This window comes from Streptomyces sp. NPDC058008, assembly GCF_042886395.1.
Classification (GTDB): domain Bacteria; phylum Actinomycetota; class Actinomycetes; order Streptomycetales; family Streptomycetaceae; genus Streptomyces.
Genome location: NZ_JBHVQX010000011.1, coordinates 154294 through 208644 on the forward strand (window position 1 = coordinate 154294; position 54351 = coordinate 208644).

57 protein-coding genes (2 of these 57 cut by a window edge) are annotated in these 54351 nt (G+C 71.7%); 26 read left to right on the plus strand and 31 right to left on the minus strand.

What is annotated here, in order from left to right; genetic code table 11:
* The 3 genes from ACFVS9_RS13870 to ACFVS9_RS13880 all read left to right on the plus strand — a co-directional run.
* Positions 1 to 161: the end of a MarR family winged helix-turn-helix transcriptional regulator gene (locus tag ACFVS9_RS13870; protein ID WP_389931983.1), read on the plus strand. The gene continues 310 nt to the left of window position 1, outside the view; 161 of the gene's 471 nt are visible here — the last part of the coding sequence; its start codon lies beyond the left edge, outside the window; the stop codon is at positions 159 to 161.
* Between the two features lie 112 nt (positions 162 to 273).
* Complete coding sequence (locus ACFVS9_RS13875) at positions 274 to 1104, plus strand: PP2C family protein-serine/threonine phosphatase (protein ID WP_383113783.1); 831 nt, start codon at positions 274 to 276, stop codon at positions 1102 to 1104.
* Positions 1105 to 1167: 63 nt separating this feature from the next.
* The gene (locus ACFVS9_RS13880) at positions 1168 to 2145 is read left to right on the plus strand and encodes an MASE1 domain-containing protein (protein WP_389931986.1); all 978 of its coding nucleotides are present in this window, start codon (positions 1168 to 1170) and stop codon (positions 2143 to 2145) included.
* On the opposite strand, the gene ACFVS9_RS13885 is transcribed toward ACFVS9_RS13880, so the two are convergent.
* Complete coding sequence (locus tag ACFVS9_RS13885) at positions 2142 to 3428, minus strand: FAD-binding protein (protein WP_389931988.1); 1287 nt, start codon at positions 3426 to 3428, stop codon at positions 2142 to 2144. The two genes, ACFVS9_RS13880 and ACFVS9_RS13885, sit on opposite strands and share 4 nt — an antisense overlap.
* A gap of 453 nt (positions 3429 to 3881) precedes the next feature.
* Between ACFVS9_RS13885 and ACFVS9_RS13890 the strand changes: the two genes are divergently transcribed.
* The 4 genes from ACFVS9_RS13890 (at position 3882) to ACFVS9_RS13905 (ending at position 8250) form a co-directional block, all read left to right on the plus strand.
* Positions 3882 to 4076, plus strand: coding sequence for an antitoxin (locus tag ACFVS9_RS13890; protein ID WP_383113786.1), 195 nt, complete (start codon positions 3882 to 3884; stop codon positions 4074 to 4076).
* Positions 4077 to 4286: 210 nt separating this feature from the next.
* A complete protein-coding gene (locus ACFVS9_RS13895; protein WP_389931990.1) occupies positions 4287 to 5876 on the plus strand; it encodes a sigma-70 family RNA polymerase sigma factor in 1590 nt (529 codons plus the stop codon).
* A 138-nt stretch (positions 5877 to 6014) separates the two neighbouring features.
* The gene (locus ACFVS9_RS13900) at positions 6015 to 7862 is read left to right on the plus strand and encodes an FUSC family protein (RefSeq protein WP_389931992.1); all 1848 of its coding nucleotides are present in this window, start codon (positions 6015 to 6017) and stop codon (positions 7860 to 7862) included.
* A gap of 10 nt (positions 7863 to 7872) precedes the next feature.
* Positions 7873 to 8250: a VOC family protein gene (locus ACFVS9_RS13905; protein WP_383113789.1), complete on the plus strand. Its 378-nt coding sequence runs from the start codon at positions 7873 to 7875 to the stop codon at positions 8248 to 8250.
* Between the two features lie 40 nt (positions 8251 to 8290).
* On the opposite strand, the gene ACFVS9_RS13910 is transcribed toward ACFVS9_RS13905, so the two are convergent.
* The 3 genes from ACFVS9_RS13910 to ACFVS9_RS13920 all read right to left on the minus strand — a co-directional run bounded on the left by ACFVS9_RS13910 (position 8291) and on the right by ACFVS9_RS13920 (position 11132).
* Entirely contained in the window at positions 8291 to 8632 is a 342-nt protein-coding gene (locus ACFVS9_RS13910; RefSeq protein WP_383113790.1) for a hypothetical protein, read from the minus strand.
* Positions 8633 to 8666: 34 nt separating this feature from the next.
* The gene (gene ctaD / locus ACFVS9_RS13915) at positions 8667 to 10397 is read right to left on the minus strand and encodes a cytochrome c oxidase subunit I (protein WP_383113791.1); all 1731 of its coding nucleotides are present in this window, start codon (positions 10395 to 10397) and stop codon (positions 8667 to 8669) included.
* Positions 10398 to 10580: 183 nt separating this feature from the next.
* Positions 10581 to 11132: a glycoside hydrolase family 25 protein gene (locus tag ACFVS9_RS13920; RefSeq protein ID WP_383113847.1), complete on the minus strand. Its 552-nt coding sequence runs from the start codon at positions 11130 to 11132 to the stop codon at positions 10581 to 10583.
* A 21-nt stretch (positions 11133 to 11153) separates the two neighbouring features.
* Here ACFVS9_RS13920 and ACFVS9_RS13925 point away from each other — a divergent pair, with 21 nt between their 5' ends.
* Positions 11154 to 11978, plus strand: a complete 825-nt coding sequence (locus ACFVS9_RS13925) for an NADPH-dependent F420 reductase (RefSeq protein WP_389931994.1) — start codon at positions 11154 to 11156, stop codon at positions 11976 to 11978.
* Positions 11979 to 12050: 72 nt separating this feature from the next.
* On the opposite strand, the gene ACFVS9_RS13930 is transcribed toward ACFVS9_RS13925, so the two are convergent.
* Both ACFVS9_RS13930 and ACFVS9_RS13935 read right to left on the minus strand, forming a co-directional pair.
* Positions 12051 to 12752, minus strand: a complete 702-nt coding sequence (locus tag ACFVS9_RS13930; RefSeq protein WP_389931996.1) for an SDR family oxidoreductase — start codon at positions 12750 to 12752, stop codon at positions 12051 to 12053.
* Positions 12753 to 12883: 131 nt separating this feature from the next.
* A complete protein-coding gene (locus tag ACFVS9_RS13935) occupies positions 12884 to 14233 on the minus strand; it encodes a radical SAM protein (protein ID WP_383113794.1) in 1350 nt (449 codons plus the stop codon).
* Between the two features lie 142 nt (positions 14234 to 14375).
* Between ACFVS9_RS13935 and ACFVS9_RS13940 the strand changes: the two genes are divergently transcribed.
* Positions 14376 to 14909 carry an SRPBCC family protein gene (locus tag ACFVS9_RS13940; RefSeq protein ID WP_389931998.1) on the plus strand — a complete coding sequence of 178 codons (534 nt, stop codon included), beginning with the start codon at positions 14376 to 14378 and terminating at the stop codon, positions 14907 to 14909.
* 159 nt (positions 14910 to 15068) lie between these two features.
* Here ACFVS9_RS13940 and ACFVS9_RS13945 read toward each other — a convergent pair whose 3' ends face one another.
* A complete protein-coding gene (locus tag ACFVS9_RS13945; protein ID WP_389932000.1) occupies positions 15069 to 15914 on the minus strand; it encodes a rhamnogalacturonan acetylesterase in 846 nt (281 codons plus the stop codon).
* Between the two features lie 125 nt (positions 15915 to 16039).
* Here ACFVS9_RS13945 and ACFVS9_RS13950 point away from each other — a divergent pair, with 125 nt between their 5' ends.
* Positions 16040 to 16375, plus strand: a complete 336-nt coding sequence (locus ACFVS9_RS13950) for a hypothetical protein (RefSeq protein WP_383113797.1) — start codon at positions 16040 to 16042, stop codon at positions 16373 to 16375.
* Positions 16376 to 16433: 58 nt separating this feature from the next.
* On the opposite strand, the gene ACFVS9_RS13955 is transcribed toward ACFVS9_RS13950, so the two are convergent.
* Together ACFVS9_RS13955 and ACFVS9_RS13960 are read right to left on the minus strand one after the other, a co-directional pair.
* Entirely contained in the window at positions 16434 to 17894 is a 1461-nt protein-coding gene (locus ACFVS9_RS13955; protein WP_389932002.1) for a glycoside hydrolase family 76 protein, read from the minus strand.
* A gap of 276 nt (positions 17895 to 18170) precedes the next feature.
* Positions 18171 to 19031: a pentapeptide repeat-containing protein gene (locus ACFVS9_RS13960; RefSeq protein ID WP_389932004.1), complete on the minus strand. Its 861-nt coding sequence runs from the start codon at positions 19029 to 19031 to the stop codon at positions 18171 to 18173.
* Positions 19032 to 19160: 129 nt separating this feature from the next.
* Here ACFVS9_RS13960 and ACFVS9_RS13965 point away from each other — a divergent pair, with 129 nt between their 5' ends.
* Positions 19161 to 19640, plus strand: coding sequence for a hypothetical protein (locus ACFVS9_RS13965; protein WP_383113800.1), 480 nt, complete (start codon positions 19161 to 19163; stop codon positions 19638 to 19640).
* Positions 19641 to 19720: 80 nt separating this feature from the next.
* Positions 19721 to 19948 carry a hypothetical protein gene (locus ACFVS9_RS13970; RefSeq protein WP_389932006.1) on the plus strand — a complete coding sequence of 76 codons (228 nt, stop codon included), beginning with the start codon at positions 19721 to 19723 and terminating at the stop codon, positions 19946 to 19948.
* A 328-nt stretch (positions 19949 to 20276) separates the two neighbouring features.
* Here ACFVS9_RS13970 and ACFVS9_RS13975 read toward each other — a convergent pair whose 3' ends face one another.
* The gene (locus ACFVS9_RS13975; RefSeq protein ID WP_383113802.1) at positions 20277 to 21035 is read right to left on the minus strand and encodes an ArsR/SmtB family transcription factor; all 759 of its coding nucleotides are present in this window, start codon (positions 21033 to 21035) and stop codon (positions 20277 to 20279) included.
* A gap of 214 nt (positions 21036 to 21249) precedes the next feature.
* Between ACFVS9_RS13975 and rhaI the strand changes: the two genes are divergently transcribed.
* From rhaI to ACFVS9_RS13990, 3 genes are all read left to right on the plus strand, one after another.
* The gene (rhaI, locus tag ACFVS9_RS13980; protein ID WP_389932008.1) at positions 21250 to 22416 is read left to right on the plus strand and encodes an L-rhamnose isomerase; all 1167 of its coding nucleotides are present in this window, start codon (positions 21250 to 21252) and stop codon (positions 22414 to 22416) included.
* 66 nt (positions 22417 to 22482) lie between these two features.
* Entirely contained in the window at positions 22483 to 24528 is a 2046-nt protein-coding gene (locus ACFVS9_RS13985) for a bifunctional aldolase/short-chain dehydrogenase (RefSeq protein WP_389932010.1), read from the plus strand.
* An 82-nt stretch (positions 24529 to 24610) separates the two neighbouring features.
* Complete coding sequence (locus tag ACFVS9_RS13990; RefSeq protein ID WP_389932012.1) at positions 24611 to 26092, plus strand: rhamnulokinase family protein; 1482 nt, start codon at positions 24611 to 24613, stop codon at positions 26090 to 26092.
* 430 nt (positions 26093 to 26522) lie between these two features.
* Here ACFVS9_RS13990 and ACFVS9_RS13995 read toward each other — a convergent pair whose 3' ends face one another.
* Positions 26523 to 27581: an enoyl-CoA hydratase/isomerase family protein gene (locus ACFVS9_RS13995; RefSeq protein ID WP_389932014.1), complete on the minus strand. Its 1059-nt coding sequence runs from the start codon at positions 27579 to 27581 to the stop codon at positions 26523 to 26525.
* A gap of 179 nt (positions 27582 to 27760) precedes the next feature.
* Here ACFVS9_RS13995 and ACFVS9_RS14000 point away from each other — a divergent pair, with 179 nt between their 5' ends.
* Positions 27761 to 29851, plus strand: coding sequence for a SpoIIE family protein phosphatase (locus ACFVS9_RS14000; protein WP_389932016.1), 2091 nt, complete (start codon positions 27761 to 27763; stop codon positions 29849 to 29851).
* 337 nt (positions 29852 to 30188) lie between these two features.
* Here the strand turns inward: ACFVS9_RS14000 and ACFVS9_RS14005 are convergent, their stop codons facing one another.
* The 4 genes from ACFVS9_RS14005 to ACFVS9_RS14020 all read right to left on the minus strand — a co-directional run bounded on the left by ACFVS9_RS14005 (position 30189) and on the right by ACFVS9_RS14020 (position 33091).
* Complete coding sequence (locus ACFVS9_RS14005) at positions 30189 to 30839, minus strand: LAETG motif-containing sortase-dependent surface protein (RefSeq protein ID WP_389932018.1); 651 nt, start codon at positions 30837 to 30839, stop codon at positions 30189 to 30191.
* A 203-nt stretch (positions 30840 to 31042) separates the two neighbouring features.
* Positions 31043 to 31531, minus strand: coding sequence for a GNAT family N-acetyltransferase (locus tag ACFVS9_RS14010; protein ID WP_389932019.1), 489 nt, complete (start codon positions 31529 to 31531; stop codon positions 31043 to 31045).
* A 41-nt stretch (positions 31532 to 31572) separates the two neighbouring features.
* Positions 31573 to 32574, minus strand: coding sequence for a DUF6397 family protein (locus tag ACFVS9_RS14015; RefSeq protein ID WP_389932021.1), 1002 nt, complete (start codon positions 32572 to 32574; stop codon positions 31573 to 31575).
* 130 nt (positions 32575 to 32704) lie between these two features.
* Complete coding sequence (locus ACFVS9_RS14020; protein ID WP_389932073.1) at positions 32705 to 33091, minus strand: roadblock/LC7 domain-containing protein; 387 nt, start codon at positions 33089 to 33091, stop codon at positions 32705 to 32707.
* A 474-nt stretch (positions 33092 to 33565) separates the two neighbouring features.
* Here ACFVS9_RS14020 and ACFVS9_RS14025 point away from each other — a divergent pair, with 474 nt between their 5' ends.
* Complete coding sequence (locus tag ACFVS9_RS14025) at positions 33566 to 34165, plus strand: class I SAM-dependent methyltransferase (protein WP_389932022.1); 600 nt, start codon at positions 33566 to 33568, stop codon at positions 34163 to 34165.
* Between the two features lie 24 nt (positions 34166 to 34189).
* On the opposite strand, the gene ACFVS9_RS14030 is transcribed toward ACFVS9_RS14025, so the two are convergent.
* Positions 34190 to 35092 (minus strand): oxygenase MpaB family protein, encoded by a 903-nt coding sequence (locus ACFVS9_RS14030; protein WP_389932075.1) that lies wholly within the window; start codon positions 35090 to 35092, stop codon positions 34190 to 34192.
* Positions 35093 to 35309: 217 nt separating this feature from the next.
* Here ACFVS9_RS14030 and ACFVS9_RS14035 point away from each other — a divergent pair, with 217 nt between their 5' ends.
* Entirely contained in the window at positions 35310 to 36191 is an 882-nt protein-coding gene (locus ACFVS9_RS14035; protein ID WP_389932024.1) for a hypothetical protein, read from the plus strand.
* Positions 36192 to 36279: 88 nt separating this feature from the next.
* On the opposite strand, the gene ACFVS9_RS14040 is transcribed toward ACFVS9_RS14035, so the two are convergent.
* The 3 genes from ACFVS9_RS14040 to ACFVS9_RS14050 form a co-directional block, all read right to left on the minus strand.
* The gene (locus ACFVS9_RS14040) at positions 36280 to 36822 is read right to left on the minus strand and encodes an MOSC domain-containing protein (protein WP_389932077.1); all 543 of its coding nucleotides are present in this window, start codon (positions 36820 to 36822) and stop codon (positions 36280 to 36282) included.
* Positions 36819 to 37001 carry a hypothetical protein gene (locus tag ACFVS9_RS14045; RefSeq protein ID WP_327111752.1) on the minus strand — a complete coding sequence of 61 codons (183 nt, stop codon included), beginning with the start codon at positions 36999 to 37001 and terminating at the stop codon, positions 36819 to 36821. The genes ACFVS9_RS14040 and ACFVS9_RS14045 overlap by 4 nt, the downstream gene beginning before the upstream one ends.
* Before the next feature lie 96 nt (positions 37002 to 37097).
* On the minus strand, positions 37098 to 38162 hold the full coding sequence (locus ACFVS9_RS14050) for a fatty acid desaturase family protein (RefSeq protein ID WP_389932026.1): 1065 nt from the start codon (positions 38160 to 38162) through the stop codon (positions 37098 to 37100).
* Positions 38163 to 38420: 258 nt separating this feature from the next.
* On the opposite strand from ACFVS9_RS14050, the gene ACFVS9_RS14055 reads away from it, so the two are divergent.
* The 3 genes from ACFVS9_RS14055 (at position 38421) to ACFVS9_RS14065 (ending at position 43278) form a co-directional block, all read left to right on the plus strand.
* Positions 38421 to 41306 (plus strand): DEAD/DEAH box helicase, encoded by a 2886-nt coding sequence (locus tag ACFVS9_RS14055; RefSeq protein ID WP_389932028.1) that lies wholly within the window; start codon positions 38421 to 38423, stop codon positions 41304 to 41306.
* The gene (locus ACFVS9_RS14060) at positions 41303 to 42592 is read left to right on the plus strand and encodes an SWF or SNF family helicase (protein WP_389932030.1); all 1290 of its coding nucleotides are present in this window, start codon (positions 41303 to 41305) and stop codon (positions 42590 to 42592) included. The genes ACFVS9_RS14055 and ACFVS9_RS14060 overlap by 4 nt, the downstream gene beginning before the upstream one ends.
* 104 nt (positions 42593 to 42696) lie before the next feature.
* Positions 42697 to 43278, plus strand: a complete 582-nt coding sequence (locus ACFVS9_RS14065) for an N-acetylmuramoyl-L-alanine amidase (RefSeq protein ID WP_383113817.1) — start codon at positions 42697 to 42699, stop codon at positions 43276 to 43278.
* A gap of 50 nt (positions 43279 to 43328) precedes the next feature.
* Here the strand turns inward: ACFVS9_RS14065 and ACFVS9_RS14070 are convergent, their stop codons facing one another.
* The 11 genes from ACFVS9_RS14070 to ACFVS9_RS14120 form a co-directional block, all read right to left on the minus strand.
* Positions 43329 to 45002 (minus strand): MFS transporter, encoded by a 1674-nt coding sequence (locus ACFVS9_RS14070; protein ID WP_389932032.1) that lies wholly within the window; start codon positions 45000 to 45002, stop codon positions 43329 to 43331.
* 222 nt (positions 45003 to 45224) lie between these two features.
* Positions 45225 to 45503: a gas vesicle protein K gene (locus tag ACFVS9_RS14075; RefSeq protein WP_383113819.1), complete on the minus strand. Its 279-nt coding sequence runs from the start codon at positions 45501 to 45503 to the stop codon at positions 45225 to 45227.
* Positions 45500 to 45727, minus strand: a complete 228-nt coding sequence (locus ACFVS9_RS14080) for a gas vesicle protein (protein ID WP_383113820.1) — start codon at positions 45725 to 45727, stop codon at positions 45500 to 45502. Before ACFVS9_RS14080 ends, ACFVS9_RS14075 begins: the two co-directional genes overlap by 4 nt.
* Before the next feature lie 2 nt (positions 45728 to 45729).
* Positions 45730 to 46548, minus strand: coding sequence for a GvpL/GvpF family gas vesicle protein (locus ACFVS9_RS14085; RefSeq protein ID WP_389932034.1), 819 nt, complete (start codon positions 46546 to 46548; stop codon positions 45730 to 45732).
* A 19-nt stretch (positions 46549 to 46567) separates the two neighbouring features.
* The gene (locus tag ACFVS9_RS14090; RefSeq protein ID WP_389932036.1) at positions 46568 to 46903 is read right to left on the minus strand and encodes a gas vesicle protein; all 336 of its coding nucleotides are present in this window, start codon (positions 46901 to 46903) and stop codon (positions 46568 to 46570) included.
* Entirely contained in the window at positions 46900 to 47985 is a 1086-nt protein-coding gene (locus ACFVS9_RS14095; protein WP_389932038.1) for an SRPBCC family protein, read from the minus strand. The genes ACFVS9_RS14090 and ACFVS9_RS14095 overlap by 4 nt, the downstream gene beginning before the upstream one ends.
* Positions 47986 to 47991: 6 nt before the next feature.
* The gene (locus ACFVS9_RS14100) at positions 47992 to 48930 is read right to left on the minus strand and encodes a histone H1-like repetitive region-containing protein (protein ID WP_389932040.1); all 939 of its coding nucleotides are present in this window, start codon (positions 48928 to 48930) and stop codon (positions 47992 to 47994) included.
* Between the two features lie 7 nt (positions 48931 to 48937).
* Positions 48938 to 49192, minus strand: a complete 255-nt coding sequence (locus tag ACFVS9_RS14105; RefSeq protein WP_389932042.1) for a gas vesicle protein GvpG — start codon at positions 49190 to 49192, stop codon at positions 48938 to 48940.
* A 1-nt stretch (position 49193) separates the two neighbouring features.
* On the minus strand, positions 49194 to 49943 hold the full coding sequence (locus ACFVS9_RS14110; protein ID WP_389932079.1) for a GvpL/GvpF family gas vesicle protein: 750 nt from the start codon (positions 49941 to 49943) through the stop codon (positions 49194 to 49196).
* 2 nt (positions 49944 to 49945) lie between these two features.
* Positions 49946 to 50392, minus strand: a complete 447-nt coding sequence (locus tag ACFVS9_RS14115) for a gas vesicle structural protein GvpA (RefSeq protein ID WP_383113826.1) — start codon at positions 50390 to 50392, stop codon at positions 49946 to 49948.
* Between the two features lie 33 nt (positions 50393 to 50425).
* The gene (locus tag ACFVS9_RS14120) at positions 50426 to 50743 is read right to left on the minus strand and encodes a gas vesicle protein (RefSeq protein WP_383113827.1); all 318 of its coding nucleotides are present in this window, start codon (positions 50741 to 50743) and stop codon (positions 50426 to 50428) included.
* Positions 50744 to 50866: 123 nt separating this feature from the next.
* On the opposite strand from ACFVS9_RS14120, the gene ACFVS9_RS14125 reads away from it, so the two are divergent.
* From ACFVS9_RS14125 to ACFVS9_RS14145, 5 genes are all read left to right on the plus strand, one after another.
* Entirely contained in the window at positions 50867 to 51310 is a 444-nt protein-coding gene (locus tag ACFVS9_RS14125; RefSeq protein ID WP_383113828.1) for a hypothetical protein, read from the plus strand.
* 2 nt (positions 51311 to 51312) lie between these two features.
* Positions 51313 to 52332: a PHP domain-containing protein gene (locus ACFVS9_RS14130; RefSeq protein WP_389932044.1), complete on the plus strand. Its 1020-nt coding sequence runs from the start codon at positions 51313 to 51315 to the stop codon at positions 52330 to 52332.
* 85 nt (positions 52333 to 52417) lie between these two features.
* A complete protein-coding gene (locus tag ACFVS9_RS14135) occupies positions 52418 to 53380 on the plus strand; it encodes an iron-containing redox enzyme family protein (RefSeq protein ID WP_389932046.1) in 963 nt (320 codons plus the stop codon).
* A 49-nt stretch (positions 53381 to 53429) separates the two neighbouring features.
* Positions 53430 to 54113, plus strand: a complete 684-nt coding sequence (locus ACFVS9_RS14140; protein ID WP_383113831.1) for a HemK2/MTQ2 family protein methyltransferase — start codon at positions 53430 to 53432, stop codon at positions 54111 to 54113.
* Positions 54097 to 54324 carry a CDGSH iron-sulfur domain-containing protein gene (locus tag ACFVS9_RS14145; RefSeq protein ID WP_383113832.1) on the plus strand — a complete coding sequence of 76 codons (228 nt, stop codon included), beginning with the start codon at positions 54097 to 54099 and terminating at the stop codon, positions 54322 to 54324. The genes ACFVS9_RS14140 and ACFVS9_RS14145 overlap by 17 nt, the downstream gene beginning before the upstream one ends.
* 6 nt (positions 54325 to 54330) lie before the next feature.
* Here ACFVS9_RS14145 and ACFVS9_RS14150 read toward each other — a convergent pair whose 3' ends face one another.
* On the minus strand, positions 54331 to 54351 hold the 3' portion of the coding sequence (locus ACFVS9_RS14150; protein WP_383113833.1) for an aromatic acid exporter family protein. 1218 nt of this gene lie beyond the right edge of the window; 21 of the gene's 1239 nt are visible here — the last part of the coding sequence; its start codon lies beyond the right edge, outside the window; its stop codon occupies positions 54331 to 54333.

The following is a 54351-nucleotide window of genomic DNA, read 5'->3' on the forward strand; positions in this document are numbered from 1 at the left end:
GGTCGGTCATGGTCCACCTCACGGACGCGGGGACGGGGCTCCACGACCGCGCACTGCCCGTCCCCCGGGCGATCCTGCGGGCCACGGGCCTGTCGGTCGAGGAGATCCTGGCCCTTCAGAAGACCCTGGGGCGGCTCACCGCCTCCCTCGGCAAGGCCTGACGGGGGCGGCCGCCCCGGCGGGTCCGCGCGACCGGGAGGCGTCCCGCACAGCGCTCGCAGGAGCTGCGTCACCGAAATATGATGCAGGGACCATCGCAACGCGGAGCAGCCCATGAACCGGCGTCGAACTCCACGGTCGGCGAGCGCCGAGGACCTGCTCAGCACGTTGCAGCATCTGACTGCCCGTGCCCGGCAGGAGGTGGAGCTCCACCAGGCCCGCGTGGAGCTGGCCCAGGCCCTCCAGCGCAACATGCTGCCGGCCTGCCTGCCCGTGTTCCCCGGGCTGCGGAGTGCTGCCCGCTACGCCCCCGCGCGCGACGGGCTCGACATCGGCGGTGACTGGTACGACGGTTTCCTGCTGCCCGACGGGTCCCTCGGCCTGGCCATAGGCGACGTCCAGGGCCACGACGTGGAGGCCGCCGCCTTCATGGGCCAGGTCCGGATCGCGATGCGCGCCATCGCCGGTTCCGCGGCGGATCCGGGTGAGGTGATGAGCCGCACGAACGACCTGGTCATGTCGATGAACTCCTCCCTGTTCGCGACCTGCTCGTTCCTCCGGCTGGATCCGTGGAGCCGGGAGCTGCGGAGCGCCCGCGCGGGCCACGTCGCGTCCGTGTGGGCGACGGCCGACGGACGCTCGGGGATCACCGACGACGCGGGCGGCCTTCCGCTGGGCATCGAGCCGTCCCAGCACTATCCGGTCACCCGGCGCGACCTCGACGCGGCCGGTGCTTTCGTACTGCTCACCGACGGAGTCGTCGAAGGGCCCTCGCAGGCGATCGACGAAGGCCTGGAACGGATCAGGGGCCTGGTCAGCGAGCACGTCGCCGCCGACGCCGAGGAGCTGGCCGACCAGGTGCTCCGGGCAGCGGTCTTCACCGGCCACGAGGACGACGCGGCAGTCCTCGTGCTCCGCCACGAAGCCTCCGCCGGACCGGAGTGAGCACGCTCCCCTGCCACGCGTGTCTCAACGGCCCGCCGTCATGACCGGTGTCTTATGAGATGCGTGATCCGGAGCGAGGTAACCAGACGCCGAGCCGTGCTCGTCCTGCGGATGCTGGGCATCACCGCCGCCTACTACGCGTCCGGACGGCTCGGTCTCCTGCGGCAGGTCACCGTGGAGAGCTCGGTCGTCACCCCCCTCTGGCCGCCTTCCGGGATCGCCGTCGCCGCGCTGCTGTACCTCGGACTGCGGATCTGGCCCGCCATCGCGCTCGGCGCCCTGCTCACCGTCATCGCCATGAGCGACGGCCTCACCGTCTGGGGAGTCGCCATCGCGGCGGGGAGCGCCCTGGCCCCCGTGTGCTCCTTCCTGGCTCTGCGCGCGGTGGGATTCCGCACCGAGCTCGACCGTCTGCGCGACGGGGTGGCCCTGGTCTTCCTGGGAGCGCTGGGCGGGATGATCATCAGCGCCACCGTGGGCGCGGGGATCCAGCTGCTGAACGGCGCGCTCTCCGCGGACAAGTTCTGGCCGGTCTGGTCCGCCTGGTGGGCGGGCGACGCGATGGGCGTGCTCATGGTCACGCCGCTGTTGCTGGTCCTGAGCCGGGTGCGGATGCCCAGGAGGGACGACCGGTGGGCCGAGGCCGTGACGCTGGCGGTCGTCGCCGTGGCGACGACCGCGGTCGCGACCAGGAGTTCCCTCTCCATGATCTACATCCTGTTCCCGGTCCTCATCTGGGCGGCCCTGCGCTTCCAGCTGGCAGGCAGCGCCCCCTGCGCCCTGCTGATGTCCGTGATGGCGATCGTCGCCGGAACCGAGAGCATCGGGCCGTTCGCCGACCACTCGGTGCTCGAGGTCATGCTCAACCTGTGCATCCTCAACGGCTGTGTGGCCCTCACCGCGCTCCTCCTCGCGGCGATCGTGACCGAGCACAACAACATCCGTCACGAGACGGAGCTGGCCTGCGAGGAACTGGCGGCGCTCGTGGAGGAACTGGCGCCGGGCCCTTCGGCCGGGGGCCGCTCGGACGGCCCGGGCTAGGGTCGCGGGAAGTGGTGCGCCAGGAAGTCGTTGCGGAAGGTGCCGGCGGGGTCGAACCGTTCGGTCAGCCGCTCGAAGTCGGCGTAGTGCCCGTACAGCTCCCGTAGCGTGCCGGGCTCGGTGGTGAAGACCTTGCCCCAGTGCGGCCGGGCGCCGAAGGGGGCGAGGGCCTCCTCGATGGCCCCGAGAACGGGAGTGACCGCCTCGGTGTCGGGGACCCAGGTGAAGTGGAACGCCACGGAGTCCCTCCCCTGGGCCGGGCTGAGCCACAGGTCGTCGGCGGCCACCGTGCGGATCTCCCCGATCTGGAGCAGCGGCGCGAACCGGTGCCGGATCCGGTCGAGGGCCTCGTGGGCGGCGACGGCGTCGCGCCGGGCGACGAAGTACTCCGACTGCAGTTCCTCCCCGTTGCTCGGGGTGAACTCGAGACGGAAGTGGGGCAGCCTGGCGTGCCAGGGTCCGGGGACACCGTGCTGCTGGGTGCAGTGTCCGGCCGCGACGCCGGGAACCGGGTGCCGCGGCTCCCGTGCCAGTGTCGCGCCGTGCCACCGCTGGGGGGCCGTGCGCGGACCGTCGTCCTCGACCCGCCGCTTGAGCCACACCTGGTCGACCGGGCCGCCGTGCCAGCCGGTGAAGAGGCTCACGCTGTACGCCTCGGACATCACCTCGTCGAACCGGCCGAGCAGCTGCTCGGCCGGGAGCCCTTCGTACACCCACTGCTGGACGTCGAACGCGGGCACGAGGTCAAGGGTCAGCCGGGTCACCACTCCGAGTGCGCCCAGGGAGACGACAGCACCGGCGAAGCCGGCGTCGCCGCGTTTCAGGGAGACGATGCGGCCGTCGGCGGTGACCATCTCGAGGGCGCTGACGGCACCGGCGAGGGCGCGGTTCCCGACACCCGAGCCATGGGTGCCCGTCGCACACGCCCCGGCCACGGAGATGTGGGGCAGCGAGCCGAGGTTGTGCAGCGCGAAACCGCTCCGGTGCAGGGTTCCGGTCAGCTCCCCGAAGCGCAGACCGGCGCTCACCGTCGCGGTGCGCGCCGCGCTGTCGATCTCGACGGCACGGGGCAGGCCCGCGACGGATATCAGCGTGCCCCGGGTGTCGGCGACGGTGTTGAAGGAGTGGCCGGTGCCCAGGGCCCTGACGGCCGTCCCGGCGGCCACGAGCTCCTGGAGCTCGGCGACCGAGGCGGGGGTGTGCAGCCGCTCCGCACCGAAGGTGATGTTGCCGGCCCAGTTCGTCCGGCGGGAGGACGGGACGGGCACCGAATGATCGATCATGCCTACGGAGCTTACGCTTCGGCCGCATCGGGAACGGGCCCGCGCCCCGGACCGCCCTCGGGGCGTGTGCGTCCCGGTGGAGCCGGGTCCGCACCCCGCAAAAGCGGGCCCAGGCGTCGCGGGTCGGTCCGCCGTGGTGGCCGGTGACCGCTCACGCCGGGTTCCGCGCTCCGTGAGCACGGAACCCGCGCGGGGCTCAGTAGGGCAGGGGGCGTCCGGACGGAGTTCTCAGATCCAGCGGGGGCGGCCCCGCGGGGGGCTGCGGACGGCGGACGATCTGGATGCGGCCCACGGCCACCACCTCCTCCAGGTAACCCGGTATCTGCCCATCCAGGCGCCCTTCACACGTCGGGCACCCCGCGGACCGACAGGCGGACGCCCGCGCGGATGCGGACCCGGCGATGTGCGGTGACCCTGGATGCGTGGGGGACCACGAGGCGAGGAGGATCCGCCATGTCCGCGCTGGACAAGATCAAGAAGATGCTGAAGGGCCACGAGGACCAGGCCGGGAAGGGTGTCGACAAGGCCGGAGACATGATCGACGACCGGACGCAGGGCAAGTACGGCAAGCAGGTCGACACCGGTCAGGACAAGCTCAAGCAGCAGCTCGGATCGGACAGCGACCAGGACAACCCGCCCCGCTCCTGACCAGGGGGACCGCCGGCCCGCCGGCGGTCCCCGTGCCGGTGCCGGGCCCGGCGGTGGTGCTGCACACCACCCCCGGGCCCGGCACTCGGCGTGCACGGATCCGGGAGCGGGTCTCGAGCACATGAACGGATTCCTGTTATTGTCCCGGCCGCACAGCGTCTCCCGAGTGTGGGCAGTGACGGAACAGGATCCCGGAAGAGTGAGCACAGCATGGGCGAGGCACGCGAGACGGCGTTGATCAAGGCCGCGCAGAAGGGCGACCCCGAGGCGCAGGACCGGCTCGTCGCCTCCTGTCTGCCGCTGATCTACAACATCGTCGGCCGGGCGCTGAACGGCCACGCCGATGTCGACGACGTGGTCCAGGAGAGCGTGCTGCGGATGCTCCGCGGCCTGCCCTCGCTGCGCAGCCCCAAGAGGTTCCGGTCGTGGTTCGTGGCCATCACCATGAACGAGATACGCGGGTACCGGCGCCGGCGCAGCACCGGGGAGATACCCGCGGACCGGATGGAGGAGGCGTACGACGTCGTCGACCCGGCCGCCGACTTCGTCGGGCTGACCATCGTCCGTCTCGGCCTCACCGGGCAGCGCCGCGAGGCCGCCGAGGCCACGCGGTGGCTGGACGACGACGACCGCGAGCTCGTGTCGCTCTGGTGGCTGGAGACCGCGGGGGAGCTGTCCCGGGCGGAGGTCGCGAACGCCCTCGGACTGTCTCCCCAGCACACGGCGGTGCGCGTCCAGCGGATGAAGGAGCGGCTGGACGCGGCCCGGGTGGTGGTACGCGCGCTGGCGGCCGACCCGCGCTGTGTCCTGCTCGAGGATCTGACGTTCCGCTGGGACGGGGTGCCGTCGGCCCTGTGGCGCAAGCGGCTGGTGCGTCACGCGCGTGAGTGCACGGTGTGCGCGGGCCACCGGTCGGGCCTGGTCCCGGCGGAGGGCCTTCTGGTGGGGCTGGCCCTGGTTCCCGTGGCGGCGTCCGCCGGCGGCCCCGCGGCGGACGTGCTGTCGACGGCGTTCCTGCCCGCGGCGACATCGGTCACGGGCCCCGGCCGGGCCGAGCGCCGCAGGAACGGTGCCAGGCGCCGTCGCCGCACCACGGTGGCGGCGGGACTGGCGGCGGTCGCGGTCCTGGGCGGCGGCGGCACCGCCGTGCACCTCTACGCGGACGACCCGGACGAGGAACCCGCGACCGCCGTGGCTCCGCTCACGGGCCCGTCGGCGTCGGAGAGCGCAGCGGCTCCCCCGTCCCCCTCGCCGTCCACCCCCTCGGCCTCGCCCTCGTCGGTCCCGCCGTCGCCGTCCGCGACGAAGTCCCCGTCCGCGTCCCCGAGCCGGAGCGCCACGGCCACCCCCGCCAAGCCTCCCAAGCCCCGCGCTCCGTCCTCCGGGCCCGCCGCCACGCCGAAGGCCACGACGGCCCCCTCGGTCGCCGAGGAGGTCATCGCCCTGGTCAACACGGAGCGGGCGAAGGAGGGCTGCGGATCGGTCAGCGGCAACGCGCTGCTGGCGAAGGCCGCGTCGGACCACTCCGCGGACATGGTGGCGCGCGACTACTTCTCCCACACCTCGCCCGACGGTACGGATCCGGGCGCGCGCATCACGGCCGCCGGATACCGGTGGAGCACCTACGGCGAGAACATCGCGAAGGGCCAGCAGACGGCCGAATCGGTGATGGACTCCTGGATGAACAGCGAAGGCCACCGGGCGAACATCCTCAACTGCGCCTTCAAGGAGATAGGGATCGGCAGGGAGGACTCGTCCGGGGGGCCCGTGTGGACCCAGAACTTCGCCGCCGCCCTCTGACCCCCGCGCTCCGCACCCCCGTCATCCTGCGGAAACGAGCAGGTAGCACCCCCTCCACGTAGGGGATCTACGCTTAGCGGAAGCCAAGGCCGATGGCGTCCGCCGGCGACAGACGTCTCCCTCGCGGACAGGAGCACGGTGCCCACGCCCTTCCCCTTCGCCACCCGGCTTCCCCCATGGCTCGCCCACACGCTGCGCGCCCAGCGCGGGCCCGTCCCGTGGAACGCGGTGCTGCGCGGGGCGCTGGCCGCCGCGCCGCTGCTGGTGTCGGTGCTCGCCGACCGCCCGACGGCCGGGGTCCCCGCCGCGCTCGGCGCGATGCTGGCGGGGATCAACGACCGGCCCGGCGGCCGCCGGGCCTCGGTCGCCCGGCTCGGACTCCCCGCCCTCGCGGGCTCGGCGGGTCTGCTGCTCGGCACACTGATCGCCCAGGCCGTGGGCGGCGGCCGGTCGCTCGTCGTGCTGCCGCTCGTCTTCGGGGTGCTGGGCCTGGTCGCGGGCGCGATCAGCTCGACGGGGACCGTCGCGTCCGCGTGCGGCACGCAGGTGCTGGTCACGGTCGTGATCGGGGCGGGCATGCCGTTGCCGGAGCCCGGGCCGCTGCGCGCGCTGCTCTTCCTGGCCGGTGCGGGGTGGCTCCTTCTCCTGCGGCTCGTCCTGCCCTCGCCGGGCGGCCTGCGCAGCGGGCCGTACCGGCTCGACGGGGAGCGCGAGGCGGTCGCCGCGGTGTACGAGGCCGTGTCCGCCCTTCTCGGGGCCGCCGGCGGCCCTGGGGCCCGCGCGGGGCGCAGCGCGCTGAGTGCCGCCCTCGACCAGGCCCAGGACGCCTTGTCCGGCCCCCGGATACGCCGCTACGCGAGCTCTGCGGCCGAACGCCGTCTGCACGCCCGGTACGCGGCCGCGTTCCCGCTGGCCGAGGCCGCGACCGCGCTGGCGTGGGCCGGGAACCCGCTGCCCGCCAGAATCGTGGAGGGGCCCCGGAGGCTGGCGGAGGCGGTACGCGCCGGCGGACCGTGCGGGCCGCTGTCCGCGCCGGCCCGCACGGATGCCGGGCTGCGGGCCCTGGACGAGGCACTTTTGCGGGCCGCCGCGGTGTTCGACAGCCCGGCCGGAACCCCGCCGGGCGGACGCGGAGGGCGCTCCGGCGTCTCCGTCCTGGGCCGGGCGTGGAGCGCGGCAGGGCGTGAGTACGGCCTCCGGGTCGCGGTGTGCTGCGCGACGAGCACGCTGGTCGCCCAGTTGCTGCACCATGAGCACTGGTACTGGCTGCCCGCCACCACCGTGTTCCTGGTCAAGCCGGATCTCGGGCCGCTGGCCTCGCGGGTGGTGTGCCGGGCGGTGGGCACCGTGGCGGGCGCCGCGCTCTTCGGTGCCGTGGCCGCGCTCGTGTCCGGGCCGCTCCCACTGGTCGCGGCGGTGGCACTGTGCGGCGCGCTCCTTCCGGTCGCCACCCGGCACTTCGCGGTGCAGACGGCGGTGGTCACCGTGCTGGTCCTGTCCCTGGTGCTGCTGGGCGGGGAGCCGCCCGCCTCCTGGGGCCGGGTGGTGGAGTCCCTCCTCGCCTGCGGGACGGTGCTGCTCGTCGGCCACCTCCCGTTGCCGGGCCGCCGGGGCCACACCGTACGGGCCGCGCTCGACACGGCGGTGCGGGCGGCGCACCGCTACCTCGGACATGTCCTGGACGCCCCGGAGGACCATGCCCGCAGGGGAGCACTGCGCCGCGACGCCTACCGGTCGCTCGCGGTGGCCCGTACGGCGATCGATCTGTCGGCAGCCGAACTCCCCTCGGTGTCCCGGCACTCCGCCGGATCCGACAGCGTCGCCGGTGCGCTGGAACAGCTGATCGACACCACGACGGCGTGTGCGGTGCAGCTGGACCGGCCGGCCGCGGGGCTGCCCCCGGCACACGCCGAACTGCTCGCCGCTCACGTGTCGGAGCTCGACCGGGCCTGGGCCGCCCCGGCCGGCCGGCCCGCCCGCTCCTAGGATGCGGCCCATGGTCGCTGAATTGCAGTGCGTGGTCCTGGACTGTCCCGATCCGGCGCGGCTGGCCGGGTTCTACGCGGCCTTGCTGGGCGGGGAGGTGAACAGGCCCGACAGGCGGTGGGCCGTGGGCGAGAACTGGGCGACGGTGCACACACCGGCCGGGACGGTGCTCTGCTTCCAGAAGGTCGAGGGGCACCTCCCCCCGCGGTGGCCGGACCCCGCCCGCCCGCAGCAGCTCCACCTGGACATCGGCGTCCCGGACCTGAACCGCGCCGAGGCGGAGGTCCTCGCACGCGGGGCCACCGTGCTGGACACGGGAGCCACGGCGCGCGGCTGGAGTGTGTTCGCGGACCCGGCCGGACATCCGTTCTGCCTCGTGCGCCACTGAGCCCGGGGGCCCGGACGCGGTCCGGGCCTCCCGGGCAGGGTCAGCGGCTGACCAGGGTCAGGGCGGCGCAGACACCGCTCACGGCCCCGACGGTCAGGACGGACACGGCCACGCAGCGGGCCCTGAGCCGGTCGTAGCGTGCGGTGTACTCGCCCCGGAGCTCCACGGCACGCCCGGCGATCGTCGTCAGCGTCCGCTTGCAGACCTCCACCCGGTCCGCCACGTAGACGCGTTCGACGTCCTCACGCTGGGCGGTGGTGAGCCAGGGCAGGGCTCCCGTGAAACGGCGGGCCTGCCTGCGGGCCTCCTCCACCTCGGCGTTCCAGAGCAGGTAGCCCTCCACCTGCGCCAGGCCCCGGGCACTCTCCTTGTCCGGCTTCACGCGGTCCTCCTCTCCTCGAACCGTTGCCCGCGTCCTATTCCTGCTTGTCGCCGGGGGCGACGGTGACGGATTCGTGAGGACGGTTCGCGATCTCCTCCAGCGCGCGGATCGCGGGATAGTGCAGGTCGAACGCCGGCGATTCGGAGCGGATCCGCGGGAGCGTCAGGAAGTTGTGCCGCGGCGGCGGGCAGGACGTCGCCCATTCGAGCGAACGGCCGTAGCCCCAGGGGTCGTCGACCCCGACCTTCCTGCCGTACTTGGCGGTCTTCCAGACGTTGTACAGGAACGGAAGCATCGACAGTCCGAGCAGGAACGAGGAGATGGACGAGATGGTGTTCAGGGTGGTGAAACCGTCGGCCGCGAGGTAGTCCGCGTACCGGCGCGGCATGCCTTCGGCGCCCAGCCAGTGCTGTACGAGGAAGGTGCCGTGGAAGCCGACGAACAGCGTCCAGAAGGTCATCTTCCCGAGGCGCTCGTCCAGCATCTTGCCGGTGAACTTCGGCCACCAGAAGTGGAATCCGGCGAACATCGCGAAGACCACGGTGCCGAAGACGACGTAGTGGAAGTGCGCGACGACGAAGTACGAGTCGGAGACCTCGAAGTCCAGCGGCGGCGAGGCCAGGATCACGCCGGTCAGACCACCGAAGAGGAAGGTGACCAGGAATCCCACGGACCAGAGCATCGGTGTCTCGAAGGACAACGACCCCTTCCACATCGTTCCGATCCAGTTGAAGAACTTCACCCCGGTGGGTACCGCGATGAGGAACGTCATGAAGGAGAAGAACGGCAGCAGCACACCGCCGGTCACGTACATGTGGTGGGCCCACACCGTGACCGAAAGGCCGGCGATGGCGATCGTCGCGCTGATCAGACCGACATAGCCGAAGATCGGCTTGCGGCTGAACACCGGAATGACCTCGGAGACGATTCCGAAGAACGGCAGCGCGATGATGTAGACCTCCGGATGGCCGAAGAACCAGAAGAGGTGCTGCCAGAGCAGGGCGCCCCCGTTGGCCGGGTCGAAGACGAGTGCGCCGAATTTACGGTCGGCCTCCAGCGCCAGCAGCGCGGCGGCGAGGACCGGGAAGGCGAGCAGGACCAGGACACCGGTCAGCAGGACGTTCCAGGTGAAGATCGGCATGCGGAACATCGTCATGCCGGGGGCGCGCATGCAGATGATCGTGGTGATGAAGTTGACCGACCCGAGGATCGTGCCGAAGCCGGAGAACGCGAGACCCATGATCCACAGGTCGGCACCGACGCCCGGCGAGCGGACCGCGTCGTTGAGCGGGGAGTAGGCGAACCATCCGAAGTCCGCCGCGCCCTGCGGGGTGACGAAGCCCGTCACGGCGATGACCGAACCGATGAGGTAGAGCCAGTACGCGAACATGTTCAGCCGTGGGAACGCCACGTCCGGCGCGCCGATCTGCAACGGCATGATCCAGTTCGCGAACCCGGCGAACAGCGGCGTCGCGAACATCAGCAGCATGATCGTGCCGTGCATCGTGAACGCCTGGTTGAACTGCTCGTTCGAGACGATCTGGGTACCCGGGCGGGCGAGTTCGGCGCGCATGACGAGCGCGAGCACACCGCCGACGAGGAAGAAGGCGAACGAGGTGGTGAGGTACATCGTGCCGATCGTCTTGTGGTCGGTGGTGGTCAGCCACCTGATGACCACGTTTCCCGGCTGCCGACGCCGTACAGGCAGTTCGTCCTGATAGGCGGCATCGGCTTCCGCCGATACTGAGGGACCCCTCGTCGTCACTGCGGCACTCCTTCGGTCGACGGCCGGTTGCTGACTCGGCGACCAGGATGGACTCCCTGCGGGGGTACCGCAGGTCATCTCCGTGCGCACTGCACCAGTGGCTGGCAAAGGACACTCCACTGGCCGAAGGGGGTGATGCCCGTGTTGACGGGCGCACCGTGCCCCCGGGGAGGAACCGCGGTCTCAGGCCTTGGCCCAGGCACGCAGCGCGTTCCGCGAGGGGAAGTCGGCGACGTTCTTGTCGAGTGGTTCGTCGGTGTACTGGTGGATGCGCCAGGCCGCGTCGATGCGGGGTGCGGCCGGCTTGCCGTAGTCGGCGATCCAGAGGCCGTCGCCGGCGTAGGAACTCGTGTCGTCGTTGAGCCAGAAGGAGCGGTTGCAGTAGAGCAGGACGCGGTGGTCCGGCCTCAGCCTTTTCACCTCCCGGATGAAGCGGTCCTTGTCCGCGCTGGACGCGTGCGTGCCGTCGCCCGTCTGTTCCCAGTCGACGGCGAGGAGGTCTCCTTCCTTCTCCGGGGTCTTGTCCAGGAAGTACGCCGCCTGTTCCTTCGCTTCTCCCGGCCAGAGGAAGTGGTAGAACCCGACGACGCACTCGGCGTCCCTGACGCGTTTCACCTGGCTCTGCAGTTTCGGATTGACGTAGGAGCGTCCCTCGGTCGCCTTGACGAAGACGAAGTCCAGCCCGTCCGTGTCGAAGTCGGTCTGAAAGGCGCTGACGTCGACGCCGTGCAGCACGGGTACCTCCAAGTGGGCATTATGGTTCCGCTTCTCGCCCCCATACGTGCCCAGCAGGGACTGTCCCATTCCGTCACCCCTGTGCTGAACCGATTCTCCAGCTCCGGAATAGTGTCCGCTCCCCCACGGTTGGTGGTCCGGCGAGACCCTTTCACCTCAGGCACTCGGCACCGGAAGGTCGGATTCATGAAGATCGGCATCATCGGAGCAGGCAACATCGGCGGCAATCTGACCCGGCGGCTCACGGCGCTGGGACATGACGTGTCCGTCGCCAACTCGCGTGGCCCCGAGACCCTCGAAGCGCTGGCCGCCGAGACGGGTGCCACGGCGGTGCCGTCGACGCAGGCGGCCCGTGGGGCGCGGATCGTCGTGGTGACCGTCCCGCTCAAGGCGGTCCCTGACCTGCCCTCGGGCCTGCTCGAGGGAGCGGCGGACGACGCGGTCGTCATCGACACGGGCAACTACTACCCGCAGCAGCGTGACGGTCGCATCGCCGCCATCGAGGACGGGCTGACGGAGAGCCGGTGGACCGAGCGGCAGATCGGCCATCCTGTCGTCAAGGCCTTCAACGGCACGTACGCGCAGGACATCCTCGACAACGGGCTCCCTCAGGGAACCCCCGGCCGGCAGGCCCTTCCGGTCGCCGGTGACGACCCGGCGGCCAAGCAGGCGGTCCGGGACCTGATCGAGGAACTGGGCTTCGACACCGTCGACGCGGGCGGCCTCGACGAGTCCTGGCGCCAGCAGCCGGGCACGCCCGTGTACGGGAACCGGGGCGACGCCGAAACCATCGCGAAGGCGCTGGCGGAGGCCTCCCCGGAACGCACCGCCGAGTGGCGCGCCTGACCGCGTGACCGTGCGCCGGGAGCTGCGTCCCCGCCCCGTGCCGGGGCGCGGCTCCCGGGCGGCGCGGAAACCTCAGACGGGCTGGCCCACCGGGCGGATGACGACGGTGTTGACGTCGACGCCCTCCGGCTGCCCGATGGCCCACACGACGGAGTCCGCGATCTGGTCCGCCGTCAGCAGCGATCCGTCGGGGAGGCTGCCGAGCCCGTCCCAGAAGGGCGTCTCCACACGCCCGGGGGCGACCAGGGTCACACCCACGCCCTCGCCCGTCACCATGCGCCGGGTGTTCTCGGCCAGGCCGGTGACCGCCCACTTGGTGGCGCCGTAGATGTTCCCCGGAGTGTTGACGAAGCCGGCGACGCTGCCGATCAGGACGATCCGCCCTCGTGTCCGGCGCAGTGCGGGCAGGGCGGCCCTGATCAGCAGCGCGGGGCCGAGCACGTTGGTCAGCACCATCTCGCGCCAGCCCTCGGGGTCCCCGTCCGCCAGGGTGTCGTGCGTGGCGGACCCCGCGTTCGCGACGACGGTGTCCAGCCTCCCGAACCGTTCGAGCGTGACGTCCACGGCGGACCGCACCGCCGCGTGGTCGGCGGCGTCGCCCACGAGCGTCAGGAGTTCCGCCGGATCACCGGCGCTCTCCGCGAACGCGCGCAGACGGTCCTCCCCTCGGCCGGTGACGGTCACCCGGTGCCCTCTCTCCAGCAGTCGGCGTGCCGTCGCGGCGCCGATCCCACTGCCGCCGCCCGTGATCAGCGTCACCGGAGACTCACTCATGATCCGCTCCCCCTGTCGTCACCGCGCTCCACGGCCCGCCCAGCGGGGCCGGGCCAGGCCGGGATTCCACCACGTGGAGCGCACTCGATGTCAAGGGCGCCTCTGCGGGAAGCGGTGAACCGCGCGCGGCCTCACCCTTCGGCGGGGAGGCTGTCCATGAACGAGCTGACGGAGAACACGGCCCGGCCCGCGCCCGCCGGACCGTATCCGGGCGGTGAGGACAGCCCGTACTCCTCCATCGTCGAGCGGTAGGCGTCGAGCAGCCTGATGTGGTATTCGAGCGGCGCACCGTCGGGGTTGGTCTTCCCCAGCGGCGTGGTGGGTTCGGGGCACCAGGTGGTGAAGCGCGGGGTGATGCCGTGCGACATGAAGAAGCGCAGGCCTTCGGTGGTCGACGCGATGGCCTCGTCGACGGTGGTGAACCCGAAGGGCTCGGCCATCTCCACGCCCGCGACGAAGTTCGGGATCACGTTGCGGGCGCCGAAGACGTCGGCGGAGTCGAGGATGCGGCGGTGCCACTCGTCGCGGCCCACGTAGCGCTCCTTGCCGGGGCAGTACAGCTCGAACAGGCGGCGGTCCCACACCTCGTAGTTCGGGTGGTAGATCTGCACGCCGTAGTCGTGGAACCGCTGCACGTCGGCCTTGGGGAGGGCCTGGGCGACGACCTTGCCCGTCCAGCGTCCGGGGAAGCGCTCCTCGATGGCCTTGGCGTACTGCCCGTAGAAGTCGGCCTCGTCCCGGCCCTGGAGGTGCGAGGTGATGGCGCCCCCGGTGAGCGTGTACGCGGTGGTCGTCCCCGCGGTGTCGTGGCGGTCGATGATCTCGAGCGCCTCCAGGACCTCCTCCACGTCCTTCACACCGGTGTACGGGCGGCCCGCGGCCTTGTGCTGGCGCCAGTTGTGGTTGATGTCGCAGTACTGGCACTCCTCCTTGGCACCGAAGTACTGGCAGACCCGGAAGACCGTGAGGTAGATCAGGTAACCCCACTGGATGGTGGGCGCCACCTCCATGACGGACTTCCCGTTGGCCAGGGTGTGGCGGTAGTAGTCGGGCATCGGCGGCAGGCCCACGTCCGAGATGCGCACCCCGTCGAGGTAGAGGCCGAGGACCCCGTCGGCTCCGGCCGCCACGCGGTACGGCGACGCGGGGTTGACCCGCACCGACACCACCGTGCGGCGCAGACCGTAGGGCCCTCCGGTGAGCACGATCTCCTCGGGCGGCCGGCGCAGGGCCGCGGCTCCCAGCTCGGGCAGCGTGCCGTGGTCGAAGGAGAAGATGAAGTAGGACTTGGGCTTGACGTCCCCGTGCTCGTTGTCGCTGAGCGCCGAGTCGTCGAACGCCATGCCGCCGCGCAGCAGGTCCTCCTTGAGGACGGCCTCCGGGGGCACGTGGGGGAACCGCTCCATGAGCCGCTCCACCAGACGCGTCCGGTCGCCGGTCGCGGTGGTGGGGGTGGTGCCGGGTCGGCTGGGACTTGGCATGTGGGTGCTCCTCGGGTCCGGTGTCCTGGACGCTCTTGCGTGTACGCCACACTGTCCAACGAACCAGTACCTCCGACCGTTCGCACGTGATCGGTCCGGCTTGTGTGACATGCCCCGGCCGGCCGAGGACAGGGAGACCCTCATGCCCCGCACCATGTCCGTATCGGACAGCATCCTGATCCGGGCGGAGCCGACAGCCGTGTACGAGGAGCTCAGCGATCCGACGGCGATGGGACGCTGGAGTCCGGAGAACCGGGGCGCGAGGGTGCTCGGGGATCGCCGGGGCGCCCATGTCGGCATGGTCTTCGAGGGCCGGAACAAACGCGGCTCCTTCCGGTGGACGACCAGGTGCACGGTGACGGCCGCCGATCCGGGCGAACGGTTCGCCTTCCGGGTCCACGCGATCGGAGTACGCCGTCCGCGGCTGCCGGGTGCCATCGCGTTGTGGGAGTACCGCTTCGAGGCGGTCGACGGCTCCACCCGGGTCACGGAGACCTGGACGGACAACCGGCGGGCGTGGCCGGACTTCCTGGCCAACGCCTTCGACCGCGTCGCGACGCGTGGGCACACGTTCGCGGAGTTCCAGCGCGGGAACATCCGGACCACCCTCGAACGCCTCAAGGACGCGCTGGAGCGCGACGGCTCGCACCAGAACGGCCCGACGGCGAAGGAGTGACGCGCGGGTCCGCGGAACACCTCCGGGGGTGCCGCGGGCCGGGTTCTCCTCCTGGGGGCGGGCAGGGGCCGTGACGCCGGACCGATCGCTCGGGGGCCGTCCACGGCGTCGGCGCCCGGCCCGTCCCCGCCTGCGCGCCGGGGCGCTCCCACCGGGCCGTCAGCGCACCGCCCCGGACACCACCTCGCCCGAGAGGGGCAGCCCGAGCCCGGCGACGGCCCGGGAGACGAGGCGGGCCATCTCCACGGCGCCCCGCTCCTGGAAGTGCGTGTCGTCCTGGACGCCGCCGGGGAAGTTCGGGTACTGCCCGGCGGCCAGCCACAGGAAGACCGCCTTGGACGCCTCCGCCCCGATCGAGTCGAGGTAGGCGCGGCTGGCCGCCGAGAGGTCGACCAGGGCCGCGTTCTCCTCCCGTGCCACCGCCTTCGCGGCGTCCACGTACGCGGGGAAGGAGACGTTGAACTTCCCGGTGGAGGCGTTGTAGGAGCGCCGTGACACCGGAGTCACCACGACGGGTGTGGCACCGAGGGCGCGGGTCGCGCGGATGTAGTCGTTGCGCAGGTACTCCTTGTAGTCGGCGGGCGGCGTGTACCGCTCGGCGTTCCCGACGGTCGCGTCGTTGTGCCCGAACTGGACGAAGAGGTAGTCGCCCGGCCTGATCACCCCCTGGATCGCGGCCAGCCGTCCCTGTTCGATGAACGAACGCGAACTGCGTCCGCCGATGGCACGGTTGGCCACGGTGATGTTCGAGGTGAAGTACGAGGACAGCTTCTGGCCCCAGCCAGCCTGCGGGTAGTAGCCGGAGCTGTAGGACTGTGCGGTGGAGTCGCTCGCGATGTACACGGTGCCGGTCGCCGCCGCGCTCCGGGCGCTGGTGGCGGAGGGGGCGGCGAAGGCATCACCCGGTATGCCCAGCGCACCGGCGACGCCGGTGACGAGCGCGCCGGCGGTGCCCAGGAGGAGATGTCTGCGGTTGGTGTCGGTGACCACGGTCATACGGCTCATCCGGCCTTCCCTGCGGGAGATTTCGGGAATCGTCGGAGTACGGTCGCAGCCCACGGCGAAAAGGTTGCCGGGGCCGGGCGGTGCGATCCGGTCGGGAGCGGTGACCGTGGGCGGACGGAGTCACGGTGGGTATCGAACTGGAGTTGCACGCGGAGCGTCCCGCCCTCGACTGGGACCGGTCGAGGGCGACCCTGCTCCGTGGGTCGTACGATCACGGCGAGGCGCTGGCCGAGATGCTGTCGGTCACGTCCGAGGCCGAACATGGCCGTCTCGCCCGGGTGGACGCGTACGGAGACACCGTGTTCGACGGGCGGCAGGCGGAGGCCGCGCTGCACGCGGCGGCCTCCTTGCTGCTGATGTACTCCAGCGAGCGTCAGAAGGCCGCTGTCCGGGACCTCATGACGATGCTGCGGTGCTGTGCGGACACTCCGGGCAGCTGTCTGTGGTTCGTCGGCGACTGATCGTCCGGGCGCTCCCGAGGTGGGGGCGGCGGAGCCGGAGGACGAGCGCGCGGGGTCCCTACTGGCCGGCCGCGTTGAACAGATCGAGCACGCTCTGCTGGCAGCCGTAGTCGCTCCGGCCGGGGCCGCCGTTCCAGTGCGGACCGTACTGGTCCAGCGCGTTGCGGTTCCGGGCGTGGGCGGCGTCGGCCCAGCGGTCCAGGGTCGCGGCGTAGGGATGGTCCTCCAGCTGCGCGTCGAGCCTGCCGAGGCCCCGGACGTACGCGCCCTTGAAGGAGGGGCCGTCGCCCGTGCAGGAGTCCGACTCCCCCGGCTCGCGCAGCACGCCGTCGGTCTCGAGCCGGGTGGTGGACGCGTCGGCGAGCCGGCGTGCGGTGGTCAGCAGCGAGTCGTCACCCGTGGCCCGGTGCAGCTCGACGAGGCCGCCGAGCACGACGCCCTGGTTGTACGTCCACGTGGTCTGGCCGTTGTTGGCGCACGCGTCGGTGAGACCGTCGTTGACCATGTCGTCGCCGTTGATCATGCCGCTCCGCCGGAACCACGACCATTCCTCCGTGGCCCGGTCCAGGTAGACGCCGTCGCCGGGGATCCGGTTGTGGAGCGCCGCGTTGAGCTGGAGGAAGAGTTCGTTGGTGATCGCGTTCTTGTAGGTCTTCGTCCGGTTCCACAGCACACCGCCACCGCACGTGCCGGTCCAGTAGGCGTTCATGTGGTCGGCGTCGGCGCGCGCCGTGTCCAGGTAGCGCCTGTCGCCCGTCGCGTCGTACGCGGCGATCCAGGCCAGGCCCCACCAGCCGGTGTCGTCCAGGTACTCGTTGGTGAAGTCACCGTCCTGGGCGCCGATGTTCCTGTCGTACGTCGAGGCGATCGCGTACCGGTAGCTCGGCATCCCGCTCACGCGCGCGTTGTCCAGGACGGCCGTCAGCGCGTTGGCGGCCGTCCACCAGCCGTTGCCGCCGAAGAGGCCCGTGTCCCGGTCGTACGACATCATCAGGGCGGTCGCGGCGGCGGTTCCCCGGCTCCAGGCGTTCCAGTCCGTGCGGGCCCAGCCGGTGCAGCTGATCTCCGGGCGGTCGCCGGCCTTTCCGCAGGCCCGCAGCGCCCCGACGCCCGCGGTGTTCCAGTCGTCCACGTTGTACATCTGGGTCCGCCAGCCACGTGAGCCCGTAGGGGTCTTCGTCGCGCCGAGCCTGCTGCCGGACGACCACGTCCGGCCCCCGTCGAAGCTCCGGTCCAGCCAGACCTCGTCGCCGGGGTCGCCGTCGTCGATCGAGGCCCAGCCCATGACATCGTCATCGGACACGTGCAGTCCGATGGTCCGCCCGTGGACGGAGCTGGTGACGGGAGTGCGCTCCGAGGCCGCCGTGGCGGGGTCGCGGGCGTCGCACCGCTTGTTGCACACGACGTCCGTCTCCGCGGACGGCGCGCTGTTCGCCGCGGAGGCCGGCAGCACGGTGAGGAGCAGGGCGGGGGCGAGCGACAGCGCAACGGCTGTCCAGCCCCTCCGGGACACGGGCATACGGACATCTCCTCGAGGCGTGGGGAACCTCCGGTACGGATCGGCTGCGCGCGGAGCCGACGTCTGCCAGATGACCCGAACATCGCGTACATGTCAATGGGGTCGTTTCGCCCCGCCGGTTCCGTCCGGTGAGGCGGCACGGCACGCCCCGGGTGCGCGGCGGGGCGGCGTCGGCGTTGCGCTCGGGCGCGGCGCGCCCCCTGCCCCGGCCACCGCACTCCGGGACCGCTCGGGATCCGGTACGGCGAACTCCCGGTCGGGCGAGCCCGATTGTGTTCAGGCGGTACCGGGGCCGCCCGTCGCCCAGTGCGGAGGCCGGGTCAGGGAGTCCGGCAGCCTGGTGGCGGCGTTGCCTCGCGCCGCGTTCAACTGGGCCTGGGTGAGGAAGAGGGCGCCCCTCAGGTCGGCGTCGGACAGGTCGGCGTCGCGGAAGTCGGCTCCGATGAGCTCCGCCCGGCGCAGATCGGCTCCGCGCAGGTCGGCAGCGATGAGGTAGGCCCCCCGGAGTTCGGCCCCGCGCAGGTCGGCGCCCCTGAGCCCGGCCCCGATGAGATCGGCACCGCGCCGGCTGCGCCCGGCACGCCGGGGAAGCGAGGCACGTGCCAGTTCACCGGCGCGCAGCAGCAGGGCGGCGACCCTGTCGCGGTGCGCGGACACGTCCAGCTCCGCGAGCGCGTCGGCGGGCAGTCCGGTGAGGCGTTCGGTGGCCAGCAGGGCGTCACGGAGGTCGGCGTGCAGGGACTCGGCGGCCTTCAGGGTGAGGGCCTCGGTGAGGTACCAGAGCAGCTCGTGGAGCTGCCGCATGACGGGGAAGACCTGGAACATCTGCTGGGCGGTACCGGCGGCCGACCGCCAGTCCCGGCCGCCGTAGGTGTCCTGGGAGACCTTCTGGCCCGCGCCGAAGCAGTCGTACACCGTGCAGCCGGAGAAGCCCGCGGGCCGCAGGCGGGTGTGGATGCCGCAGCGGAAGTCCTCCGCCAGGTTGGGGCAGGGGGTACCCGCCTCCTTGTCGATCGCGAAGTCCGCCGACGCGGTCAGGGTCAGTGCCACGCAGCAGAGTCCGAAGCAGTTCGCGCAGTCGGCGCGCAGCCCGGCCCGTTCGGTCAGGGGTGCGGCGGTCGGGTCGTCGTCGGGCACGTGCCTGGTTCCTCCGGTGTGCGGGATCCGCCAAGTTTACGGGGGCGCGCGGCGTCGTCGGGCGGTGTCCTGTCAGTGGGCGGGCGCACACTTGACCCGTAGAGCTCGACGCCGGTGGAGGGGGAGGACATGAGGCAGTCGCAGGAGGGCGGATTCGAGCCCGCGCACGGTGACGGTCCGGTGGCCCCCGACGCGGCGGGCAGGCGCGCGGCGGAGGTGAGGGCCGCCTTCGAAGGGCTGCTCCAGATCAGGCGGCTGACCCGCGCGGATCACGCGGACCCGGAGGGCGCCCCGGCCCCGTGGGAGCTGCACCGGCCGCTCCGGGCCGTGGCGTTGGCACTGGAGGCCGCCGGGATACCCGCGTCGGCGGTCGGCACGTCCGGGGAGCGGACGGCTTCCGGCTACCGCGTGTGTGAGGGCGGGACGCCCGGCTCGGTGCGGGTCGAGTGGGCCGGTCCGCCGGGCAGCGGAGCGGCGCACGACGAGGAGGCGGCACTGGCCGGGTGCGTGACGGTGCTGCGGCGCCTGGGCTGGACGGTGCTGTCGTACCGCGGCCCACGCCGACGGCGCTTCCTCGAGGTCGAACCACCGTCCGCGCCCCGCCCCTGAGGGGTCGTCCACGACGACGGGGCGTTGTCAGACCCATGAGGGATGCTTGACGGTCCGACACCTCTGACGGGGAGATGCTGATGCACCAAGCCGAAATCGCCGCGGCCCAGGCGTACATCCGTCTGCTGTCCGCCACGCGCGCCGCGCTCGCCGAACCGGCCGAGGCCCCTCTGTACCTGCCGTTGCTCACCTCACCGATCGAGGAGGCCGACGAGGCTCTGCGCGGCGCCGGACTCGCGGGCAACGAGGACCGGCTCTTCGCCCTCGTACGGGAACTCCAGCCGAGCCTGTCGGGTTCGGACCGCTGAGGGGGGCGGGGTGACCGACGGGTCCGGACCGGGGGCGGGGTGACCCACGGGCCGGGACCGGGGGCCGCGTGACCGACGGATTCGGGCCGGCGGAGTGACCGACGGTTCGGGTCTCCGACGCCGCCGCATGTCTGGCGGGGCGGGCCGAGGCGGCGGGGCGCGACAGGCAGGGCACGGCCGACCGCCAGACCCCGGCCGACCACCAGGCCCCGGGGGACCGGATCAGGCCGTCGGCCTGTCCCGGTCGCGCGGGGCGCACCACTTCGGGCAAGCCAGCCACCGGGGTCGCCCGGTGGCACCGCACCGCGCGCCGGGCGTGGGCCGCCCGCTACCGGTCGCCGTACATCAGCGAGCCGGGGGTGGTGAGGAGCTGCCCCGTCTCCAGCCAGGTCTTGAGGCCGGAGAGGATCATCGGCCAGCCGCCGTACAGCTGCTCGTCGGCTCCCTCGCGGAGCTCGTCGTGGGTGACGGTCAGTCGGCAGGAGTCGCCGACGGGCTCGATCTCCCAGGTGACCCGGGTCGGACCCTCGCTCCTCACCTCGTCGCTCCAGAGCGCCACCATGCTCTGGACGAGCTTGCGCGGCGGATCGACCTCCAGGTTGTGCCCTTCACCCAGCGAGCCGGGAGCGCCCGGCGCACCCATCTCGAAGCGTGAGCCCTGGGTCCAGTCCGAGACGACGCGTGCGCCGAAGTTGTACTTGCTCCTGATCTCAGGATCGGTGATCGCCTCCCAGAGGCGCTCGGGAGTGGTGCGGATGTAGATCTCGAAGACCTTCTCCATGGGACTCTCCAGTCGGCTCTTGAGATCGCTGAGCCCGGCCGCCCAGGGCTCGGCGTACTTGCTCACCCACCGGTCGTGGACGAGCCGGATGGGCACCGGATTCAGGAAGTGGAGCTTCTCCCGCCCCCGCCGCCGCGTGACGACCAGGCCCGCCGCCTCCAGCTGCTTGAGATGCTTCATCACCGCGAACCGCGTGATCTCGAAGCGGGCCTCCAGCGCACTCAGTGTCTGCCCGTCCTCACGGAACAGCTCGTCGAGGAGACCGCGCCGCGTCGGGTCCGCCAGAGCTTTGAACACCGCGTCCATACAGTCGAAAATAGGTGACCTTTTGGTCACCTGTCAAGGCCGGCGGCCGGGTCGGGAGCCTCCTCACCTGAGGCGATGAATTGATTCAAATCCAGAAGAAACCTGCCAGCTGCTTGACGAGCAGCAGTGCCCAAACTTAGCGTACGTTCCGGATGAAACGATTCACATCCCCGATCCTGACCGGTCGCCGGATGACTCTGCTTACGAGGTGTTCATGTCTGATGTGTCGGCCGTCAAGGCAGCTCTGAAGTCTCAGGTCATCGAGACGCCCTCCTGGGGTTACGGCAACTCCGGAACCCGTTTCAAGGTGTTCGCCCAGCCCGGTGTACCGCGCGACCCGTTCGAGAAGCTGGCGGACGCGGCTCAGGTGCACGCCCACACGGGGGTCGCCCCGAAGGTGTCGCTGCACATTCCGTGGGACAAGGTGGAGGACTATCCGGCGCTGACCCGGTACGCCGAGGAGCTCGGGCTGCGGATCGGTGCGATCAACTCCAACGTCTTCCAGGACGACGACTTCAAGCTCGGTTCGGTGACCCATCCGGATCCGAAGGTCCGCCGCAAGGCCACCGATCACCTGCTCGAGTGCGTCGACATCATGGACGCGACCGGATCCCCCGATCTCAAGCTGTGGTTCTCGGACGGCACCAACTACCCGGGGCAGGACGACATAGCGGGCCGCCAGGACCGGCTGGCCGAGGCGTTGGCCGAGGTCTACGAGCGGCTCGGCGACGACCAGCGGATGCTCCTCGAGTACAAGCTCTTCGAGCCGGCCTTCTACACCACCGACGTCCCCGACTGGGGCACCGCGTACGCCCACTGCCTCAAGCTCGGTCCCAAGGCCCAGGTCGTCGTGGACACCGGCCACCACGCGCCGGGCACCAACATCGAGTTCATCGTGGCCCTGCTGCTGCGCGAGGGGAAGCTGGGCGCGTTCGACTTCAACTCCCGCTTCTACGCCGACGACGACCTCATGGCGGGAGCCGCCGACCCGTTCCAGCTGTTCCGGATCATGCACGAGGTCGTCAGGAACGGCGGCCTCGACGCCGCGACCAACGTCAACTTCATGCTCGACCAGTGCCACAACATTGAGGCCAAGATCCCGGCGGTGATCCGCTCGGTCACCAACGTCCAGGAGGCGACCGCGAAGGCGCTGCTGATCGACGCCGAGGCACTGGCCGGGGCTCAGCGCTCCGGTGACGTCCTCGCCTCCAACGGTGTGCTGATGGACGCCTACAACACGGACGTACGACCGCTGCTCGGCGATGTCCGCGAGGAAATGGGCCTGGCACGCGACCCGTTCGCGGCCTACCTCGCCTCCGGCAACCAGGAGCGCATCGCCGCCGACCGGGTCGGCGGAGAGCAGGCGGGCTGGGGCGCCTGAGCTCCGCTCCCCCGTCTCCGTACGTCCAGCCGCACCCGCCCGTCACCTCTTCGCGAAGGAACCCTCATGACGTCCGCGACGCACGCCGAAGTCGCCGCGCTCCTGGAGCGCGCCCACCGGATCGGCTCCGACCCCCGCAACACCAACTACGCCGGTGGCAACGCCTCGGCCAAGGCGACGGAGACCGACCCGGTCACCGGTGCCGAGGCCGAACTCCTCTGGGTCAAGGGCTCGGGCGGCGACCTCGGCACGCTGACCGAGGCCGGTCTCGCCGTGCTCCGGCTGGACCGGGTGCGGGCGCTCAAGGACGTGTACCCGGGGGTGGAGCGCGAGGACGAGATGGTGTCCGCGTTCGACTACTGCCTGCACGGCAAGGGGGGCGCCGCCCCGTCGATCGACACCGCGATGCACGCGCTGGTCGAGGCCTCGCACGTCGACCACCTGCACCCGGACTCCGGGATCGCGCTGGCCTGCGCGGCCGACGGCGAGAAGCTGACCGCCGACTGCTTCGGCGACAAGGTCGCCTGGGTGGGCTGGCGCCGGCCGGGCTTCCAGCTGGGGCTCGACATCGCGGCGGTGAAGGCGGCCAACCCGCGGGCGGTCGGTGTGATCCTCGGCGGCCACGGCATCACCGCCTGGGGCGACACCTCCGAGGAGTGCGAGCGCAACGCCCTCTGGATGATCCGCACGGCCGAGACGTTCCTCGAGGAGCACGGCAGGTCCGAGCCCTTCGGCGCCGTCCTGCCGGGCCGGGAGGCGCTGGCGGAGGACTCCCGGCGTGAGCGGGCCGCGGCCCTCGCGCCCGTGATCCGCGGGCTGGCCTCCACCGACCGCCCGCAGGTGGGGCACTTCACCGACGCGGCGCCCGTACTGGACTTCCTGTCACGCGCCGAGCACCCCCGTCTCGCCGCTCTCGGCACGTCCTGCCCGGACCACTTCCTCCGTACGAAGGTCAGCCCCCTGGTCCTCGACCTGCCGGCGGACGCTCCGCTGGAGGAGGCGGTGGCCCGGCTCGGGGTGCTCCACCAGGAGTACCGGGAGGCGTACCGCGCGTACTACGAGCGTCACGCCGTGCCCGGATCGCCCGCGATGCGCGGGGCCGACCCGGCGATCGTGCTGGTGCCCGGTGTCGGGATGTTCTCGTTCGGCAAGGACAAGCAGACCGCCCGGGTCGCCGGGGAGTTCTACCTCAACGCCGTCAACGTGATGCGCGGCGCCGAGGCCGTGTCCTCGTACGCGCCGATCGAGGAGTCCGAGAAGTTCCGCATCGAGTACTGGGAGCTGGAGGAGGCCAAGCTCCGGCGGATGCCGAAGGCGAAGGCCCTGGCCACACGGGTGGCGCTCGTCACCGGCGCCGGGTCGGGCATCGGCAAGGCCATCGCGCACCGGCTCGTCGCGGAGGGCGCGTGTGTCGTCGTCGCGGACCTGAACGCCGTGAACGCCGCAGCCGTCGCCGAGGAGCTCGGCGGCCCGGACAAGGCCGTCGCGGTGACCGTGGACGTCACGTCCGAGGAGCAGATCGTCGAGGCGTTCAAGGCCGCCGCGCTGGCCTTCGGTGGCGTGGACCTGGTCGTGAACAACGCCGGGATCTCCATCTCGAAGCCCCTGCTGGAGACTTCGGCCCGGGACTGGGACCTCCAGCACGACATCATGGCCCGGGGTTCCTTCCTGGTGTCCCGTGAGGCGGCCCGGGTGATGCGGGCCCAGAACCTCGGCGGCGACATCATCTACATCGCGTCCAAGAACGCCGTGTTCGCGGGCCCGAACAACATCGCGTACTCGGCCACCAAGGCCGACCAGGCGCACCAGGTGCGCCTGCTGGCGGCCGAGCTCGGAGAGCACGGGATCCGGGTCAACGGGGTCAACCCCGACGGCGTCGTACGGGGCTCCGGCATCTTCGCGGCGGGCTGGGGGGCCCAGCGCGCGGCGACCTACGGGATCGAGGAGGAGAAGCTGGGCGAGTTCTACGCCCAGCGCACCATCCTCAAGCGCGAGGTGCTTCCCGAGCACGTGGCCAACGCCGTCTTCGCACTGACGGGCGGGGACCTCACCCACACCACCGGCCTCCACATCCCGGTCGACGCCGGTGTGGCAGCGGCGTTCCTGCGCTGACCACGTACCACCACGCCGCGTCCCGGACGCTGTTCGGTGAACTACCGGGGCGCGGCTTCGCCCGGATCGGATGAGTATTTCCATGCCTGCGACTTCACGACACGACCCGGTGTTCGCCGCGGTGGACCTGGGCGCCACCAGCGGCCGGGTGATCACCGGCAGGGTGGGCCCGGGCGAACTGGTGCTGACCGAGGCGCACCGCTTCGCCAACACACCGGTCCGGCTCCCCGACGGGCTCCACTGGGACGTGCTCGCCCTGTACCAGGGCATGCTGGACGGGCTGCGCGCCGCCGCGCGCGGCGGCCCTGTCGCCTCGGTGGGCATCGACACCTGGGCCGTGGACTACGGCCTCCTGGACGCCGACGGCTCGCTGCTCGGCCTCCCCTTCCACTATCGCGACGGACGCAACGCCGGCGCGGCCGAGGAGGTCCTGGCGCGCTTCGACGCGCAGGAGCTGTACGGCGTCGGCGGTCTGCAGCACCTGCCGTTCAACACGGTCTTCCAGCTGGCCGCCCACCGTTCCTCGGCCCAGTGGCCCCTGGCCCGGACGGTGTTGCTGATGCCCGATCTGCTGGTGTACTGGCTGACGGGGACGGTGGGTGCGGAGGTGACCAACGCGTCGACGACCGGTCTGTTCGACGCGCGGACCGGCGACTGGTCCGACGCGCTGACCGGGCGGCTGGGACTGGAGCGTTCGCTGTTCCCCGCCCTGCGCGAGCCGGGCACGCGAGCGGGCGTCCTGCTTCCGCACGTGGCCGGGTTCACCGGCCTTCCCGTGGACACCCCGGTGACGACCGTCGCCTCGCACGACACCGCCTCGGCCGTGGCCGCGGTCCCCGCCACCGAGCCGGGGTTCGCCTACGTGTCGTGCGGCACCTGGTCGCTGGCCGGTCTGGAACTGGACGCGCCGGTGCTGACCGAGGAGTCGAGGGCCGCGAACTTCACCAATGAGCGCGGCGTGGACGGCACGGTGCGCTATCTCCGCAACATCATGGGGATGTGGCTGCTGGAGGAGTGCCGCCGCACGTGGGAGCGCGGGGGTACGCCGACGGACCTCGCGGGGCTCCTCGCGGACGCCGCGCGGTCCCGGCCGTTCGCCGCCGTGATCGACCCGGACGATCCGGTGTTCCTGGCTCCCGGCGACATGCCGTCCCGGATCGACGAGGTCCTCGCCCGGACCGGACAGGCGGCCCCGGCGGGCCCCGGCGGATATGTGCGGTGCGTACTGGAGAGCCTGGCCCTGGCCCATCGCAGGACGCTGCGCGAGGCGGCACGGCTGGCGGGCCGTGACCTGACCCGGATCCATCTGGTCGGCGGTGGTTCGCGCAACGAACTCCTGTGCCAGTGGACCGCCGACGCGACCGGTCTGCCGGTCACCGCGGGCCCGGCCGAGGCCACCGCGCTGGGCAACGTGCTCCTCCAGGCGCGGGCCCACGGACTGGTGGGCGGGCTCCCCGAGCTACGCGCCCTCGTGGCCCGCACCCAGGAGCTGCGTCACTACGTGCCACGGGGGAACCAGCGGTCCTGGGACCGGGCCGCGGAACGGCTGACGGCCCAGCCTTAGGCGGGCCCGGGCGCCTCTCCGCCGAGGAGGGCGGCCGGCGGGCCCGGACCGTCGCCACGCACCGGGGCGGCCCCGGGCCAGCGCGTGACTGCGCGTGGGGCGGGGCCGCAGGGCCCGGGGCCGGCCCGGACCCCGACCAGGTCAAGGTCAGGTCAGGTCAGGTCAGGTCAGGTCAGGTCAGGTCAGGTCAGGTCAGGTCAGGTCAGGTCAGGTCAGCGTCCCGGGGAGGGCGGTGCCAGGGGCGTCTTACGCGCGGCCGGGTGTCGTCACGCGCCCGTGGCGCGTACCCGCGTTTACCCCGCGCGCCCGTGGTGGCGCACCGGGCCGCCCGCGACGGGCGGCCCCCACCGCAAGGTCACGCCGCGGACGGACCAGCTCCTGGTCACCCGGAGTCAGGCCCGGACAGACCCAGCTCCTGGTCACCCGGAGGTCAGACCGCCGACAGACCCAGCTCCTGGTCGCCGAGCGGCTCGAAGTGGCGTGCCACCTCGGCGTCCGTGACGTCCCCGGTCGCGGCGGGGCTCCACCGCGGGGTGCGGTCCTTGTCGATGATCCGTGCGCGCACGCCCTCCACCAGGTCATGGCCGAGGAAGGACCGGCAGGAGACACGGAACTCCTGGTCGAGAGCCGCTTCGAGGCTGCTGAGCCGCCTGGCCCGGCGTACGGCGGCCAGGGTCACCTTGAGCGCCGTGGGGGACACGGCGAGGAGTTCGGCCGCGGTCTCCTTGGCCGCGGGCAGTCCGCTGTCCATGAGCCGGTCGATGATCTCCTCGACGGTGCCGGCGGCGTAGCACTCGTCGATCCAGGCGCGCTGGGCGGCCAGCTCTCCGTCCGGGGCGTCGGCCGCGTACCGCCGCACGATGTCCGTCACCTGCGCGGGTGACGTGCTCCGGGCGAGTTCGGCGGTGAGGCCGGCGAGGTGCCGGGAGGAGACGAAGTGATCGGCCAGACCGCACAGGACGGCGTCGGCCGCGCCGACGGCCCGGCCGGTGAGTGCGAGGTGGGTGCCGAGTTCACCGGGTGCCGCGGCCAGCAGGTACGTTCCCCCGACGTCGGGGACGAATCCGATCGAGGTCTCGGGCATCGCGACGCGGGAACGCTCCGTGACGACGCGCACGTCCCCGTGGGCCGACACGCCCACCCCGCCGCCCATCACGATGCCGTGCATGAGCGCCACGTACGGCTTCGGGAACGCGGCGATCTGTGCGTTGAGCCGGTACTCGTCACGCCAGAAGTCCACGGACGCGCTGCGGCCGGCGCGGGCGTCCTCGTAGATCGACCGGATGTCGCCGCCCGCGCAGAGCCCCCGGTCCCCGGCCCCGTCGACCACGACCGCGGTGACCGTGTCGTCGGCGGCGGCCCGGGTGAGGGCTTCGCCGAGGAGGCGGACCATGGGGTGGGTGAGTGCGTTCAGGGCCCGCGGCCGGTTGAGGGTGACGTGCAGGATGTGGCCCTCGGTGTGCAGCAGGACGGGCTCGTCGTCGTTCATGTGTGCGCTCCGGTCATCCGTGGACGATCTCCGGGTGCCATTCTGCGACGCCCGTCCCCCGGGTCCGGCGCCGGGTCTCCCGTGCTGCCGCTGTGGCACTCCCGGATCGCGGGCTCGACAATGGGGGCTCTACGGGCCGCGACGTCCAGCAGCCCCGCCGGACGACCTCCGGAGCAGGGATGACCGACTCTTCAAGGGACGCTGACGACGCGGCGGCGTGGCTCCCGCTCGAACACCGCCGCGACGGCCGGATCGGGGTCGCGGAGCGCCTCGCCCTGAACCGGACCGGCAGCTTCGAATGGGATCTCGACGCCCGGACCGTGGACGTCGACGAGGCGGGCCTGTTGGTCTTCGGCATGGACACCGCGGCCTTCCACGCGGCTCCCGCGGCCGTGTTCGACCGGCTGGACGCGACGGACCGGACACGCCTGGAGACCACCATCGAGGAGGCGATCTCCGGCGGCAGCAGTTCCTACAGCGTCCATTTCCAGGTACCCCTGGAGGACGGGACCCGCCAGTGGACGCATGTCCAGGCGCGGATCCTGCGGTCCGAGGACGGCCGGGCGCACCGTGTGGTCGGCGTGGTGCGGGACGCGACGGCCGAGGTCACCCATTCGGCCTTCGTCCTGGACATGGAAAAGCGGCGGCGCCGTCAGACCAGCATCGTCGAACGCACCACCGCCGCGATGTCACGCGCGGTCACGGTGGACGACGTCACCGCCGCGCTCACGGGCCCGGGCGGCCTGGTGGGTATCGGCGCCGACGGACTGGCGCTCGGGCTGGTGGAGGACTCCTCGCTCAGGATCGTCACGCTGAGCGGGGACTCGGTGGAGGTCCTGGAGGGCCTGGGCTCGGGGCAGCTCGACGCGACGCTCCCCCTCGGGGACACGATCCTCAGCGGACGCCCCCGGTTCATCACCTCACTCGGATCGCTGATCCGGCGGTATCCGGTGCTGGAACCGCACATCGGCGAGCTGAACTTCCACGCGGTCGCCTACCTTCCGCTGATAGCGCAGGCCCGCTCGCTGGGCGGGCTCGCGCTCTTCTACCGCGACCGCACGGTGTTCAACGCGGACGAGCGGATCCTGTGCCTGGGGCTGGCCGCCATCGTGGCGCAGTCGCTGCAACGGGCCATGCTCTTCGACGAGGAACGCGAATTCGCCAGGGGGCTCCAGTCGGCGATGCTCCCCCGGCGGATCCAGGAGATCGAGGGCGGCGAGATCGCCGTGCGCTATCACGCCGCGTGGAGCGGGCGCGAGGTCGGCGGCGACTGGTACGACGTGATCACGCTTCCCAGGGGCCGGATCGGGGTCGCGGTGGGTGACGTGCAGGGGCACGACACGCACGCCGCGGCGATCATGGGCCAGCTGCGGATCGCCCTGCGCGCGTACGCCGCCGAGGGGCATCCCCCGGCGACCGTGCTGGCGCGGGCGTCCCGCTTCCTCGCGGAGCTGGACACCGACCGGTTCGCGACGTCGACGTACGCGCAGGTGGATCTCGCCACGGGGGCGGTGCGGGTGGCACGCGCCGGACACTTCGGGCCGCTGATCAGGCACACCGACGGCCGGGTCGGAGTCCCGCAGGTCCGCGGCGGTCTGCCGCTGGGGATCTCGTCGGACTTCGAGGACGAGGAGTATCCGGAGACCCGCCTCGATCTGGTGCCCGGTGAGTCCCTGGTGCTGTACACCGACGGGCTCGTCGAGGAACCGGGGGCCGATGTCGACTCGGGGGTCGCCGCGTTGATCCACGAGGTGGGAGACGGGCCCGACGGAGCGGAAGCCCTGGCCGACCATCTCTCGGACCGGCTGTGGGAGAAGTGGGGTTCGGGGGACGACGTGGCGCTGCTGGTCCTGCGCCGCAGCCCGGACCTCGGGTCGCCACAGGCTCCCCGACTGCACCAGTACGTCCACCAGGCGGATCCGCAGGGGCTCTCCGAGGCCCGGTCGATCGTGCGTCAGGCGCTGACGAACTGGGACCTCGCGGCGTTGGCGGACGACGCGGAGCTGGTCACCGGCGAGCTGCTCGTCAACGTGCTGCTGCACACGGAGGGCGGGGCGGTGCTGACGCTGGAGGTGCTGCCGGAACCCGTGCGGCGCGTCCGGCTGTCGGTCCAGGACCGCTCGAACGTCTGGCCGCGACGCCGCACTCCCGGTGAGACGTCGACCTCCGGGCGTGGTCTGCTGCTTCTCGACGCGGTGGCCGAGCGCTGGGGGATCGAACCCCGCGGCGAGGGCAAGGCCGTCTGGTGCGAGATCGGCCCCGCTTCCTGATGCCTCGGGCCGCACCTGTGACGCGCTGCGGGGAAGGGCGCCACGATGCCGCCGAGGCCCCGGGGGACCCGCACGGCGAAGCCGATGCCCAGGAACGCCCAGGTCATGCCGGGTAACGCCGAGGAGAGAACGCGCACGGCGAAGTCGCTGCCGTGGATACCCAGGTCCTGGAGAGAACCGCACGACACAGTCGTTGCCATGGAAACCGAGGCCCGGGAAGCCCGCACGGCGAGTCGCCGCCGTGGAACGCCGCGGGGGCGCACCGCAAGAGATGCGATGCGCCCCCGCCCGGCCCGCCGTCACCTGCGCGACGGCGGGCCGGAGTGGTTCGAAGGCGTCAGTGCTGCACGCTGCGGCGCTTACGCACGGACCACAGGATGCCGCCGCCGGCGAGCAGAACCGCGAGAGCGGCTCCACCGATGACGGGCGTGGCGGACGACGAACCGGTCTCGGCCAGGTCCGGCGTGCTGCTGCTGGACTCCGCGGGGGCAGGCGCGGCCTCCGTGGCGGTCTCGCTCGGCGTCGCGCTCGGCTCGGGGGTCTCCGAGGCGGGCGGCTCCGTGCTCGGGGCCTCCGAAGGGGTCTCCTCGGTCGGGGTGGGAGCGGGGGTCTCGGCCTCGCCCTCGCACACCGGAGCGGTCTTCGTACCCTCGAAGGAGTACTTGTCGTCGTCCCCGGCCTTGACGACGAGGCGGACGGTCAGCTCCTTGTCGTGCTTCGGGAGCTGCAGCGGGGTCTTCGTGCTGAACTCACGGCCGAACTGGGTCGTGGCAAGCAGGTCGTCGCCGCCGACGACGGAGACGGTCACCTCGTTGGTGGCCTTGCTCGAGTAGGCCGTGAGGTTGAGCGTCACCTCGGAGCAGGTCACAGCCCAGGTGGGGGTGTGAGCTGCGGCCGGACCGGCGGAGAGGACCCCGCCTGCCAGGCCGACTACCGCGGCGGCCGCGAATGTTCCCGCGCCACGCCACGATCTCCTGGGTATGGTCATGGAATCTTCCTCCATATGAGTACACCGCCGAGATGGCGGTGGGGCGCACAGTACTGCCCCGCGTCCCAGGAGGGTGCACCCGCCCCATAGCTCGACGATGCGCCAACCATGCTCACATCACCGCTACTTGTGACATGACGGACACGCCAGGATGGCCGGAAGCCACTGGCTCACAAGCGCTCCGGCAGCGGGTGAGGGAGACTTCAGAGACGCTTGTACATGATGTGGAGCCCCACATAGCCTTCTGACGGATGGTGGAACCCCTCGGGCAGGGTCCCTATGACCTCGAAACCGAGGGACCGGTACAGCCGGACGGCGTGGGTGTTCGTCTCTACCACGGCGTTGAACTGCATGGCCCGATATCCCGCCGTACGCGCCCAGTCCACGGTGTACTCGCACAGGGCCCTGCCCACGCCACGGCCGGAGTGTTCCGGGGCGACCATGTAGCTGGCGCTTGCGATGTGCGAGCCGTTGCCCATGTGGTTCGTGTTCATCTTGGCCGTGCCGAGGACGGCGCCTGCCTCGTCGACCGCGACGACCGTGCGGCCCGGTTCCTCGATGAGCCACCAGGCCTGCCCCTGGTCATGCCCCAGGTCCATGGGATAGGTGAAGGTCTCCCCCGCGGCGACGATCGCGCGGAAGAACGGCCAGATGGCGGGCCAGTCCTTCTCGGTGGCCTCTCTGATCAACATGGAGGCCAAGATGACAGGGCGGGCGGAGGTGCGCAATGGCTTTAGCGCGCTCTGCTCCCCGGCCCGAACAGCCCCGTCCTGGCGAGCAGCCGCCGCATGGGGCCGAGCCGCGCCAGGGGGCCGCGGACCGGCGCGCCGGATTGCCCGACCGCCTTCCGCCCGGCGTCCGACGGCGGCCCGTCCCGCAACCGCCCCTCCCCCGTCCGCCCCTCGGACTTCCACCGGTACGCGGCCGGTCCGGCATGGAGCGGGCGCGGGTCGCATCCCGGGCGGGGAGCGGTCCGGACCTCGCGTGCCCGTTCCAGCTCCAGCGTCAGATTCACCCGGCGCCACAGGATTTCGTCCGGATCGTCCGCGGCCATCAGCCTCGCCATGGCTTCCCTCCCGGACACGGATCCCGGACGTCCGAAGGCGGAATCCGGCTGCATACGCACCAGATAGGCGCGCTCGTAGGGGTCGTCCACCACCTCCCCGAGCTGCACTGGATCCAGCGCTGACGCCTGCAAGGCGGCGCGCACCCACGAGTCCTCCGCGCGGCTCAGCAACCGGTCGATCCTGCGTGAACGCCAATTCCGCGCACGCCAGTCGATTCCGGCCTCCAGCATGGTCCGCATCCCGGCCGGGCTCTTCCCCGTGATCAGGTCGGGCTCCCTCGCGGCAAAGGCCAGGAGCTCGTCCACCAGATAGAGCCAGACCACGGCGCGGTAGCGGTTCAGGTAGAACGCCACCGGTACGACACACCCGACACGAGCCAGCCCGGTGAAGCGCGCGGGGCTGACTCCGAGCAGTGTGGCGCCTTCCGCCGTCCCCGCCGTGCGCACCTGGTCCTGGAGGGATTCGGGGAAGCCGGGCAGGGCCCGCAGCCGCTCGATCTCCTGCCGGGCGATCCGCGGCCTCGCCCCGCCCGCCGCCGGCCCCGCGACGATCAGCCCCAGGTGGACGGCGAGGTCGAATTCGCCGCGCCTGAGCGTCAGTTCCTGAGCGGCGCGCCCTGCGGACAGCGGCGCCGCCGCCTGCGTGCGAGTGGCTTCCTCGACAGCCATGATCGTCCTCCCCCGTGCGGTCGAATACTCTGTGTGACCACGGTAGCCCGGGGAGGAGGCGTCTGCTGAGCCTGTGGATAACTCTCAGCTACGACAAGGGAGCAGGTCAGATGCTGTCAGCGCCTTCAGCTCACTGCCGTGCCGTGACCCCTAGGTGCTCACCCACGCGGTTGACCAGGAGAGTCATCTCGTAGGCGACCTGGCCGACGTCCGCCTCGGCCGCCGTGAGCACGCACAGGCAGCTGCCGTCCCCCGCCGCCGTCACGAAGAGCATCGCCTCGTCGAACTCCACCATGGTCTGGCGCGCCTTCCCCGCCCCGAAGTGACGCCCCGACCCGCGGGCCAGGCTCTGCAGCCCCGACGAGACGGCCGCCAGGTGCTCCGCGTCCTCCCGCGCCAGGCTCGTGCTCGCCCCCGTCACGAGCCCGTCGTTCGACAGCACCAGCGCGTGCTGGATGTGCTCCACCCTGCTGGTGAGATCGTCAAGGAGCCAGTCAAGTCCCCGGTCCAGCGCCATGTGCTCGTCCTCCCCGTTCATCTGTTCCCCGCGTTCCGCGCAAGCCTTGCGCACCGCTCCGCTGCGGGCAAGCGCCTCCTCCCTCCGGGGGCGTTGCTTCGCGCCACGGGCGGCGCCCCCGCGAAGTGGGCTGCTCGGCGTGCGACTTGGCACGGAAGACCGGTCCGTGAGCTCGTGCGCGCGGGACCGCACCTTGCTCCTTGCCCTGCCCCACACCGGGTACTTCGGGAACGCCGGGTCGAGGCGCCGCGTCGTGCGTCCTGGCGTCCCCCGGCCGAGCCGATCGTCGTGCGTCCCGCCGTCCGCCGGCCGTGCGGATCGGAACCTCCGTTCGGTGAGCACCTTCACGCGGCCACGGACGCGGGTCCCGGCCGGCCGGAAGCCTGGGGCCGCGATGCCAAGCCGCACCACGGAGCCCGGAACGCCGTCTCCCGGGGCGCAGCCCAGGGGGGCGGACTGCGCGATCATGTCCCTATGGCCGACGACCACGCACACGTCCAGGACTTCTTCTCCGCACGGGCGGCCGGCTGGGACAGCCGCTTCCCCGATGACGGCCCCGCCTACGCCGACGCCGTCGGACAGCTGGGCCTTCGTCCGGGCGGCACCGTGCTCGACGCGGGCTGCGGGACGGGGCGGGCGCTGCCGGCGCTGCGTACGGCGGTCGGCCCCGGCGGAAGGGTGATCGGGGCCGATCTGACGCCAGCGATGCTGGATGCCGCGGAACGGGCGGGAAGGGGTTCGAGCGGCGCCCTGCTGCTCACCGACGCCGCACGGCTTCCGCTGCGTGCCGGAGTTCTGGACGCCGTCTTCGCAGCCGGGCTGATCTCTCATCTCGCTCACCCGGAGGACGGGCTCCGCGAGCTGGCCCGGGTGGTGCGCCCGGGCGGCCGGCTCGCCCTGTTCCATCCCCTCGGGCGGGCCGCGCTCGCCGCGCGGCACGGCCGGGTGCTCTCCGGCGACGACCTGAGGGCCGAGCCGCGTCTGGGGCCGCTGCTGGCGGACGCGGGATGGCGACTGGAGTCCTACACCGACGAGGACAGCCGCTTCCTGGCGCTCGCCGTTCGGACCAGCTGAGCCGCCGGGGCGTCCCGTCCCGTCTCACTCGGCCGTGGCATCGGAGGGCCGTCCGTGCGCCACGGGGCAGCCGCGCACGCCCGGGGTGGGGAACGTGCCGAGCCGGGCCACGTCGTAACCGTCCCGGTAGCCCTTGATCTCGGGGTTCTGGCGCGCGTACCGGGGGGTGGAGCGCGGTGGCAGGAGGCGTACGGCGCGGGCCCTCAGCCGCAGGGCGCCCCGCGTCAGCCCCCGGGCCACGGGGCCCGGCCGCCGGTAGCGGAACGTCGTCAGCAGCGAGTCGTCGAGCAGGGCGAGGCCGGCCCTGCGTACCACGGGCGCGAGCGGGCGCGGGTACCAGGAGCCCATGAGGCCGAGTGTGGCGTCAGAGACCGCGCGGGCGCCCGGGTCCCACCCGAAGTGTTCGTCCTCGTAGGAGTCCAGGACCTGCTCGAAGTCCTCGTACGTACGCGGTACGTCCTGGATGCCCATGCGGTCGCCGAGGGTGCGGTAGTACGCGGCGAAGGCGCGCAGTTCGTGGTCGGACAGTCTGCGCCAGCCGTACGTGTCGAGCCAGCGCTTGGGGGTGACGACGAAGGTGCACAGCACGTAGCGCATGTCGTCGTTGCTGATGTCGTAACTGCGGTGCATCCGGTTGATCCGCCGGACCGCCGTACGGCCCGCCTCGCTGTCGAATCCGTGCTCCACGACGGTGTCGAGGAGGAGAGCGGTGTCGTCGTACCTCTTCTGCGGGCGTTCCGTCAGTTCGGCCGTCTCCGCGAGCAGTCGGCCGATGCTGGGTACGGCGTACGTGCGGTACAGGGCGAGTTCGAGGGCGCGGGTGACGTCCCAGGGGAACTCGTAGGTCACGGTGAGGCGATAGATCTCCAGGAAGTCCCGCTCCGGGTCGAGGCGCTGGATCTCCTTCAGGCGTTCGAACCGCTTCACCGTGCTGTCCCCCTCGTCGGCCGGAGCCACCACCCTACGGGGGCCGGGTCCGCGCGGACCACCGTACGAGGAGTGCCGTGGCACGGGCACGGGACCGACCGTGCCCGCACGCGGACGCGCTGGTTGCCGCTTGTCAGGGCCTCGACGAGGAGGTTACCGAGTAGTTAAGGTGCGCCGACGGACCGAGGGACCAGGTACGAGGGATGAGGTGGGTGCTGTGGCCGGGACGGACGACACGGTCGCCGATGACGACGCGCTGTTCGTGCTGACGGCGGTGCTGCTGACGCCCGCGCAGTTCCCCAGCGTGCTCGGCGACGACTACGTGGCCGCGTGCGCCGCGCTCGGCGGCCTCGAGCCGTACGCCGATGGCTACGGCCTCGTACTCGGCCAGGACAGCGGCGGCGCCCGCTGGACGGTGGTCGTCGAGGACGTCTCGCTGGTGGCGGTCGCCATCGCCTCGTGGGACTGCGGGATGGAGTACGACCTGTCGCCCGACGACCGCTCGGTGGTCTGCGCGCTTCCCGGATGGCCGCTCGCACTGGCCGTGGCCGCGCCGGGTGTTCCCGCGCCCCACGATCCCTTGCCCGATCCCGGCGGCGACGGTCCGGCGGCCCTGACGCCTCCGGACACCGACGTCTGGGGGCCTGCGCAGCGGCGCCTCGGCGCGGACGAGATAGCTCTCCGGTGGGCGCAGTGGCGGGGGCAGGTCGACGACGCGACGGCGTTCGGCCCGCCCGGTGGGCCCGGACCGGACGACGGGGCTCCGGCCGACGGCACTCGCAGCGGTCCCGGTCCGGACGGGGCCTCGGCGCGATCCGCCGGGACCGGGAAGCACCCCGGTGTGCGGCGGGCGCTCGAAGCCGCCCGCGCCTACGTGGGCTCACCGCCCCCACCCGGCCGGATACGCTCCGCGTTCGCCCCCGGCGGGGCCCGCACCCTGCGGGCCGACGGCCCCGGATGGTCGCTGGTGGCCAGGACCGACGACATCGCCTTCATCCTGCTGGACGAGGAGCCGGGCGACGTCATGACGGTCGGCCGCGGTCCGGAACTGCCAGGACTGCTGCGGTCCCTCGACGCACTCGCTGTCCGGCCGTCCTGACCACGACCGGAACGGTCCGGGCACCGTGCGGAACGCCCCGGAGGGTGCCCGCCTCGGCCCCGGACCGTACATCCGGTCCGTGTGTGTACTACACGCGTTCCAGTGGGCGGTGCGGCTCCGCGGGCAGCTCCGTCCTGATGACGTCACCGGGCCGCACCGTACCGCCGGTCCTGACGACGCCCATGATTCCGGCCTTGCGGAAGACGGTGCCGTCGTCGGCACGCCCCACGACCTGCTTGAGCAGGCCGTCCTGGAAGTGGTCGATCTGCAGGCAGGGATTCCGCAGGCCGGTCACCTCGACGACGGCACCGCCGCCGAGGTGGAGCAGCGTGCCCACGGGGAGGGAGAGGAGATCGATTCCGCCGGTGGTGACGTTCTCCCCGAGGTCTCCCGGGCCGACCTCGAACCCCGCTCCTCCGAGCTCGGTGAAGAGCTCCTGGTGGATGAGGTGGACCTGGCGCAGATTGGGCTGCGTCGGGTCCTGGGCGACCCGGGAGCGGTGTTTCACCGTGACACCGGCGTGGACGTCACCCTTCACACCCAGTCCGGCCAGGAGCGTGATGGCGTCCCTGTTCGGCTTGGTGAAGGAGTACACGTCGTTGCTGCTCACCGCGGTGACTGTGCCGTTCAGCGTCCTATCTCCTTGCGGCCGATCCTGCGCAGCCTGCGCCGCTGCGACGGGTCGAGCATGAGGTACCCGACGGTGGGTACCCCGATGAGGACCAGCAGCGACCACCAGAATCCGATGAACGGAATCAGGACGACTGCCGCGACGACTCCCCCGATGGCGATCTTTGCACCGTTCGACATGATCCGTGCCTCCTTCGCGGCCGAAGCCGCTCCTGGTGGGTGAACGCTTGTGCGTCCTCATCCGTTCCGGCCGAGCGGCACATTCCCCTCGGCGGACTACCGGAGGGGCTCGCCGACCTCGTGCATGTGCCGCAGCGCCTGCCGGTAGGACTCGACGATGCCCGTCTCCGCGTACGGCATCCCGATCGACGCGCAGTGCGCCTTCACCATCGGCTGGGCCAGCCGCAGGTGGGGGCGGGGCATGCTCGGGAAGAGGTGGTGCTCGATCTGGTAGTTCAGGCCGCCCAGGAGCCAGTCGGTGAGGAACGCGCCCCGCACGTTGCGCGAGGTCAGGACCTGGCGTTGCAGATGGCCCCAGCGGTCACCGTCGGGGTCGGGCATCTCCATGCCCTTGTGGTTCGGCGCGAAGGCCATGCCCAGGTGGAGACCGAACAGCGCATGGTGCACGAGGGCGAAGACGACGGCCTTGCCCGGGGACATGACACCCAGGAGCAGCGCGGCGTACAGCCCCAGGTGGGTGACGAGCAGCAGGCCGGACAGTGCGCGCTCGCGGACCGGCTGCCGTCGCAGGTACTGGAAGCCGTAGATCTTGAGGGCGATGCCTTCGAGGAGCAGCATCGGGAAGAAGAGCCGCGCCTGGTTACGGGTGAGCCGGCGGGCGAACCCCTCACGCTGGGCGGCCTGCTTCTGGGTCCACACCAGGGCACCGACCCCGACGTCCGGGTCCTTGTCTATGTGGTTCGGATTGGCGTGGTGACGTACGTGCTTGTCGTTCCACCAGGCTTCGTTCATGCCCAGGAGGAGGTTGGCGTGGACGAGACCGACGATCCGGCCGGCCTTGCGGTCGCCGGTTATCTGTGCGTGGCCCGCGTCGTGGCCGAAGAAGGCCGTGCGGGTCCAGAGGACCGCCAGCGGCAGGGCGAGGAACAGGTTCCACCAGGTGTCCCCGAGGAGGACCATGCCGGCGGTCACGACGCCGAGAGCGGTCAGGTTGGCGGTGATCCCCACCGCGTACCAGCCGGTGCGCCGCTCCAGCAGTCCCTGCCCCCTGACGGCCTTCAGGAGCGGTGCGAAATCACTTCCGGGGGCCTGGGGGCTCCCGGACCTCTCCGATCCGTCGCTGGTGTGCTGCGCGACGGTGGCTGCTGCCGCCTGGGGCATGACGTCTCCGGTTTCTGGGCATCTGCGCTGACCTCGTCAAACGTACGGAGAGCGGGCCTGGGGGAGCCATGGCGCCATCACCCCGGCCGTGCGGGGGAAATCCCCCGTGTCCGGTGGTGGTGCGGGCTGTACCCCAGGCTTCAGAAGGCAGAAACGAGTGAGGTGGGTCACTGTGCGTTTCTCCCGGAACGGGCCGTGGATGGAGTACCCTCGGCGACCCCGGGCTCACTAGTCAAATTTGAGGAATCTGACATCGCTGTGCACAGGCTCCCTGCGGCAACACCCAACGAGATCTCTCAACTGTCCCGCTGCTCCGCAGTCTTCCTCCCCGCGGATCCGGCCCGTACCGGCCTGATCGCGTTCTGGAATGCGGACGGTAGCACTCCTCCCGGTGATCCAGGGAGTCCGTCGGAACTGACGGTCGTCGGGAGCGACGTCCGCCCTCGTACGGTCCCTGCGTCGACGGTGCCCGTGCGGGACGCGCTGCCTCTCCTGACACGGGCCCGGGCGGACGCCCAGGCCTCCCCTTCGGCCGCCTTCTGGGGTGCGGCCGGCGTTCTCGCGCTCCAACTCGTCGCACGTGGGCTGCTGCTGCCGGGTCTGAGCGCCATGAACCACGACGCCTGGCGTGCCGGCCCCCTGGCCTCGGACGATCTCGAGCGGATCCGGGTGCTGGCCGCCTCCATGCCGCCCGAGGCACACGCGGTTCCGCTCGACGCCGACGCCCGCCCGGTGATGCTGGCCGAGCCCGAGTCGCTGCTGCGGTCGTTCATCGACGCGGTGGTGGACGGGCTGCCCCGCACCCCGGCGGCCGAACGCGTCACGGGCACACCGGCGTTCGCCGCCCGCACCGCACAGCACCTGCCCGGGCTGCGGCCGTGGGCCGCCGATATCGCCGCGGGCCACGACGCGGGGGTACGACTGTCCCTGCGCGTCGAGGTCTCGGGCCTCGACGGGCCGGAAGGGATGGAGGGGGCGGAGGGGCACGAGACGGACGCGCCCTCGTTCCGCGCGGTCCTGCAGATCCACAGCGTCCAGGACCCCGCTCTGGTCGCCGACGCGGCCGACGTGTGGGCCCACCGCTCCCCCGCGGCCGGGCTGTTCGGGCCCAGAGCCCGCATGGACGCACTGCTCGCGCTGCGGCGTGCCGCCCGCGCCTGGCCACCGCTGGCCCCCCTGCTGTCCGCCGCGGTCCCGGACGCGGTCGAGCCCGCCGACGAGGAGGTCGCGGAACTGCTGGGCGGGGCGGCAGCGGCGCTCGCGGCGACGGGTGTCCAGGTGCACTGGCCCAGGGAGTTGTCGGGGAAGCTCACGGCGCGCGCGGTGATCGGCCCGCGGGACGACGGCACCAGAGCTGCCGGACGGGCCGGGTCCGCCGTGCCGTCCTTCCTGTCGGCCGACGCGCTCCTGGCGTTCGACTGGGGATTCGTCCTGGGCGGCCAGGAGTTGAGCCGGGCGGAGCTCGACCGGCTGGCCGAGGCCGGCAGGCCTCTGGTCAGGCTCCGTGACCAGTGGGTGCTCGTCGACCCGCAGGACGCCCGGCGCGCCCGGGAGACCCGGGACCGCAAGGTCACCCCCATCGACGCGCTGGGGGCCGTGCTGACCGGGACCACCGACGTGGACGGCCACCGGGTGGAAGTGGCCGCGACGGGCTGGCTGGAACAGCTGAGGGAGAGGATCGCCGATCCCGGGTCGGGGGACCGCGGGGCGGTCGGGCAGCCGGAAGCACTCCACGCGAATCTGCGCGACTACCAGCTGCGTGGGCTGAACTGGCTGCACACCATGACCTCCACCGGCCTCGGCTGCTGCCTCGCCGACGACATGGGGCTCGGCAAGACCATCACGCTGATCGCCCTCCACCTGCACCGGCAGGGAGTCGCATCGGCCGCGGGGCCCACGCTCGTGGTCTGTCCCACCTCCCTGATGGGCAACTGGCAGCGGGAGATCGAGAAGTTCGCCCCGGGCACACCGGTACGCCGCTTCCACGGCGGGACACGTTCCCTGGAGGGCCTGGCGGACGGCGGGTTCGTCCTCACGACCTACGGCACGATGCGTCTCGACGCCGCACGGCTGGCCCAGGCGTCCTGGGGCATGGTCGTCGCCGACGAGGCGCAGCACGTCAAGAACCCGCACTCGGCGACCGCCAGGCAGTTGCGCACCATCGGCGCGCGGGCCCGCGTCGCCCTGACCGGTACCCCGGTGGAGAACAACCTCTCCGAGCTGTGGGCGATCCTCGACTGGACGACCCCGGGGCTCCTCGGGCGCCTCGGTGCGTTCCGTACCCGCTACGCGAACGCGGTGGAGGGCGGCGGCGACCCGGGCGCGGCCGAACGGCTGGCCTCACTGGTCCGCCCGTTCCTCCTGCGGCGGCGCAAGTCCGACCCCGGGATCGCACCGGAGCTGCCGCCGAAGACGGAGACCGACCGCGCCGTCCCGCTCACGCCGGAGCAGGCCGGTCTGTACGGGGCCGTGGTGCGCGAGACGCTCGACGAGATCTCCGGCTCGGACGGTCTCACACGACGCGGCCTGGTCATGAAGCTGCTGACGGCGCTGAAGCAGATCTGCAACCACCCGGCGCAGTACCTCAAGGAGGACGATCCGCGGATCGTGGGCCGCTCGGGGAAGGTGGAGCTGCTGGACGAACTGCTGGACACGATCCTCGCCGAGGACGCCGGCGTGCTGGTGTTCACCCAGTACGTGAGGATGGCGCGGCTGCTGGAACAGCACCTGGCGGCGCGCGGAATCCCCACGCAGTTCCTGCACGGAGGCACGCCGGTCGCCGAACGGGAGACCATGGTGGAGCGCTTCCAGTCGGGCGGGGCGCCCGTGTTCCTGCTGTCCCTCAAGGCCGCGGGCACCGGGCTCAACCTCACCCGCGCGGGTCATGTCGTGCACTTCGACCGCTGGTGGAATCCGGCCGTGGAGGCGCAGGCCACCGACCGTGCCTACCGGATCGGGCAGACCCAGCCGGTGCAGGTGCACCGGCTCATCGCCGAGGGGACCGTCGAGGACCGGATCGCCGCCATGCTCGCCCGGAAGCAGGGGCTCGCGGACGCGGTGCTCGGCAGCGGCGAGGCGGCTCTGACGGAACTGAGCGACGCGGAACTGGCCGAGCTGGTCGAACTCCGAGGGGGAGCAGGATGAACGAGAAGTACGGACCGGAGCGGATCTTCGCGGCGCTGCCGCCCGCGCAGGGCCGCGGATTCGCCTCGTCGTGGTGGGGCCGGGCGTGGCTCAAGGCGCTGGAGGACACGGCGCTCGACGGCGCGCAGCTCAAGAAGGGACGCAAGCTCGCCCGCGAGGGGAGGGTCGGTGCGGTCTCGGTGCGGCCCGGCCGGCTCACCGCGGTCGTCCAGGACCCGGACTCGACGGCGTACCGCAGTGATGTGCTGCTCCAGGAGATGGGCGAGGAGGAATGGGACCGCTTCCTGGACATGGCGTCCGAGCGCTCCGGCCACATCGCGGCCCTGCTGGACCGGGAGATGCCACCGCACCTGGTGGAGGACGCGGCCGCGGCCGGTCTCGATCTGCTGCCGGGAATCGGCGACCTGGAGCCCGAGTGCGGTTGCGGGGCCTGGGACCACTGCCCGCACTCGGGCGCCCTGTGCTACCAGGTGGCGCGGTTGCTCGACCAGGATCCCTTCGTGCTGCTGTTGCTGCGGGGACGCGACGAACGCCGGCTCCTGGACGAGTTGCAGGTGCGCAGCGCGGCGAGGGCGGCCGGTGGTCCGGGGGGCGGCGCGCAAGCGGCTGACGCGGCCCGCGGGCCGTCGGCGCGCGGGGTCCGGGCCGACGAGGCGTACGCGGCGCGCGACATCCTTCCTCCGCTGCCGCCTCCCCCTCCCCTGCCCTCCGGGCCGGGGACTCCGCCGTCGCTGGACACGGAGACGGATCCTGCCGGTGTCGACCCGTCGGCACTGGAGTTCCTGGCGGCGGACAGCGCCGTGCGCGCGCACGCCCTGCTGGCGGAGGCACTCGCCGCCGGCCACGGACAGCAGCCGTGGGCAGCGGTGCTGACACCGGATCAGGACGCGGTACGGCTCGCCGCCGACGGGCGGCCCGGCACCCGGCTCGCGGCGCGTCTCGCCACGGCCGCCGGATGCGGCCCGGCGGATCTCGACGTCGCGGTGCGGGCCTGGCGGTTCGGCGGGGCGGCGGCACTGGCGGTACACGCCGAGGAGTGGCGGCCGGGCCCGGCCGAACTCGCCCGGGCGCGGGCGCAGCTCGCGGCGGCGTGGGAGACGGGCGAGGGCCCCCGGCTCCGCGCGGCCGGCAACCGCTGGACCGTGACCGGTTCGGGCGCGCAGCTGCGGTACGGGCACGACGGGCGGTGGTGGCCGTACGTCAAGGAGCGGGGCCGCTGGGTTCCGGCCGGGCCCGCGGAGGACGACCCTGCGGCCGCGCTGGCCGGAGTACTGTCCGGCTCCTGAACCGGGTTACCACCACGCACGGTTCGCGGCCGCACGGAACCGCGCGGCGGGGCCGCGCGTGGTAGTGCCGTAGACCGGACCACGTCCCAGGCAGAGGAGTGCTCATGCAGCGCAGACGGATTCTTCAGGGTGCCGCGGTCACGGCCGCCGCGGCCCTGCTGCCCGCCTCGGCACGCGCCGTGGCGGCGCCGACGGCGGACACGGACTACCCCACGGCGCAGTGGTTCCCCGCGTCCGCCTCCAACTACACGGTGTCGAGCCGCCCTTCGGCCTATCCGGTCGACCGGGTCGTCATCCACGTCGCCCAGCAGACGTTCACCGAGACGATCGGCATCTTCCAGAATCCGGCCAAACAGGTCTCCGCCCACTACGTGGTGCGCTCGGGGGACGGCTTCGTCGGCCAGTGCGTACGTGAGCGGGACATCGGCTGGCACGCGGGGAACTGGGACTACAACACCCGCAGCATCGGCATCGAGCACGAGGGCTGGGTGGACCAGCCGTCGTACTTCACCCACGCCATGTACGAGCGGTCGGCGAGGCTCACGGCGGACATCTGCGACCGCTACGGGCTGACCAAGGACCGTGCGCACATCATCGGCCATCACGAGGTGCCCGGCAGCGACCACACCGACCCAGGGGTGAACTGGGACTGGGTGCGCTACATCCGCCTCGTCAACCTCGCCTGAGACAGGGTCGCTTGGGGGCGGCCGACAGCTCCGCCCGTCCGTGCGCCGGCCTACCCCGGTGGCGGGGAGGCGTCGCCCCCGTCGCGTTCCGGCCTCGGCTGCGCGGCGTCACGCGCGCCGCCGCCGGCCGGGGCGCCCCCGCCCCCGCCGGGGTCGGCCGGTGCGTCTCCGCCTGCCATCGGCATCCCGGCCGCCCCTCCGCCCCGCAGGCGCTCCAGGTCGGAGGAGCGGACCTGGATGACGAACACGGCGATGAGCGCCGCGATGCCGGAGAACACGGCGGCCACGATGAACGCGGTGGAGACACCGGAGGCGAGCACCTGGTCGCCCCAGGGTGCCGGGAGCGTGCCCGTCCTGCGGAACGCCAGCCGCTGGGCTGGGGTCGCCTCGGCGAGGAAGTGGGGGATCTGGTCCTTCGCCTCGTTGCGGCTGGCCGTCCCGAACACCGTGACCAGGATGGACAGGCCCAGTGAGCCGCCCACCTGCTGGGTGGCGTTCAGGACACCCGACGCGGCGCCGGCCTCTCTCGGCGCGACACCCGAGACCGCCATCAGGGTCAGGGAGACGAACTGCATGCCCATGCCGGAGCCGAACACCAGGATGGGTCCGAGGATGCTGCCCAGATAGGTGCTGTCTGCATCGGTCAGGGTGAGCCAGCTGAGCCCGCTCGCCGCCAGGAGGGCACCCACCACCAGGAAGGGTTTGGGTCCCCATCTGGGCAGCAGCCGGGAGGCCAGCGTCGCGCCGATGGCGATGATCACACTGATCGGCAGGAAGGCCAGGCCGGCCCGCAGCGGGCTGAAACCGAGGATGTCCTGCACGAAGAGGGTCAGGAAGAAGAACATGCCGAAGATCGCCGCGGCCAGGCTCAGCATCATCCCGTAGGCACCGGCGCGGTTGCGGTCGCGGAACATGTGCAGGGGCGTGATGGGCTGCTGCGACCGGCGCTCGACCGTCAGGAACACGAGGAGGAACACCACGGCGCCGCCGAAGGCCCCGAGGGTGAGACCGTTGGTCCAGCCGTCCTCGGATGCCCGGATGAAGCCGTAGACGAGCATCACCATGCCGAGGGTGGACGTGAACGCGCCGAGTACGTCGAAGTGCCCGGGATGCCGTTCGGATTCCTTGATGTGGCGGGGCGTCGAGGCGGCGATCAGCAGGCCGATGGGCACGTTGACGAAGAACACCCAGCGCCAGTCGAGCCACTCCACGAGCACGCCGCCCGCGAGCAGGCCGATCGCGCTGCCGCCCGCGGACACCGCGGCGAACACGCCGAAGGCACGGTTGCGCTCCGGACCTTCGCTGAAGGTCGTCGTGATGAGGGAGAGCGCGGTCGGCGAGGCGATGGCACCGCCCACGCCCTGCAACGCCCGCGCGGCGAGCAGTTGCCACGACTCCTGCGAGAGGCCGCCCAGCAGGGAGGCCAGGACGAAGAGCAGGACGCCGAACATGAAGACCCTGCGGCGCCCGAGGATGTCGCCGAGCCTGCCTCCCAGCAGGAGCAGCCCGCCGAAGGTCAGGGTGTAGGCGTTGATCACCCACGACAGGCTCTCGGTCGAGAAGCCGAGGGCGCTCTGGATGTGCGGCAGCGCGATGTTCACGATGGTGATGTCGAGAACCACCATGAGCTGGCACGAGGCGATCACGAGCAGCGCGATTCCCTTGCCGTGTCCCCGCTTCGGGGATCCGGCAATCGGCGAGGACTTCGCTCGGGATTCAGTCATGGCGTGAGGTGCCGGACACGTCGGCGGAGCACGGAAACGTTCACTCATCGACGTTAGGACGGGGGTGACACCACCGCCAATCGATCTTCCGACGGGCGCACGGGCATCCGGACTCAGGGGGTTTCGAGGGCGTGCGGGACTCACCCCGCCCGTGCGCGACGTGACAGAGCCCCGGCCCCTGGCCGTCGGCCGCCACGGGGGTCGGGGGCGGCCGGGCCCGCCTCAGTCGCGGGGCAGCAGGGAGCCCAGAGGACCGAGGTCCAGGTTCAGATCCTCCGGACGCACTCCGTGCTGTTCGCACAGCTCGCCCATCCGCTGGTCGAGCATCATGAGCGTGGTCCCGATCTCCTCCACCTGACTCTCGGTGAGGTCCCCCTGGTCGATCCGGCGGATGGCCTGCCGCTCCATCAGCTGACGCAGCAGTTCCACCACGGTCAGCACGAGGGCCACGAGATCGCGCCCCAGCTGGTCGGAGTCGACGTCGAGCCGGGGGGTGGTCACAGCGGGCCTCCGTCCGCCCAGGGAGCGGGAACACGTTCGTTGACCGAGGAGAGCAGGGCGTGCAGGGAGAGCCGCACGAGTGGAACGTCCGCGATCGCGATCACCAGGTCACCGCTGATCACCACGCCCGTCGCCAGGACCCGGTCGAGCAGGTCGACGAGGGGCACGCCGATGGGGCCGGTCAGGGGTTCCGGGTTGTCCCAGGGCACCAGTTCCCGCTCCATCGCTACACCTCGCCGACGAAGGAGTACGGCACCCAGGGGCCGGAGACGTCGATGCGGGCACCGGTCGCGTCCCGCAGTGTCCGGGCGAGCGCGTCGAGTTCGGTCCTTCGGTGCTCGGCCACCAGATAGGTGGCGTTGAGCACCTGGGCACGCGCCTTCCCTCCGGGCTCGGGAGCGTGGAGCCGCAGCCGGCGTCCCGCGGCGGCGAGGTTCAGGAACGCGGCGTCGACCGTTTCGGCGAGCCGGAGGGAGTCGTCGTGCCGTCGCTCGCGCCGCGCCTGCGCTCCTCGCTTGCGTTCCAGGTAGGCGAGGCCCGCCCCGGGGGCCGGACGGGTGCGTGCGCCCGGCGCCCCCTGCGGGTGCGGTGCGGGGACGGGCTCCGGCACCGAGGGAGCGGCCGCGTAGACCTTCACCCCCCACTCGGCGTGGCCGGCGGTCCGCCTCAACGCGGCGAGGAAGCGCCCGGTCTCCTCGACGAGTGCCTGCCGGGCCCGCTCCTCGCCGTGGTAGAGCGTGGCCAGCGGAAGGGGGACGGTGGGGCACACGGCGGCCGCCGCCGACACCACGTCGTGGTGGGCGCGCGCGTACCGTTCGAGTTCGTCACGCTCCGACATACGGACCTGCCATGCCTCGTCCGTGAAGTCGGCCGCCCGGACGGTCTGGACGATCGCGGTCAGCTCGCCGAACCGCAGGCGGCGCAGGGGCGCGCCGGCGGCGACCCCCGGCAGGCCGGCGAACGCGGCCGGATCCGGTGCCTCGCAGACCGCGAATACGTAGAGGGCGCTCTCGGCCGAAGCCGGTTCGGGTCCCCGGTCCGTCATGTCGCTCGGTTCTCCTTGCTCATGCCTGGTCCGAACTCTCTTCCGGCTTCGATTCGAGTGCCTCCAGACGCGCCCGCAGTTCACGGTTCTCGTCCAGGAGGGAGTTGTGGGCGGCACGCGAGCTCAGCGCCGGATCCGTCTCCCACCAGTCGATCCCGGCCTTCTTCGCGGTATCCACGGATGCCACGAACAGGCGGAGCCGGATGGTGAGCAGTTCGATGTCGAGGAGGTCGATCTTGATGTCCCCCGCGATGACGATGCCCTTGTCGAGAACGCGTTCGAGGATGTCGGCGAGGCTGGAATTCGGCGGCCCCGGGATGGGGTAGGCCTCCCGCTCCAGGTCGAGGTCGGTCACCTCGACGCCTTACGTGCGCGCCGTTTTCTGGGGGCGACTTCCTCTTCCTCTTCCTCTTCCTCGGGTTCCTCCTCGTCCTCGTACTCCTCCTCGGGTTCCTCGTCGTCCTCCTCGGGCTCCTCGTCGTCCTCGTACTCCTCCTCGTCCTCCTCGTCCTCCGGTTCGTCGTCCTCCTCCGGCTCCTCCTCGTCCTCGTACTCCCCCTCGTCCTCGTCCTCCGCCTCGTCATCGGAATCGTCGGGCTCCTCGCCCTCCGACTCCTCCCTCTCCATGGCTTCCTCGTGCGTCACGACGACCTCTCCGTCGCGGATCTCGCCGCGCCAGCCCTCGGGCTCCTCATCGGTGAGCGTGACGAACCGCTGGAAGAGCTTGAAGTCGAGTCGCATCCGGCGGCCCTGCACCCGCCAGAGGTTGCCCGTCTTCTCGAAGAACCCCGAGGGGTAGTACTCGACCACCAGAACGATCCGGGTGAGGCTCGGCGCCAGCTCGTGGAAGCTGACGCAGCCGCGGGTGGAGCCCTTGGCACCCTCGGAGGTCCACACGATGCGGTCGTCGGGCACCTGCTCCTGGACCGTCGCCTTGAAGCCCCGTGAGGACGGGCCGATCTTGACCTTCCAGTCGCTCGACATCTCCTCGTCCATCGAGACGCTCTGCACGCCCTTGGTGAAGCTGCCGAACTTGTCGTAGCGCGTCCAGTGGTCGTACGCGTCACGCAGGGGGACACCGACGTCGAGGACCTCGACGATGTTCATCGACTTGCCCCCGCCGGACTGGGTCTTCCCCTTCCCGCCCCCGAACGTGTCCTTTGCCTTGTCCACGACCTTGTCCTTGACACTCCCGGCCTTCTCCGAGACGAAGGCCTTCACCGGTGATTCGCCCTGCGCCACGCGTGAGGCGACCGAGGGCAGGGAACCGCCGTTCTCGGCGATGTCCGTGAGCTGCCCCGTGATTCCCGTCAGTTTGTCCCCAGCCTTCTGAGCGAGCTTCTCCGTCTGTGCGCCGAGGAAGTTCGTGAGCTCTCCGCGAAGGCGGTCCATACCCGACTCGCCCGACTCGGGTTCGTCCCTGTCCGTCCTGGCCATGGCTGCCTACCTCCGTCGTTCGCCGCGCTGGGACGCGGTTCGCTTCGATGACGTCGTCTTCTTGGCCGAAGTGGTCTTCCTCGCCGACGACTTCTTGGCTGGAGCCGACTTCTTGGCGGGCGCCTTGCGGGCTGCGGACTTCTTCGCCGGCGCGGACTTCTTCGCCGGTGCAGATTTCTTGGCAGACGCCTTCTTGGCCGGTGCCGCCTTCTTCCCGGCCGGTCCGGGCTTATCGGCGGCCTTCTTCCCGGCCGCCTTCTTCGCAGCGGCCTTCTTCGCCGGGGTCTTCTTCGCCGGGGTCTTCTCGGCAGCCGCCTTCTTCGCAGCGGTCTTCTTCTGAGGTGCCTTCTTCTCAGGGGCCTTCCCCGCCGCGGCCTTCTTCGCCGGAGGCCGCTTCTTGGCCGGAGACTGCTTCTTCGCCGCCTTTTCACCGGCCCCACGACCGGCCTCCTCCTCGGACGGCCTGCTCCGGCGGGCGCTCGGTCGCGGCTCCTCCGGCTCCTCCCCCTCGTCCTCCTCCTCTTCCTCCGGCTCCTCGGACTCGTCGTACTCCTCGTCCTCGTACTCGGGTTCGTCCTCGTCGAACTCGTCCTCGTACGTGTATTCCTCGTCCTCTTCGTACTCCTCCTCCGGCGCCCCGAGCCGCGCCGTCCGGTCACTCAGGGCGTCGGCCAGGGAGTTCATGCCCCGGTCCGCTGCCGCGCTCAGGGCCTTCCTGCCGGAGTCGAGCACCTCGCCCCTCAACTGGTCCTGGAGTTCGGCGAACTGCGGTACCTCGCTCAGCCTGCGCATGCCCTCGGCCGCGAGCTGACGCGGTTCCAGGCCGAAGCGCCTGCCCGCCAGGTAGGTCGCCACGGAGAGCGCCAGACGGCCCTTCTTCGTGCGACCGAGTACGTATCCGCCCACCACGGCTGCGGCGAGCGTCACCTTGGTCTGTTCTTCCATGACTGAGTCACCTTCGATGGTTCGGCGCGGGGCGGACCCGGCCGGCGTGGAGCCGGTCGAGCAGTTCCTCCTCCTCCCGTTCGAACTCCTTGAGGCTGACGTCGCCGGCCTCGAGTTCCTGGTTGAGCGCGGCGAGCTGCCCGCGGATCACACCCGGGTCGTGGAGTTCACGGTCGGCGACGTCGTTCACCTTCTCCGCGACCCACGCGACACCGCGGACCGGTGCGAGGGGCAGCAGGAGCAGGCCGCTGAGCAGTCCCATGTCAGCCCCCCGCGGCCGGGGTCCGGAGCGGGCGGGAGGAGACGAAGCTGTAGCAGGGCAGCGGCCCGGCGACCCTGAACTCGGCGTGCTCGCGGTGGGTGTCCGCGAACCGCCGGACCGTCGCGCGGAAGCTGTCGCTCCCGCTCCGGTCGACGAGGAACGACACGTTGAGCGAGCAGCCGTGGACCTCCGGCCCCGCGGCGACCTCACGCGCCATCGGTGTGAGGGTGCGCAGGAGCTTCTTCCCGGCTTCGGCCGCCCGGCGCGACAGGGCGGTGGCCACGGCCTCGCCGAGCCGGACGTTCGCCTCGTAGTCGGGCCGCCTGCGTACCGCCTCACGCAGCCGCCGTACGTCCTTCTCCTCCGCGACGACGGCCGCGAGCGAGTCCTGGGCGGGGAGGGCCTTGAGGTTGATCTCGACGCAGCCGTCCAGGTGACTCAGCGTCGCGAGGTGACCGTCCTGCGAACCGGCGAGCTGGGCGCGTACGGACTCCTCGTCCGGCGCGACCGCCCCGAATCTCATGGGCAGCAGCGAACCGCGGTCCGCGAGGCCGAGCAGCACGTCCTGATGAGCCATCAGGTCGCGTCGCCTGGCGCGTAGTCGGGAGGGTGCGTCGCTCACGACAGCGGTGACCTGTCCTTCGTCGACCCTCCGCAGCGCGGCCGGAGGACCGCCCACGCCCACGGCGCCCGGGGGGAGCGCCGTCCCCACGGGGATGATCGCGTAGACGTACACGCCGTTCCCGATCACGGTCATGCCTCCACGCGTCGGCGTCGGGTCGCGCCGTCGCGGGCGGGTGCCCGGCGCTTCTTCGGGCGCTCCTGCCGCGCGTCGTCCTCGTCGTCACCGCTCCCCACGGCGTGGCGCACGGTGTCGCCGACGGACTCCGCCGCCTTGCGCACCTTGCGCTTGCCGACCGCCTTGGCGGCGCGTCCGCTGAGCAGTTCGGGGACGGTGGTGCTGCCGGAGTCACGCTCCAGGTCGAGGCGGTTGCACGCCTCGGCGAAGCGCAGGTAGGTGTCCACGCTCGCCACGACGATGCGCGCGTCTATCTTGAGGATCTCGATGCCGACCAGCGACACCCGGATGAAGACGTCGATGACCATGCCCCGGTCGAGGATGAGTTCAAGGACGTCGTAGAGCGTGCCGGCCCGGGGCGGGCACGGGGCGATCTCGTCCGCGTACATGGTCGTGGTCATGGAGCGTCCTTCCGGGTGAGGGGGCGGAGCGGGTCACTCGTCGGCGGAGCCGCGCCGGTAGCGGCGTACCCGGCTGTACTCCGTGAGTTCGCCCCGCTCGTCGATCTGCACCTCGTAGGAGGCCAGCAGACTCGTCGTGTCCGGGATGCGGGGGACTTCGAGCACGTCGACGACGACGCACCATCCGTCGTCCTTCCGCCGTACCGCCGACACGCCCTCCGCGGAGTGGGAGATCAGCCGTTCCAGGCTTTCGCAGGCAGCACGCGCCGCGTGTTCGGGGCCGCTCCGGGACGGGCGGGGGGCTGCCGTTTTCGATGCGTGCCCGGACCGGGCGCGACGGTTCTCTGCCATGGGATCCAGTCTGGTCAGGATCGGTTCGCACGCATCTCGAAGGAGGCGGGGGCCGACCGGGGCGCTCACCCTTTCGGCGTTCCCGCCGGACGCGTCGGCCGGGACGCGTGCACAGTCGTACGCATGAGTGAGGACCGAGGGCCCGACGGGCCCGACGACGAGCACGTGCGGCCGTCCGGAACCGGTGACACGACCGTCGAGGCGCTCGGGGCGCTGACGGAAGCACTGGAGAGTGTGGAGCGGGCCCGGGGGCAGCTCTACGGATTCCACCAGCTCACGGGGGGCGCGGATCTGACCCTCGACCGGGCGGTCGAGCTGCTCCGGATGGGTGGCCACACGGAGCAGGCCGACCTGGTGGAGCGGGAGATCCTGGGCCGCAACGTCGTCCCCGGCTGCTGGACGTTCCAGCTCGTCGAGGCCTACGACGACACGTACTACCGGCCGTTCGTCGAGGTGGAGGAGCGGGTGCGCAGGGAGCTCGTGGGCGGACGGCGCCACCTCTACGAGGCCGGGATGAAGGAAGCCCGACGCACGCACGGGCACCCTCAGCACACCGCGCGGCCCTGACGATGGACCCGGCAGAGGCCCTGCGGCGGATCGCTTTCCTCCTGGAGCGGTCCCAGGCGGCGACGTACCGGGTGAAGGCCTTCCGCACGGCGGCGGACGCGGTCGGCTCCCTGGACGGGGAGGAACTGGCCGATCGGGTGGCGCGGGGTTCGCTGGAGAGGATGCGCGGCATCGGGCCGAAGACGGCCAAGGTCATCCGGGAGGCGGTGGAGGGCGCGACGCCCGGATACCTCGCCGCCCTGGAGGACGAGGCGTCCGCGCCCCTGGCCCCGGGTGGCGAGACCCTTCTCGCCGCCCTCCGGGGTGACTGCCACATGCACTCGGACTGGTCCGACGGGGGCAGTCCCGTCGCGGAGATGGGCCGGACCGCGAGGGAGCTGGGTCACGAGTGGGCGGTGCTCACGGACCACTCCCCCAGGCTGACCGTGGCCAACGGGCTCTCGACGGAGCGCCTTCTCGAGCAGCTGTCCGTGGTGGCGGAGCTCAACGAGCGGTGGGCGCCCTTTCGTCTGCTCACCGGGATCGAGTGCGACATCCTCGCCGACGGCTCCCTCGACCAGGACGCCGAGGTGCTGGAGCGCCTCGACGTGGTGGTCGTCTCGGTCCACTCGAAGCTGCGCATGGACGCCGCCGCGATGACCGAGCGCATGCTCGCGGCCGTGCGCGATCCGCACGCGGACATCCTGGGGCACTGCACGGGCCGTCTCCTCGGCGGGAAGAAGCGGCCGCCGTCGGAGTTCGACGCCGAGCGCGTCTTCGCGGCGTGTGCCGAGTCGGGGACGGCGGTCGAGATCAACTGCCGGCCGGAGCGGCTCGATCCGCCGCGCTCCCTCCTCCGCCGGGCGGTGGCGTCGGGGGCGCTCCTGTCGATCGACACCGACGCGCACGCACCCGGTCAGCTGGACTGGCAGGTCTACGGCTGCGCGCGGGCCGAGGAGTGCGGTGTGCCCGTGGAGCGGGTCATCACGTCATGGTCCCGGGAACGGCTCCTGGAGTGGACGGCCGGGAAGTCCAGCCGGTAGGGCACCGGCGCGAGGACGGGCCGGTCGCGGAGGTCCGGCGTAGAGTCGATCACGGCCCATGTGACTCCGCGGCAGGAGGACATCCATGTCACGTCACCGCACAGGCCCCTCCCTTCCACGACCGCGCGGAGAGCTCTCGGCGCGGGTGATCGGCTACCTGCGGGACGGCAGCGCCCTGCCGGATCCCGGGCGCGCGTGGGACGCCGAGCCCTACGGCGACGATCTGCAGCTCGCCCTGTACGTCTGCTACGAGCTGCACTACCGCGGGTTCACCGGCGTGCGCCCGGAGCTGGAGTGGGACCCGCCCCTGCTCGCGGTGCGCGCGGCCCTGGAGGACCGCTTCCTGGCCGCCCTGCGGCACGACGCCACGGCGAGCGCTCCTCCGGAGGAGGTCCTCGAAGGCCTGCTGGTGGAACCGGTCCGCGGCACCGGCGTCTCCTGGTTCCTCCAGGACCGCGGCGAGCTGCGCCATCTGCGTGACTACGCGCGGCAGCGCTCGCTCTACCACCTCAAGGAGGCCGACCCGCACGCCTGGGTGCTGCCCCGCCTCGCCGGCCGGGCCAAGGCGGGCATGGCCGCGATCGAGTACGACGAGTTCGGCGCCGGGCGCGCGGACCGGATCCACGCCCGGCTGTTCGCCGGCCTCATGGCCGACCTGGGTCTCGACCCCGCGTACGGCCGCTACCTGGACGAGGGCTGTGCGCCCATGCTGGCCCTCGTCAACCTGATGTCGCTGTTCGGTCTGCACCGGCGGCTGCGCGGGGCGCTGGTGGGGCACTTCGCGGCGGTCGAGATCACCTCCTCCCCCGCCTCACGGCGACTCGCCCACGCCATGAAGCGCACCGGGGCGGGCGCCGCGGCGGAGTTCTTCTACACCGAGCACGTCGAGGCCGACGCGGTGCACGAGCAGGTCGTACGCCGTGAGGTGATCGGCGGTCTGCTCGACGACGAGCCGGGGCTGGCGGCCGATGTCGTGTTCGGCATCACCGCCACCGGGTGTCTCGAGGACCGGCTCGGGGAACGGCTGCTGGCGGACTGGGGGGCCTGACCGTCCGGGTCCCGCACCCGCCGTGCCGAAGCGTCGAACGGAGTCGCAGATGTCCGCAGACCTGGCCGAGGCCACGCGCACCGGCCGCCTGATGACACTCCCCGGTGTGTACGCGCCCCAGCACGACACCCGCCTGCTCATGGCCGCGCTGAACCGGGAGGGTGTCGCCCGGGGCGCCGAGGTGCTGGACGTCGGCACCGGCAGCGGCGCGCTCGCCCTGCACGCGGCGCACCTGGGCGCGCGGGTGACGGCCGTGGACATCGCGTGGCGGGCCGTGATGACCACCCGGCTGAACGCGTTGCTGCACCGCCGTCGCATCCGTGTGCGGCGCAGCGATCTCCTGTCGGCGCTGCCCGGCCGGTCCTACGACCTGGTGGTCTGCAACCCGCCCTATGTGCCGTCCCCGGTGGACCTGCTCCCCGGGCACGGTGCGGCGCGGGCCTGGGAGGCCGGACGCGACGGGCGGGCGGTCCTCGACCGGCTCTGCGCGAGCGCCCCGGCAGCCCTGCGCCCGGGTGGCCGCCTGCTCCTGGTGCACTCGGGCCTGTGCGACGGCGACGTGACCGTGCGGCGGCTCTCGGATGCCGGGCTGCGGGCCCGTGTCAGTGACCGCGCGCTGGTGCCCCTCGGGCCGGTGCTGCGCTCGCGGCTGCGCTGGCTCAGGGACACGGGGCTGGTGGGAGCCGGGGAGACGTCGGAGGAACTGGTGGTCATCCGTGCCGAACACGCCTGAGCGCCCGTGCCGGATCACCCTCGGCGACGACGGCCCCCTCCTGGTGGAGGGCCCCGTGGAAGTCACCTGCCCGGACGGCGAGGTGGCCTTCTCGGACCGGTTCGTCGTTGCCCTCTGCATGTGCCGGCGGAGCCGCGTGTACCCCTGGTGCGACACCAGCCACCGGCGTCGTGCGCGGTCCGGCGAAGGGCCGTGCGCCCCCTCGGACTGACCGCTCTCACTCGCCGGCCCGCAGCCT

Excerpts from the sequence above, each read along its gene's own strand:
- ACFVS9_RS13875 (WP_383113783.1), top strand. The coding sequence starts at position 274 with ATGAACCGGCGTCGAACTCCACGGTCGGCGAGCGCCGAGGACCTGCTC.
- ACFVS9_RS13885 (WP_389931988.1), bottom strand. The coding sequence starts at position 3,428 with ATGATCGATCATTCGGTGCCCGTCCCGTCCTCCCGCCGGACGAACTGG.
- ACFVS9_RS13890 (WP_383113786.1), top strand. The coding sequence starts at position 3,882 with ATGTCCGCGCTGGACAAGATCAAGAAGATGCTGAAGGGCCACGAGGAC.
- ACFVS9_RS13895 (WP_389931990.1), top strand. The coding sequence starts at position 4,287 with ATGGGCGAGGCACGCGAGACGGCGTTGATCAAGGCCGCGCAGAAGGGC.
- ACFVS9_RS13905 (WP_383113789.1), top strand. The coding sequence starts at position 7,873 with ATGGTCGCTGAATTGCAGTGCGTGGTCCTGGACTGTCCCGATCCGGCG.
- ACFVS9_RS13925 (WP_389931994.1), top strand. The coding sequence starts at position 11,154 with ATGGTTCCGCTTCTCGCCCCCATACGTGCCCAGCAGGGACTGTCCCAT.
- ACFVS9_RS13930 (WP_389931996.1), bottom strand. The coding sequence starts at position 12,752 with ATGAGTGAGTCTCCGGTGACGCTGATCACGGGCGGCGGCAGTGGGATC.
- ACFVS9_RS13935 (WP_383113794.1), bottom strand. The coding sequence starts at position 14,233 with ATGCCAAGTCCCAGCCGACCCGGCACCACCCCCACCACCGCGACCGGC.
- ACFVS9_RS13940 (WP_389931998.1), top strand. The coding sequence starts at position 14,376 with ATGCCCCGCACCATGTCCGTATCGGACAGCATCCTGATCCGGGCGGAG.
- ACFVS9_RS13945 (WP_389932000.1), bottom strand. The coding sequence starts at position 15,914 with ATGAGCCGTATGACCGTGGTCACCGACACCAACCGCAGACATCTCCTC.
- ACFVS9_RS13955 (WP_389932002.1), bottom strand. The coding sequence starts at position 17,894 with ATGCCCGTGTCCCGGAGGGGCTGGACAGCCGTTGCGCTGTCGCTCGCC.
- ACFVS9_RS13965 (WP_383113800.1), top strand. The coding sequence starts at position 19,161 with ATGAGGCAGTCGCAGGAGGGCGGATTCGAGCCCGCGCACGGTGACGGT.
- ACFVS9_RS13970 (WP_389932006.1), top strand. The coding sequence starts at position 19,721 with ATGCACCAAGCCGAAATCGCCGCGGCCCAGGCGTACATCCGTCTGCTG.
- ACFVS9_RS13975 (WP_383113802.1), bottom strand. The coding sequence starts at position 21,035 with ATGGACGCGGTGTTCAAAGCTCTGGCGGACCCGACGCGGCGCGGTCTC.
- rhaI (WP_389932008.1), top strand. The coding sequence starts at position 21,250 with ATGTCTGATGTGTCGGCCGTCAAGGCAGCTCTGAAGTCTCAGGTCATC.
- ACFVS9_RS13985 (WP_389932010.1), top strand. The coding sequence starts at position 22,483 with ATGACGTCCGCGACGCACGCCGAAGTCGCCGCGCTCCTGGAGCGCGCC.
- ACFVS9_RS13990 (WP_389932012.1), top strand. The coding sequence starts at position 24,611 with ATGCCTGCGACTTCACGACACGACCCGGTGTTCGCCGCGGTGGACCTG.
- ACFVS9_RS13995 (WP_389932014.1), bottom strand. The coding sequence starts at position 27,581 with ATGAACGACGACGAGCCCGTCCTGCTGCACACCGAGGGCCACATCCTG.
- ACFVS9_RS14000 (WP_389932016.1), top strand. The coding sequence starts at position 27,761 with ATGACCGACTCTTCAAGGGACGCTGACGACGCGGCGGCGTGGCTCCCG.
- ACFVS9_RS14005 (WP_389932018.1), bottom strand. The coding sequence starts at position 30,839 with ATGACCATACCCAGGAGATCGTGGCGTGGCGCGGGAACATTCGCGGCC.
- ACFVS9_RS14010 (WP_389932019.1), bottom strand. The coding sequence starts at position 31,531 with ATGTTGATCAGAGAGGCCACCGAGAAGGACTGGCCCGCCATCTGGCCG.
- ACFVS9_RS14015 (WP_389932021.1), bottom strand. The coding sequence starts at position 32,574 with ATGGCTGTCGAGGAAGCCACTCGCACGCAGGCGGCGGCGCCGCTGTCC.
- ACFVS9_RS14020 (WP_389932073.1), bottom strand. The coding sequence starts at position 33,091 with ATGGCGCTGGACCGGGGACTTGACTGGCTCCTTGACGATCTCACCAGC.
- ACFVS9_RS14025 (WP_389932022.1), top strand. The coding sequence starts at position 33,566 with ATGGCCGACGACCACGCACACGTCCAGGACTTCTTCTCCGCACGGGCG.
- ACFVS9_RS14045 (WP_327111752.1), bottom strand. The coding sequence starts at position 37,001 with ATGTCGAACGGTGCAAAGATCGCCATCGGGGGAGTCGTCGCGGCAGTC.
- ACFVS9_RS14050 (WP_389932026.1), bottom strand. The coding sequence starts at position 38,162 with ATGCCCCAGGCGGCAGCAGCCACCGTCGCGCAGCACACCAGCGACGGA.
- ACFVS9_RS14060 (WP_389932030.1), top strand. The coding sequence starts at position 41,303 with ATGAACGAGAAGTACGGACCGGAGCGGATCTTCGCGGCGCTGCCGCCC.
- ACFVS9_RS14065 (WP_383113817.1), top strand. The coding sequence starts at position 42,697 with ATGCAGCGCAGACGGATTCTTCAGGGTGCCGCGGTCACGGCCGCCGCG.
- ACFVS9_RS14070 (WP_389932032.1), bottom strand. The coding sequence starts at position 45,002 with ATGACTGAATCCCGAGCGAAGTCCTCGCCGATTGCCGGATCCCCGAAG.
- ACFVS9_RS14080 (WP_383113820.1), bottom strand. The coding sequence starts at position 45,727 with ATGGAGCGGGAACTGGTGCCCTGGGACAACCCGGAACCCCTGACCGGC.
- ACFVS9_RS14085 (WP_389932034.1), bottom strand. The coding sequence starts at position 46,548 with ATGACGGACCGGGGACCCGAACCGGCTTCGGCCGAGAGCGCCCTCTAC.
- ACFVS9_RS14095 (WP_389932038.1), bottom strand. The coding sequence starts at position 47,985 with ATGGCCAGGACGGACAGGGACGAACCCGAGTCGGGCGAGTCGGGTATG.
- ACFVS9_RS14100 (WP_389932040.1), bottom strand. The coding sequence starts at position 48,930 with ATGGAAGAACAGACCAAGGTGACGCTCGCCGCAGCCGTGGTGGGCGGA.
- ACFVS9_RS14105 (WP_389932042.1), bottom strand. The coding sequence starts at position 49,192 with ATGGGACTGCTCAGCGGCCTGCTCCTGCTGCCCCTCGCACCGGTCCGC.
- ACFVS9_RS14115 (WP_383113826.1), bottom strand. The coding sequence starts at position 50,392 with ATGACCACGACCATGTACGCGGACGAGATCGCCCCGTGCCCGCCCCGG.
- ACFVS9_RS14120 (WP_383113827.1), bottom strand. The coding sequence starts at position 50,743 with ATGGCAGAGAACCGTCGCGCCCGGTCCGGGCACGCATCGAAAACGGCA.
- ACFVS9_RS14125 (WP_383113828.1), top strand. The coding sequence starts at position 50,867 with ATGAGTGAGGACCGAGGGCCCGACGGGCCCGACGACGAGCACGTGCGG.
- ACFVS9_RS14130 (WP_389932044.1), top strand. The coding sequence starts at position 51,313 with ATGGACCCGGCAGAGGCCCTGCGGCGGATCGCTTTCCTCCTGGAGCGG.
- ACFVS9_RS14135 (WP_389932046.1), top strand. The coding sequence starts at position 52,418 with ATGTCACGTCACCGCACAGGCCCCTCCCTTCCACGACCGCGCGGAGAG.
- ACFVS9_RS14140 (WP_383113831.1), top strand. The coding sequence starts at position 53,430 with ATGTCCGCAGACCTGGCCGAGGCCACGCGCACCGGCCGCCTGATGACA.